General features: G+C 63.5%; 49 protein-coding genes, 2 tRNA genes and 2 pseudogenes (1 of these 53 only partly in view). 28 read left to right on the forward strand and 25 right to left on the reverse strand.

What is annotated here, in order from left to right:
• A pseudogene (locus tag ACK5JE_RS04140) lies at positions 1-213 on the forward strand (ATP cone domain-containing protein); the annotation flags it as partial.
• 36 nt (positions 214-249) lie between these two features.
• Here ACK5JE_RS04140 and dut read toward each other — a convergent pair.
• Together dut and ACK5JE_RS04150 are read right to left on the reverse strand one after the other, a co-directional pair.
• On the reverse strand, positions 250-699 hold the full coding sequence (gene dut / locus ACK5JE_RS04145) for a dUTP diphosphatase (RefSeq protein WP_416800439.1): 450 nt from the start codon (positions 697-699) through the stop codon (positions 250-252).
• Positions 700-790: 91 nt separating this feature from the next.
• Positions 791-866: transfer RNA gene (locus ACK5JE_RS04150), tRNA-Gly, on the reverse strand.
• Positions 867-1,162: 296 nt separating this feature from the next.
• Between ACK5JE_RS04150 and murB the strand changes: the two genes are divergently transcribed.
• The gene (gene murB, locus ACK5JE_RS04155) at positions 1,163-2,218 is read left to right on the forward strand and encodes a UDP-N-acetylmuramate dehydrogenase (protein ID WP_416800440.1); all 1,056 of its coding nucleotides are present in this window, start codon (positions 1,163-1,165) and stop codon (positions 2,216-2,218) included.
• Between the two features lie 138 nt (positions 2,219-2,356).
• Here the strand turns inward: murB and dapB are convergent, their stop codons facing one another.
• Both dapB and ACK5JE_RS04165 read right to left on the reverse strand, forming a co-directional pair.
• Positions 2,357-3,148 carry a 4-hydroxy-tetrahydrodipicolinate reductase gene (gene dapB / locus ACK5JE_RS04160; RefSeq protein WP_416800441.1) on the reverse strand — a complete coding sequence of 264 codons (792 nt, stop codon included), beginning with the start codon at positions 3,146-3,148 and terminating at the stop codon, positions 2,357-2,359.
• Positions 3,148-3,732, reverse strand: coding sequence for an outer membrane protein assembly factor BamE (locus ACK5JE_RS04165; RefSeq protein ID WP_416800532.1), 585 nt, complete (start codon positions 3,730-3,732; stop codon positions 3,148-3,150). The genes dapB and ACK5JE_RS04165 overlap by 1 nt, the downstream gene beginning before the upstream one ends.
• Positions 3,733-3,889: 157 nt before the next feature.
• Between ACK5JE_RS04165 and fur the strand changes: the two genes are divergently transcribed.
• A complete protein-coding gene (gene fur / locus ACK5JE_RS04170) occupies positions 3,890-4,318 on the forward strand; it encodes a ferric iron uptake transcriptional regulator (RefSeq protein ID WP_416800442.1) in 429 nt (142 codons plus the stop codon).
• An 81-nt stretch (positions 4,319-4,399) separates the two neighbouring features.
• Here the strand turns inward: fur and recN are convergent, their stop codons facing one another.
• Together recN and ACK5JE_RS04180 are read right to left on the reverse strand one after the other, a co-directional pair.
• On the reverse strand, positions 4,400-6,049 hold the full coding sequence (gene recN, locus ACK5JE_RS04175) for a DNA repair protein RecN (RefSeq protein WP_416800443.1): 1,650 nt from the start codon (positions 6,047-6,049) through the stop codon (positions 4,400-4,402).
• A gap of 11 nt (positions 6,050-6,060) precedes the next feature.
• Positions 6,061-6,963, reverse strand: coding sequence for an NAD kinase (locus ACK5JE_RS04180; protein ID WP_416800444.1), 903 nt, complete (start codon positions 6,961-6,963; stop codon positions 6,061-6,063).
• A gap of 114 nt (positions 6,964-7,077) precedes the next feature.
• On the opposite strand from ACK5JE_RS04180, the gene hrcA reads away from it, so the two are divergent.
• The 6 genes from hrcA to dnaJ all read left to right on the forward strand — a co-directional run bounded on the left by hrcA (position 7,078) and on the right by dnaJ (position 14,284).
• Positions 7,078-8,091 (forward strand): heat-inducible transcriptional repressor HrcA, encoded by a 1,014-nt coding sequence (hrcA, locus tag ACK5JE_RS04185; RefSeq protein ID WP_416800445.1) that lies wholly within the window; start codon positions 7,078-7,080, stop codon positions 8,089-8,091.
• A 60-nt stretch (positions 8,092-8,151) separates the two neighbouring features.
• On the forward strand, positions 8,152-9,207 hold the full coding sequence (gene hemH, locus ACK5JE_RS04190; protein ID WP_416800446.1) for a ferrochelatase: 1,056 nt from the start codon (positions 8,152-8,154) through the stop codon (positions 9,205-9,207).
• A 54-nt stretch (positions 9,208-9,261) separates the two neighbouring features.
• Positions 9,262-10,209, forward strand: a complete 948-nt coding sequence (locus ACK5JE_RS04195; protein WP_416800447.1) for a hypothetical protein — start codon at positions 9,262-9,264, stop codon at positions 10,207-10,209.
• A gap of 195 nt (positions 10,210-10,404) precedes the next feature.
• Positions 10,405-10,989, forward strand: coding sequence for a nucleotide exchange factor GrpE (gene grpE, locus ACK5JE_RS04200; protein ID WP_416800448.1), 585 nt, complete (start codon positions 10,405-10,407; stop codon positions 10,987-10,989).
• A 103-nt stretch (positions 10,990-11,092) separates the two neighbouring features.
• Complete coding sequence (gene dnaK / locus ACK5JE_RS04205) at positions 11,093-13,015, forward strand: molecular chaperone DnaK (protein ID WP_416800449.1); 1,923 nt, start codon at positions 11,093-11,095, stop codon at positions 13,013-13,015.
• Positions 13,016-13,150: 135 nt separating this feature from the next.
• On the forward strand, positions 13,151-14,284 hold the full coding sequence (gene dnaJ, locus ACK5JE_RS04210; RefSeq protein WP_416800450.1) for a molecular chaperone DnaJ: 1,134 nt from the start codon (positions 13,151-13,153) through the stop codon (positions 14,282-14,284).
• Between the two features lie 19 nt (positions 14,285-14,303).
• Here dnaJ and modD read toward each other — a convergent pair whose 3' ends face one another.
• The 5 genes from modD to ACK5JE_RS04235 form a co-directional block, all read right to left on the reverse strand.
• The gene (gene modD / locus ACK5JE_RS04215; RefSeq protein ID WP_416800451.1) at positions 14,304-15,164 is read right to left on the reverse strand and encodes a ModD protein; all 861 of its coding nucleotides are present in this window, start codon (positions 15,162-15,164) and stop codon (positions 14,304-14,306) included.
• A 49-nt stretch (positions 15,165-15,213) separates the two neighbouring features.
• Complete coding sequence (gene modB, locus ACK5JE_RS04220) at positions 15,214-15,876, reverse strand: molybdate ABC transporter permease subunit (protein ID WP_416800452.1); 663 nt, start codon at positions 15,874-15,876, stop codon at positions 15,214-15,216.
• A 22-nt stretch (positions 15,877-15,898) separates the two neighbouring features.
• Positions 15,899-16,624 (reverse strand): molybdate ABC transporter substrate-binding protein, encoded by a 726-nt coding sequence (modA, locus tag ACK5JE_RS04225; protein ID WP_416800453.1) that lies wholly within the window; start codon positions 16,622-16,624, stop codon positions 15,899-15,901.
• 154 nt (positions 16,625-16,778) lie between these two features.
• Positions 16,779-19,571 carry a M16 family metallopeptidase gene (locus ACK5JE_RS04230; protein ID WP_416800454.1) on the reverse strand — a complete coding sequence of 931 codons (2,793 nt, stop codon included), beginning with the start codon at positions 19,569-19,571 and terminating at the stop codon, positions 16,779-16,781.
• 87 nt (positions 19,572-19,658) lie between these two features.
• Positions 19,659-21,095 (reverse strand): PLP-dependent aminotransferase family protein, encoded by a 1,437-nt coding sequence (locus ACK5JE_RS04235; RefSeq protein ID WP_416800455.1) that lies wholly within the window; start codon positions 21,093-21,095, stop codon positions 19,659-19,661.
• A gap of 217 nt (positions 21,096-21,312) precedes the next feature.
• On the opposite strand from ACK5JE_RS04235, the gene ACK5JE_RS04240 reads away from it, so the two are divergent.
• On the forward strand, positions 21,313-22,599 hold the full coding sequence (locus ACK5JE_RS04240) for an aspartate aminotransferase family protein (protein ID WP_416800533.1): 1,287 nt from the start codon (positions 21,313-21,315) through the stop codon (positions 22,597-22,599).
• A 22-nt stretch (positions 22,600-22,621) separates the two neighbouring features.
• Here the strand turns inward: ACK5JE_RS04240 and ACK5JE_RS04245 are convergent, their stop codons facing one another.
• From ACK5JE_RS04245 to ACK5JE_RS04255, 3 genes are all read right to left on the reverse strand, one after another.
• Positions 22,622-23,791: a vWA domain-containing protein gene (locus ACK5JE_RS04245; RefSeq protein WP_416800456.1), complete on the reverse strand. Its 1,170-nt coding sequence runs from the start codon at positions 23,789-23,791 to the stop codon at positions 22,622-22,624.
• 20 nt (positions 23,792-23,811) lie between these two features.
• Positions 23,812-24,432, reverse strand: a complete 621-nt coding sequence (locus ACK5JE_RS04250; RefSeq protein WP_416800457.1) for a GNAT family N-acetyltransferase — start codon at positions 24,430-24,432, stop codon at positions 23,812-23,814.
• A 104-nt stretch (positions 24,433-24,536) separates the two neighbouring features.
• On the reverse strand, positions 24,537-25,400 hold the full coding sequence (locus ACK5JE_RS04255; RefSeq protein ID WP_416800458.1) for an AAA family ATPase: 864 nt from the start codon (positions 25,398-25,400) through the stop codon (positions 24,537-24,539).
• Between the two features lie 166 nt (positions 25,401-25,566).
• Between ACK5JE_RS04255 and ACK5JE_RS04260 the strand changes: the two genes are divergently transcribed.
• Positions 25,567-25,923 (forward strand): c-type cytochrome, encoded by a 357-nt coding sequence (locus ACK5JE_RS04260; RefSeq protein ID WP_416800459.1) that lies wholly within the window; start codon positions 25,567-25,569, stop codon positions 25,921-25,923.
• Between the two features lie 17 nt (positions 25,924-25,940).
• Positions 25,941-26,297 (forward strand): c-type cytochrome, encoded by a 357-nt coding sequence (locus tag ACK5JE_RS04265; RefSeq protein ID WP_416800460.1) that lies wholly within the window; start codon positions 25,941-25,943, stop codon positions 26,295-26,297.
• 93 nt (positions 26,298-26,390) lie between these two features.
• Here the strand turns inward: ACK5JE_RS04265 and ACK5JE_RS04270 are convergent, their stop codons facing one another.
• Positions 26,391-26,822, reverse strand: a complete 432-nt coding sequence (locus ACK5JE_RS04270) for a DUF1841 family protein (RefSeq protein ID WP_416800461.1) — start codon at positions 26,820-26,822, stop codon at positions 26,391-26,393.
• Positions 26,823-27,014: 192 nt separating this feature from the next.
• Here ACK5JE_RS04270 and icd point away from each other — a divergent pair, with 192 nt between their 5' ends.
• From icd to ACK5JE_RS04295, 5 genes are all read left to right on the forward strand, one after another.
• Positions 27,015-28,271 (forward strand): NADP-dependent isocitrate dehydrogenase, encoded by a 1,257-nt coding sequence (gene icd / locus ACK5JE_RS04275; protein ID WP_416800462.1) that lies wholly within the window; start codon positions 27,015-27,017, stop codon positions 28,269-28,271.
• A 100-nt stretch (positions 28,272-28,371) separates the two neighbouring features.
• Entirely contained in the window at positions 28,372-29,217 is an 846-nt protein-coding gene (locus ACK5JE_RS04280; protein WP_416800463.1) for an HpcH/HpaI aldolase/citrate lyase family protein, read from the forward strand.
• Positions 29,218-29,404: 187 nt separating this feature from the next.
• Positions 29,405-31,450, forward strand: a complete 2,046-nt coding sequence (locus ACK5JE_RS04285) for a putative bifunctional diguanylate cyclase/phosphodiesterase (RefSeq protein ID WP_416800464.1) — start codon at positions 29,405-29,407, stop codon at positions 31,448-31,450.
• A 60-nt stretch (positions 31,451-31,510) separates the two neighbouring features.
• Positions 31,511-32,479 carry a TAXI family TRAP transporter solute-binding subunit gene (locus ACK5JE_RS04290; RefSeq protein ID WP_416800465.1) on the forward strand — a complete coding sequence of 323 codons (969 nt, stop codon included), beginning with the start codon at positions 31,511-31,513 and terminating at the stop codon, positions 32,477-32,479.
• A 1-nt stretch (position 32,480) separates the two neighbouring features.
• Complete coding sequence (locus ACK5JE_RS04295; RefSeq protein ID WP_416800466.1) at positions 32,481-34,259, forward strand: TRAP transporter permease; 1,779 nt, start codon at positions 32,481-32,483, stop codon at positions 34,257-34,259.
• A 221-nt stretch (positions 34,260-34,480) separates the two neighbouring features.
• Here the strand turns inward: ACK5JE_RS04295 and ACK5JE_RS04300 are convergent, their stop codons facing one another.
• Genes ACK5JE_RS04300 through trxB form a run of 3 tightly spaced genes read right to left on the reverse strand, consistent with a single transcriptional unit; the run spans position 34,481 to position 36,599 of the window.
• Positions 34,481-34,819, reverse strand: a complete 339-nt coding sequence (locus ACK5JE_RS04300) for a DMT family transporter (protein ID WP_416800467.1) — start codon at positions 34,817-34,819, stop codon at positions 34,481-34,483.
• Between the two features lie 48 nt (positions 34,820-34,867).
• Entirely contained in the window at positions 34,868-35,653 is a 786-nt protein-coding gene (locus ACK5JE_RS04305; RefSeq protein ID WP_416800468.1) for a Smr/MutS family protein, read from the reverse strand.
• A complete protein-coding gene (gene trxB / locus ACK5JE_RS04310; RefSeq protein WP_416800469.1) occupies positions 35,640-36,599 on the reverse strand; it encodes a thioredoxin-disulfide reductase in 960 nt (319 codons plus the stop codon). Before trxB ends, ACK5JE_RS04305 begins: the two co-directional genes overlap by 14 nt.
• A gap of 45 nt (positions 36,600-36,644) precedes the next feature.
• Here trxB and ACK5JE_RS04315 point away from each other — a divergent pair, with 45 nt between their 5' ends.
• The 5 genes from ACK5JE_RS04315 (at position 36,645) to ACK5JE_RS04335 (ending at position 44,646) form a co-directional block, all read left to right on the forward strand.
• Positions 36,645-38,999, forward strand: coding sequence for a DNA translocase FtsK (locus ACK5JE_RS04315; protein WP_416800470.1), 2,355 nt, complete (start codon positions 36,645-36,647; stop codon positions 38,997-38,999).
• 5 nt (positions 39,000-39,004) lie between these two features.
• Positions 39,005-39,658, forward strand: a complete 654-nt coding sequence (gene lolA / locus ACK5JE_RS04320; RefSeq protein WP_416800471.1) for an outer membrane lipoprotein chaperone LolA — start codon at positions 39,005-39,007, stop codon at positions 39,656-39,658.
• A complete protein-coding gene (locus ACK5JE_RS04325; protein ID WP_416800472.1) occupies positions 39,655-41,058 on the forward strand; it encodes a replication-associated recombination protein A in 1,404 nt (467 codons plus the stop codon). Before lolA ends, ACK5JE_RS04325 begins: the two co-directional genes overlap by 4 nt.
• Positions 41,059-41,642: 584 nt before the next feature.
• Positions 41,643-44,030, forward strand: coding sequence for a YadA-like family protein (locus ACK5JE_RS04330; protein WP_416800473.1), 2,388 nt, complete (start codon positions 41,643-41,645; stop codon positions 44,028-44,030).
• Positions 44,031-44,115: 85 nt separating this feature from the next.
• Entirely contained in the window at positions 44,116-44,646 is a 531-nt protein-coding gene (locus ACK5JE_RS04335; RefSeq protein ID WP_416800474.1) for a hypothetical protein, read from the forward strand.
• 206 nt (positions 44,647-44,852) lie between these two features.
• Here ACK5JE_RS04335 and ACK5JE_RS04340 read toward each other — a convergent pair whose 3' ends face one another.
• Positions 44,853-45,857 carry a helix-turn-helix domain-containing protein gene (locus ACK5JE_RS04340; RefSeq protein WP_416800475.1) on the reverse strand — a complete coding sequence of 335 codons (1,005 nt, stop codon included), beginning with the start codon at positions 45,855-45,857 and terminating at the stop codon, positions 44,853-44,855.
• Positions 45,858-46,480: 623 nt separating this feature from the next.
• Here ACK5JE_RS04340 and ACK5JE_RS04345 point away from each other — a divergent pair.
• Both ACK5JE_RS04345 and ACK5JE_RS04350 read left to right on the forward strand, forming a co-directional pair.
• Complete coding sequence (locus tag ACK5JE_RS04345; RefSeq protein ID WP_416800476.1) at positions 46,481-47,122, forward strand: Crp/Fnr family transcriptional regulator; 642 nt, start codon at positions 46,481-46,483, stop codon at positions 47,120-47,122.
• A 42-nt stretch (positions 47,123-47,164) separates the two neighbouring features.
• Entirely contained in the window at positions 47,165-48,544 is a 1,380-nt protein-coding gene (locus ACK5JE_RS04350; RefSeq protein WP_416800477.1) for a tyrosine phenol-lyase, read from the forward strand.
• A 98-nt stretch (positions 48,545-48,642) separates the two neighbouring features.
• Here ACK5JE_RS04350 and wrbA read toward each other — a convergent pair whose 3' ends face one another.
• Entirely contained in the window at positions 48,643-49,242 is a 600-nt protein-coding gene (gene wrbA, locus ACK5JE_RS04355) for an NAD(P)H:quinone oxidoreductase (RefSeq protein WP_416800478.1), read from the reverse strand.
• Between the two features lie 111 nt (positions 49,243-49,353).
• Here wrbA and serS point away from each other — a divergent pair, with 111 nt between their 5' ends.
• The gene (serS, locus tag ACK5JE_RS04360) at positions 49,354-50,691 is read left to right on the forward strand and encodes a serine--tRNA ligase (RefSeq protein ID WP_416800534.1); all 1,338 of its coding nucleotides are present in this window, start codon (positions 49,354-49,356) and stop codon (positions 50,689-50,691) included.
• A gap of 48 nt (positions 50,692-50,739) precedes the next feature.
• On the opposite strand, the gene ACK5JE_RS04365 is transcribed toward serS, so the two are convergent.
• On the reverse strand, positions 50,740-51,102 hold the full coding sequence (locus ACK5JE_RS04365; RefSeq protein WP_416800479.1) for a hypothetical protein: 363 nt from the start codon (positions 51,100-51,102) through the stop codon (positions 50,740-50,742).
• 136 nt (positions 51,103-51,238) lie between these two features.
• Between ACK5JE_RS04365 and ACK5JE_RS04370 the strand changes: the two are divergent.
• Positions 51,239-51,397 (forward strand): annotated as a pseudogene (locus ACK5JE_RS04370) (transposase); the annotation flags it as partial.
• 110 nt (positions 51,398-51,507) lie between these two features.
• On the opposite strand, the gene ACK5JE_RS04375 reads toward ACK5JE_RS04370, so the two are convergent.
• The 3 genes from ACK5JE_RS04375 to ACK5JE_RS04385 all read right to left on the reverse strand — a co-directional run bounded on the left by ACK5JE_RS04375 (position 51,508) and on the right by ACK5JE_RS04385 (position 53,339).
• Positions 51,508-51,598, reverse strand: a tRNA-Ser gene (locus ACK5JE_RS04375).
• 232 nt (positions 51,599-51,830) lie between these two features.
• A complete protein-coding gene (locus ACK5JE_RS04380) occupies positions 51,831-52,901 on the reverse strand; it encodes an alkene reductase (protein WP_416800480.1) in 1,071 nt (356 codons plus the stop codon).
• Positions 52,902-52,991: 90 nt separating this feature from the next.
• Positions 52,992-53,339 carry a carboxymuconolactone decarboxylase family protein gene (locus tag ACK5JE_RS04385; protein WP_416800481.1) on the reverse strand — a complete coding sequence of 116 codons (348 nt, stop codon included), beginning with the start codon at positions 53,337-53,339 and terminating at the stop codon, positions 52,992-52,994.
• Positions 53,340-53,570: 231 nt separating this feature from the next.
• Here ACK5JE_RS04385 and ACK5JE_RS04390 point away from each other — a divergent pair, with 231 nt between their 5' ends.
• On the forward strand, positions 53,571-54,494 hold the full coding sequence (locus ACK5JE_RS04390) for a DMT family transporter (protein ID WP_416800482.1): 924 nt from the start codon (positions 53,571-53,573) through the stop codon (positions 54,492-54,494).
• Between the two features lie 83 nt (positions 54,495-54,577).
• Here the strand turns inward: ACK5JE_RS04390 and ACK5JE_RS04395 are convergent, their stop codons facing one another.
• Positions 54,578-55,309 carry an ABC transporter substrate-binding protein gene (locus tag ACK5JE_RS04395; protein WP_416800483.1) on the reverse strand — a complete coding sequence of 244 codons (732 nt, stop codon included), beginning with the start codon at positions 55,307-55,309 and terminating at the stop codon, positions 54,578-54,580.
• A gap of 85 nt (positions 55,310-55,394) precedes the next feature.
• Here ACK5JE_RS04395 and ACK5JE_RS04400 point away from each other — a divergent pair, with 85 nt between their 5' ends.
• On the forward strand, positions 55,395-55,620 hold the beginning of the coding sequence (locus ACK5JE_RS04400; RefSeq protein WP_416800484.1) for a DUF924 family protein. The gene runs 341 nt beyond the window's last position; 226 of the gene's 567 nt are visible here — the first part of the coding sequence; the start codon lies at positions 55,395-55,397; the stop codon falls past the right edge of the window.

A 55,620-nucleotide genomic window follows, 5' to 3' on the forward strand; every position in this document is an offset into this window, starting at 1 on the left:
AGCATCGACCAGGTCGACAACGCGATCGCGCAGATCGAGGAAAGACTACTGACCTCGGGAGAGCGGTACATGCCCTACGGCAAAAGGTGAGAGCTTGTCATGCGCGAACTCAAAAAGCTCGACAAGGTGGCCTATATCCGCTTTGCCAGCGTGTACCGCAGCTTTGAAGACGTTGACGAGTTCAAGGCGCTGGTCGATGAGGTCAAGCGCTGAGCCAAGCGCCAGCGCCCTGCCGGCAACCCAACCGGCTTATTGCCGTCCCGTTGAACCGTAGCCGCCTGCCGCGCGTTCGCTCGTCTGGGCAAATGCCTCCACCACACGGAACTGCGCCTGCAGCACCGGCACAATCACCATCTGTGCAAGGCGCTCCATCGGTTGCAGCGTAAACACCGTATTGCTGCGGTTCCACGCGCTAACCATCAGCTCCCCCTGGTAATCGCTGTCGATCAGGCCGACCAGGTTGCCCAGCACGATGCCATGCTTGTGTCCGAGGCCGGAACGCGGCAGCAACAGGGCCGCATAACCCGGATCGCGCAAATGCACCGCCATGCCGGTGGGCACCAGTTGCCACGCATTGGGCTCCAGCACCAGCGGTTCGACAATGCAAGCGCGCAGATCAAGGCCAGCGCTACCGGGCGTGGCGTAGGCTGGCATGTGTTGGCGGATGCGTTCATCCAGAATCTTCAGTTCGAGTTCCATGTCTGCCCCTGCAACAACGTGCAAACACCACAAACAATAAAGCCAGTGCTTGCAGGCAAGGCACTGGCTTGGAGGGCGAATACACCGAAACTGGAGCGGGAAACGAGTCTCGAACTCGCGACCTCAACCTTGGCAAGGTTGCGCTCTACCAACTGAGCTATTCCCGCGTTCCTAGCCATTCAGCTAAGCTTTGCATTATATGATGTACTTTTACGTCCGTCAAATCCGTGGCGTGTTCCACTTTAATTTTCTGGCCGAGGCATCAACCCCTTCGGGGCTTCTGCCGATACACAATCAGGCAAGAGGCAGAACTATAAGATACACGGTCAGAGTCTGTCAAATCGGTGGTCCTGGTGGTCCCGACGGTGGTCCCGACTGCGTTCATCGGTCGGCCGGCTGCGTCCGGATCCGTGGCGCGCGGTATCCTTACGCCTTTGCATCCGCTTGAGTGCCGACCGCTTCCATGCCTGCCCAGCCGCTCGTTTTTACCGATCAGGATCTGCACGCCAGCAATACCCTGGGCCTGCCCGCGCGCGCGGGCCTGGCGGTCCTGGAGGACGAGTCCGTCATCCCCGCGTTTTGCAAAACGCTGGCTGCGGGGCGGCAGCAGGCCGAGGCGCCGGTGTTCGTGCTGGGAGGTGGCAGCAATCTGGTGATGGATGCGCGGCCACGTCATCGTGTGCTGCGCGTGGCCTTGCGCGGGATCCGCCTGTGGCAGGAGACCGCCGACCACTGGATCGTCGAGGCCGCTGCGGGGGAATCCTGGCATGGTTTCGTCGATCACTGCCTGGCGCAGGGCTGGCCGGGGCTGGAAAACCTGGCGCTGATCCCGGGGACCGTGGGCGCGGCGCCCGTGCAGAACATCGGCGCCTATGGGCTGGAACTGGATCAGCGCCTGCATTCCGTGGTGGTCTGGGATCTCCAGGCGGGTCGGGAAAGCACGTTGCCGCCGGATGCGTGCGGCTTTGCCTACCGCGACAGTCTGTTCAAGCGCGATGGGGCAGGGCGCTGGCTGATCGTGCGGGTGCGCTTCCTGCTGCCCAAGGCCTGGACGCCGCGCCTGGATTATCCCGATCTGCGCGATCATCCTGGGTTGCGGAGCGTCGGAGCCGGCGGGCCGGGTGCCCCTTCCCCGCGCCGGATCTTCGAGGCGGTGTGCGATATCCGTCGTCGCAAGCTGCCCGATCCGGCCGTGCTGGGAAATGCCGGCAGCTTTTTCAAGAATCCGGTGGTTGATGCGGATCAGGCGGCGCGATTGCGGCAGCGGTTCCCCGACCTGCGCGTCTATCCCCAGGCTGACGGGCGAGCCAAGCTGGCGGCGGGCTGGCTGATCGAGCAGGCGGGCTGGAAGGGACGGCGTCTCGGGCCCGTGGGCATGCACGCGCGTCAGGCGCTGGTGCTGGTCAACCATGGCGGAGCGCAGGCGGATGACGTGCGGGCGCTGGCGCGGGCCGTGCGCGCCGATGTGCGGAGACTTTTCGAGGTGGACTTGGAGCAGGAGCCCGTGATTCTGGACTGAGCGCGGCCGCCGGTTGTTTCCCGGTCCTTTGCCGCCGGTCCTTTGCCGCCGGTCCTCCGGCGGCTATTTGCCGATCATGCGCCGGTCATTTTCACCCTTCTTGCGCCGACCAGGCGAATCCGGGGCCGTGCGCGGCGGTCAGGTGGCCAGCACATCCTGCATGTCGAACAGGCCGAATTCGCGGCGGGCCAGATAACGCGCGGCGCGCAGGCTGCCCTGGGCATAGGTGGCCCGGCTGCTGGACCGGTGGCTGATCTCGATGCGTTCGCCGGTGCCGCAGAAATACACGGTGTGGTCGCCGACGATGTCGCCGCCACGCAGCACGGAAAAACCGATGCGACCGGTCCCGCGCGGCCCTGTATCGCCGTGACGCACCCAGTCGGCGATGCCTTCCAGTGGCTGGCCCCAGGCGTTCGCCACGGCCTCGCCCATGGCCAGGGCAGTGCCGGATGGCGCATCGACCTTGTTGCGGTGATGGGCCTCGAAGACCTCGACGTCGTAGCCGCTGTTGAGCAGCCGGGCGGCCATGTCCAGCAGCTTGAGCGTGACGTTGACGCCCACGCTCATGTTGGGCGCGAAGACAATGGCGGTTTTTTGGGCGGCGGCGCGGATGGCCTGCTTGCCATCGGCGTCGAACCCGGTGGTGCCGATGACGCATTTGACGCCATGCTCCACGCAGGCGTCCAGATGCGCCAGGGTGCCTTCGGGACGGGTGAAGTCGATCAGGCAGTCAGCCGCAGCCAGGGTGTCCAGGCGATCGGTGATGCACACGCCGGTGTCGATGCCCAGCGGCGCGCCGGCATCCTGGCCGATGGCATCGCAGCCTGGGCGGTCCAGCGCGCCGGCCAGCGTGAGGTCCTGGGATTCCAGGACGGCCTGGATCAGCATGCGCCCCATACGGCCCGAGGCGCCCGCGATGGCGATCCGCATTATGGTTGTCCTTCCTGGGTGCCGGTGCCGCCGGACACGGCCTGGGGGGGCGGCGGTGATGCTTCATCGGTCGTCGACCTGCTTTCGGTGACCGGCGTCGCGTCCTCGATGGCCTGGCTGCTGGTCGAGGCGGCATCGTCCGTTCCCGGCGTCGCGGCCTGTTGCGTGTTGCCCCCGGCCTCCGCCGGCGGGATGGCCTCTTTGCCGCTGTCGGCCTTCTGGAAGGGCTGGCGGTCGGGCTGATCGTCGCCCGTCCAGCGTGTCAGCTGGTCGTTTTCGAACCAGACGGTGAACTTGCGCAGTTCGCCCGAACCATAACCGGGCTGGTTGTAATAGGGATAGTCCCAGCGGTCGGCATGGAAGATGTCCTGCAGCGTGGGGGTGCCCAGGACGAAGCGGACCTGGTCGCGGGTCATGCCGGTTTCGAGCTTGGCGACCTGCGCTGAGGTGATCCAGTTGCCCTGTTGAATCGTGGCCTTGTAGGGAAAGCCCCAGTTGGTCGAGCCGCAGCCCGCCAGCCCTAACGATAAGATGCTGGCGACCAGGAGCACGGTCAGCCTGTGGGAATGAGCGCTGGGTCGGATATGCACGAAGGTCCCCGTAGTAGATTCGGTGGCCGCGTATCTGCGGCCGCTAAAACCGCTATCATAAAGGTAATTCAGTTTTGCGCATGTGCGTGGCTGGGTGTGGCAGGTGTTCATCCCGCTTGCCTTGTACCGCATTCCTCGGGATACTTGAATCATGAATGATCAGATTGAACTCAAGACCATGGGCCTGAAGGCGACGTTTCCTCGCCTCAAGATCCTCGATGTATTTCGCAAGGCGGAAACCCGCCACCACAGTGCTGAAGACGTCTATCGGGCCCTGATTGCCGACGATGTGGATATTGGTCTGGCAACCGTGTATCGCGTGCTGACCCAGTTCGAACAGGCGGGCATCCTGCTGCGCAGCCAGTTCGATGGCGGCAAGGCGGTGTTCGAATTGAACGACGGGGATCACCATGATCATCTGATCTGCACCAATTGCGGCCGGGTGGTGGAATTCTCCGATGCGGAAATCGAAAAACGCCAGCATCGGGTGGCCAAGGACAATGGTTTCACCCTCGAAAGCCACCATATGATGCTCTACGGGGTCTGCCCGAAATGCTCGGGCATCAAACGGACCGCCTGATGCCGACGCATCCGTTCTGACACGGATGCGTCGATCCTGACCTTGATGCGTCAGCCTTGAACTGATGCGTCTGGCCTGACGCTAGCGCTGCCCGGATGCCAGCATTTCACGAGCGTGGGCGCGCGAGGCGTTCGTCATCTTCAGTCCGCCCAGCATGCGGGCGATTTCTTCCGTGCGGGATTCCTCGTCCAGCGGCTCGATGGCCGACAGCGTCCGGCCCTCGCGGGTGGCCTTGCTGACCTGAAAGTGCCGCGCGGCGCAAGCCGCGACCTGAGGCAGATGGGTCACGCACAGCACCTGATGGCGCATGCCCAGCTCGCGAAGCAGGCGGCCGACGACCTCGGCCACGGCGCCGCCGATGCCGGCGTCCACCTCATCGAAGATCAGCGTGGGGACCCGGGCTGCCTGGCTGGCGATCACAGACAGGGCCAGGGAAATGCGTGCCAGTTCGCCGCCCGAGGCCACCCGGGACAGCGGCCGGGACGGGACGCCTGCATGACCCGCCACCAGGAATTCGATGGTTTCCAGGCCATGCGCGCTGGGCTTGCCGTCGGCCAGAACGATCTCGAACACGCCGCCGTCCATGGACAGGGCCTGCATGGCGGCCGTGACCTGTGCGGCAAGTTGCGCCGCCATCGCCCGGCGCGCGTCGCCCAGGGCACGCGCCAGTTCCAGATAATGCGCCTCGGCCTGACGGCAGGCGTGTTCCAGCGCCTCGATGTCCTGTCCGGCCTCAGCCTCGCTCAGGCGGCCTCGCAGTGTGTCGAGGTGTTCGGCCAGGGCGTCGGGCTCGATGTGAAAGCGGCGGGCGGCCTCGAACATCCGGCTCATCCGGGCATCGGCCTGCGCCAGCGCGTCGGGGTCCGGCTCCAGCCGGTCGGCATAGGCGTTCAGGCCGGAGATGGTTTCGGCGCACAGGATGCGGGCCGATTCCAGCGTCTGGATGTGTTCCTCGAGCGTGGGGTCGTGCCGCACCAGGGCGTGCAGAGATTGGAGGGCGGCGTGCAGGGCCTGGGCCGCCGAGCCGGATTCACCGTCGAGCGCCTCGACGGCCTGACCGGCCCCGGCCAGCAGTGCCTGCGCATGCGCCAGACGGGACTGGCGGGCGCACAGTGTCGGCCATTCATCGGGTCCGGGCGCCAGTTCGTCCAGCCAGGCGACGTCGGCGGACAGCCGCTCCAGCAGGGCGGTCTGCCCGGCGGCATCGTCGCGGGCGTTTTCCAGCGCCGCCTGTGCCTGGCGCCAGTCGCTCCAGGCCTGTTGCACGGCGCGCGCCTGGTGGGTGTGCCCTCCCTGGGCGTCCAGCAGGTCGCGCTGGCTGGCGGATTGCAGCAGGCTCTGGTGGGCGTGCTGTCCATGAATGTCCACGAGCAGGGCGCCCAGGTCGCGCAATTGGCTCAGGGTGGCCGGAACCCCGTTGATCCAGGCCTTGCTGCGGCCTTGGGGGTCGATGACGCGGCGCAGGATCAGTTCCGGGCCTTCCAGGGCCTGTTCGGCCAGCCAGTCCGCCGCCGCCCCGGGGGCGTTGAAGACGGCGCTGATGTCGGTGCGCGCGGCATCCTGACGAATCAGGGTGGCGTCGCCCCGGCCGCCCAGGGCCAGCGCCAGCGCGTCGATCAGGATCGATTTGCCGGCCCCGGTCTCGCCGGAGAACACGGTGAAGCCGGCATCGAAGGCGATATCGGCCCGATCGACGATGACGAAGTCACGGATGTGCAGCGCGCGCAGCATGGGGATCGGCCCTATTGGTCGGGGTCGTCCCAGGGGTGCAGCATGCGGTTCCAGTTCAGCTTGCTGCGCAGCGTGGAGAAATAGCTGTAGCCCTGGGGATGCAGGAACCGGACGCGGTGCGGGCTGCGGCGGACGTCGATGCGGTCGCCTTCCTGGCAGTTGGACAGGGCCTGCATGTCGAAATGGACGCTGGCGCCCGACTCCACCCGGCCCAGGGCGCTGATGGTGATGTTCAGCACGCTGTCGTCGGGCAGGGTGATGGGACGGTTAGAGAGGGTCTGCGGGGCGACGGGCACCAGGACCAGGGCGTTGACCTGGGGGTGCAGGATCGGCCCGCCGGCCGACAGGGCGTAGGCGGTCGACCCCGTGGGCGTGGCGATGATCAGGCCATCGGCGCGCTGGCTGTGCATGAACGCGCCATTGCATTCGACGCGCAGTTCGATCATGCCGCCGCGTCCGGCGCGGTTGATGATGACGTCGTTGAGCGCCAGCCCGGAAAAGATGGTCTCGTCGCCGCGCATGACGCGGCCCTCGAGGAGTATGCGCTCGTCCTGGACGAAGGCGCCGTTCAGCACCCGGGTGATGGCCTCGTCGGCGCTGCCCAGGGGGATGTCGGTGATGAAGCCCAGCCGGCCATGGTTGATGCCGATCATGGCCACGCCGGAGGTCGCCAGCTGTCGCGCGGCGGCCAGCATGGTTCCGTCGCCCCCCATGATGATGGCCAGGTCGGCCCGTGCGCCGATGTCCGTGTACGAGGCCAGCGGGAAGTCGGCCACCCCGGTGTTGCGACCCGTGGCCGCTTCGACCAGGATGTCGCATCCCGCCGCAGACAGGGCCTGACCCAGTCTGCGCAGGGGCGCGTCCATGCCGCTGTCCTGGTGGCGGCCAATCAGGGCGACGGTCTTGAAATGCATGGGCGGGGGGCTCCCGGAATTTAGTGGAATAATAAGTGGTATCCGATTATAGGGGGATGGGGGCGTGACTGCCGATTTTGGCGGGCTGTTTTCGTCTCGCGCTGGACACTGGACATGGATGAACGAGCCAAGGCATTGCTGAAGACGCTGGTCGAACGCTATATCGCGGACGGCCAGCCCGTGGGGTCACGCACCCTGTCGAAGGTCTTCGATCTGTCGCCGGCCACGATCCGGAACGTCATGGCCGATCTGGAGGACCTGGGGCTGATTCACAGCCCGCACACCTCCGCCGGGCGCGTGCCCACGCCGCGCGGCTACCGCATGTTCGTCGACAGCCTGCTGACGGCCCGGTCCTACGAACTCAGCCCCGATCTGCAGATCGAAGACTGTCTGCCGGCGGCCGAACCCGGCCGCGCAGTGACCGCCGCCGCCTCGCTGTTGTCGAATCTGTCGCAGTTCGCGGGAGTGGTCCTCACGCCCAAGCGGACGCAGGTGTTCCGTCATCTCGAATTCATCCGCCTGTCGGACCGGCGCGTGCTGCTGATCATCGTCACGCCCAATGGCGACGTGCAGAACCGCATCCTGTTCGTGTCGCGTGAATACTCGGATGTCGAGTTGCTGGAGGCCTCCAATTTCTTCAATCAGCATTTCTCGGGCAAATCCTTCCACTCGGTCCGCCTGGCGCTGGCCGACGAGCTGACTTCGCTGCGCGCCGATATTTCCCGCCTGATGCAGCAGGCCGTGGATGCGGGCCTGGATTCCCAGGACACGGACGACGATTCGGTGGTCATCTCCGGCGAGGGCAAGCTGCTGGGCGTGTCCGAAATGACCGCCGATATGGACCGCCTGCGCCGCCTGTTCCAGTTGTTCGAGCAAAAGACCGACCTGCTGCATCTGCTGGATGTTTCCAGCCATGCCCAGGGCGTGCAGATCTACATCGGCGGTGATTCCCGCCTGGTGCCGCTCGAGGATGTGTCGGTCATCACCGCGCCGTACGGCGTGGACGGGCAGGTGATCGGCACGTTGGGTGTCATCGGACCCAGCCGCATGGCCTATGACCGGGTGATTCCCATCGTCGACATCACCGCCCGCATGCTGTCTAATGCGCTGGGGCAGGCATCCTCGTGAGGGGCGGGCCTCCTCCGGATTCTGCCCTCCTGTGATGTTTTCGTTCCTCGTGTGTTGACCATGAGCCGTTTTCTGCTCGAACCCCCCGATCCCAGTGCGCTTGATCCGGATGCGCCGCGGGCCGGCCGCGGGCCGCTGGGCGTGCTGCTGATCAATCTGGGCACCCCGGATGCGCCGACGCCTGCGGCCGTGCGCCGCTACCTGGGCGAATTCCTGTCGGATCCCAGGGTGGTCGAGCTGCCCGCCATGCTGTGGCAGGTCATCTTGCGTCTGTTCGTGCTGATGCGACGGCCGGCTGCGATCGCGCCGAAATATGCCCAGATCTGGCTCGACCGGGGCTCGCCTCTCCTGGTGCACAGCCAGGATCTGGCCGGGGCCGTGGCCGCCGTGTTGCGTGCCCAGGGGCTGGACGCGCGGGTCGGGCTGGCCATGCGTTATGGGCGGCCAGCGCTGGCCGACGCCCTGGATGCCTTGCGCGCGGCCGGATGTGGTCGTATTTTGGTGGTACCGATGTATCCCCAGTACGCGGCCAGCACCACGGCCACGGCCGTTGACGCCGTGGCGGCGCATCTGGCCCGGTTGCGCCACCAGCCCACCTTGCGCTTTCTGGACCGTTTTCCGACGGCGGACGCTTATGTGGATGCGCTGTGCCGTTCAGTGCGGGCACACTGGGATCGGGCCGGCACGCCAGATCGGTTGTTGCTCAGTTTCCATGGATTGCCCCAGCAGTCGGTGCGCCAGGGCGATCCCTATTTTCGCGATTGCCAGCAAACCGCCCGGGCGCTGCGTGAACGGCTGGGCGCCGATGGTGCGCGGCTGCATGTGGCCTTTCAAAGCCGTTTTGGGGCGGCGTCTTGGTTGCAGCCCTACACGCAGCCCACGCTGGAGGCCTGGGGGCGGGAGGGTGTTGGCACGGTGGATCTGATGTGCCCCGGCTTTTTGGCGGATTGTCTGGAGACGCTCGAGGAGATCAATATAGGCTGTCGCGAGGCATTTCTGGCAGCCGGCGGGCGGACGTTCCGTTACATCCCGTGCCTGAACGCCGACCCTGATTGGGCGCAGGCATTTGCCGGCCTGATCGCGGATAACCTGGCTGGCTGGACTTCCTCAGGCTGAGGCGCCGGGCGGCGGCTTCAAGACGATTGTGATTGATTTTGATTTCAGACAGTTATGCGTTTCCCATTACAGCAGTCATCTCACATCCAACACCCGGATACCACGAATATCCAGCGAGTTGGCGTCAATGGCGATCGGGCCTTTGCCGCCGTTGCCGCGTCCGGCATGCAGGCGCGGCTGTATCTGGCCCTGCTGGTCGAGCGCTTCCGCCGCTTCAATCAGAACACGTTCGGTCTGCCGTTTGGCGAATCCTGTCTGCAGGCCTGGTTGCGGCAGTGGCCAGGCGCCGCTCAGGTCGAGCGTTTCGGCTTGCCGCGCCACAACCTCGAGCGGCGCCTGGGCGGTGATGCGCTGACGCTCTGGGTGCGGCCCCGCGATCTGGTCCAGGATGCGAATCATGCGCCGCGCGGGCAGGGTCATCGACCCTCCTCGATGGCGCTGATCTGGGATGGCGACTGGGATCTGCGGCGTTCCGACTTGCGCTATGGCGTTGGCACGGAGCTCTCCGAGGTTCAGGATATAGTCACGCACCGGGACCGTCTGCAGGATTCACAGGTCTATCGCCGGTTCCTGCGGGCGTTGCAGGAGGGGCGGCCGCACCGGTCGCATCGTCAGGGCATCAGCCTGGATTCCGTGCCGCGCATCCGGACCTACCTGGAAATCTACCTGGGTTTCGTGGACGACATGGCTGCCGATGGCTATCAGCCCGAGCGGGCCACCGATCCCATTGGGGTGGTGATCTCGCGGCAAGGGCATGTCCTGAAATATCGGAATGGCCGGCATCGTCTGGCCATGACGCAATGGCTGGATCTGCCCTCGATTCCGGTCCGGGTGATGCATGTGCATCGTCTCTGGTGGAACCGGGTGGCCGATGGCGCCACGGGCCAGGCGGCCCTGGACCGCGTGTGCGCCGCGCTGTCCCAGTGCCAGCCTCAGTGGGTGCCTGCCGCGTCGGGAGCGCCCGGCCAGTCGGCGCAGCCTTACGTCCAATGGCCTGAATAGGCCGGCACGGCTCAGGGTCTGTTCGCACGCCTCGAGGAGATCGCGTTGCGCCCGAGCGCTGTCGAGCGCCTGGCGTGACCGGAGATCGCCCGTCTTGCGCGTGATCCCGGCAGGAGGGCGGCCGGCCTCTTGAAATCCCCACATTCCCCCCTATCTATTGATTCACCCGTATTTTCTGTTTTTGGAGAGTTCACCATGTCGGCACCCCAGGAAGACTTGGACCCGCAAGCCGCGCCGAGCGCCGAAACCCCGCCCCCGGCTCAGAAACCGGACGATGCGGCAGAATCCGCTGCCGAACCGTCCGTCGAGCAGCCGGGCGAAGACCTTGCCGCGTTGCTGGACGCCGCCCAGAAGCAGGTCGCCGATTACCACGATCAGCTGTTGCGCGCGCATGCCGAGGTCGAGAATGTCCGCCGGCGCGCCCAGGAGGATGTGGCCAAGGCCCGCAAATTCGGCACGGAGTCCTTTGCCGAGAGCCTGATTCCCGTGCGCGACAGCCTGGAGGCCGCGCTGGCCCAGGAAGATCAGACCGTCGAGGACTGGCGTGGCGGCGTCGAGGCCACCTTGCGGCAGCTGAATGCCGCTTTTGACCGCAACCAGATGCGCGAGATCGCGCCCGCGCCCGGCGAGGCCTTCGATCCGCATCGTCATCAGGCGATTTCCAATGTGCCTTCGGCGCACCCGCAGGGCACGGTCGCCCAGACCTTGCAAAAGGGCTACCTGATCGCCGATCGCGTTCTGCGCCCGGCGCTGGTCATGGTGTCGGCGGGTCCGGCCTGAAATACGCAGGCGCGGGGCTTGAAACCCGTTCAGGCAACCCCATATTTGTATCATCGGCGGTCATGAAATCCGCCCCGTCATTCAAACATCGACAGGATCCAACATGAGCAAGATCATCGGCATCGACCTGGGGACGACCAACAGCTGCGTCGCAGTGCTGGACGGCGCGAAGGTCAAGATCATCGAAAACGCCGAAGGCGCGCGCACGACGCCTTCCATTGTCGCCTACATGCAGGACGGCGAAATCCTGGTGGGCGCCCCCGCCAAGCGTCAGGCTGTCACCAACCCGAAAAACACCATTTTCGCGGTCAAGCGCCTGATCGGTCGCAAATTCGAGGAAAAGGCCGTCCAGAAGGACATCGACCTGATGCCCTACCGGATTCTCAAGGCCGACAATGGCGACGCCTGGGTCGAGGCCCAGGACAAGAAGCTGGCGCCTCCGCAGGTGTCGGCCGATATCCTGCGCAAGATGAAGAAGACCGCCGAGGACTACCTGGGCGAGGAAGTCACCGAGGCCGTGATCACGGTGCCGGCCTACTTCAACGACAGCCAGCGTCAGGCCACCAAGGATGCCGGCCGCATCGCCGGTCTGGACGTCAAGCGCATCATCAATGAGCCGACCGCAGCGGCCCTGGCCTTCGGCCTGGACAAATCCGAACGCGGCGACCGCAAGATCGTTGTCTATGACCTGGGCGGCGGGACTTTCGACGTGTCCATCATCGAAATCGCGGACGTGGACGGTGAAAAGCAGTTCGAGGTGCTGTCGACCAATGGCGATACCTTCCTGGGCGGCGAGGACTTCGACCAGCGCATCATCGAGTACATCATCGCTGAGTTCAAGAAGGAATCCGGCGTCGATCTGTCCAAGGATGTGCTGGCCCTGCAGCGCCTGAAAGAAGCCGCCGAAAAGGCCAAGATCGAGCTGTCCTCCACGCAGCAGACCGAAATCAACCTGCCGTACATCACGGCCGATGCTTCCGGCCCCAAGCACCTGAACCTGAAGATCACCCGCTCCAAGCTGGAGGCGCTGGTCGAGGAACTGATCGAACGCACGATCGAACCCTGCCGCGTGGCGATCAAGGACGCTGGCGTCAAGGTCTCCGACATCGACGACGTGATTCTGGTCGGCGGCATGACCCGCATGCCCAAGGTCCAGGAAAAGGTCAAGGAATTCTTCGGCCGTGACCCGCGCAAGGACGTGAACCCCGACGAGGCCGTGGCCGCGGGCGCCGCGATCCAGGGTTCCGTGCTGTCGGGCGACCGCAAGGACGTGCTGCTGCTGGATGTGACGCCGCTGTCGCTGGGGATCGAGACCCTGGGTGGCGTCATGACCAAGATGATCAAAAAGAACACCACGATCCCGACGCGGTTTTCGCAGGTGTTCTCCACGGCGGACGATAACCAGCCGGCCGTGACCATCAAGGTCTACCAGGGTGAGCGCGAGGTTGCCGCCGGCAACAAGGCGCTGGGCGAGTTCAATCTGGAAGGCATTCCGCCGGCTCCGCGCGGGCTGCCGCAGATCGAGGTCACGTTCGACATCGACGCCAATGGCATCCTGCACGTGTCGGCCAAGGACAAGGGCACCGGCAAGGAAAACAAGATCACGATCAAGGCCAGCTCCGGTCTGACCGAGGACGAGATCGAGCGCATGGTAAAGGACGCCGAGGCCAATGCCGAGGAAGACCATCGGGTCGCCGAGCTGGCGCAGGCGCGCAATCAGGCCGACGGTCTGGTGCATGCCACGCGCAAGTCCCTGACGGAATACGGCGACAAGCTCGAAGCCGCCGAGAAGGAAGCCATCGAGTCGGCCCTCAAGGACCTCGAAGAGGCCATCAAGGGCGATGACAAGGCGACCATCGATGCCAAGGTCGAAGCCCTGTCCACGGCATCGCAGAAGCTCGGCGAGAAGATGTACGCCGACATGCAGGCCAAACAGGCGGCCGAGGGTGCGGCTGCCGCCAATGGCGCTGCGCCGGCGGAAGACGACGTCGTCGATGCCGACTTCAAGGAAGTGAAGCGCGACTGAGCCTTCGCAGCCACGCGCCTTCGGGCCGCCCGGGCGCGTGGCTTGCGGCCGATACACCTGCCCGGAACCGGCGTGATCGCCGGACCGGGCATCTGTCCTTCAATCAGCAGCGCATAGCACAGGCAACCCGAATCCATGGCAAAACGAGATTTTTACGAAGTCCTGAGTGTGGCCAAGAACGCCTCGGACGACGACATCCGCAAGGCCTACCGCAAGCTGGCCATGAAATATCATCCGGACCGCAATCCGGACAGCAAAGAGGCCGAGGACAAATTCAAAGAGGCCAAGGAGGCTTACGAGATACTGTCTGACGCCGAGAAGCGCGCGGCCTATGATCGCTTCGGCCATGCGGGCGTGGATCCGAATGCCGCAGCCGGCGCCGGCATGGGCGGCGGCGCCGGCGGTTTTGCCGATGCCTTTGGCGATATTTTCGGGGAAATCTTCGGCGGCGCCGCTGGCCGTCGGGGCGGTGGCGGCCCGCAGGTCTATCGTGGTGCCGACCTCAAATATTCCCTGGAGATCAGCCTGGAGCAGGCCGCCGACGGCTTTGACACCGAGATCCGCATCCCCAGTTGGGAATCCTGCGAGACGTGTCACGGCTCGGGGGCCAGGCCGGGGACTTCGCCCCAGACCTGCCGTACGTGCGGCGGCAATGGCGCCGTGCGCATGCAGCAGGGTTTTTTCAGTGTCCAGCAGACATGTCCGACCTGCCATGGCACCGGCCAGGAGATCACCGATCCCTGCGGCGATTGTGATGGCGTGGGCCGTATCCGCAAGAACAAGACGTTGCAGGTCAAGATCCCCGCCGGGATCGACGATGGCATGCGCATCCGCTCGACCGGCAATGGCGAGCCGGGGGTCAATGGCGGTCCGCCGGGCGACCTGTATGTGGAAATCCACATCAAGCCGCACGGCATCTTCGAGCGCGAGGGCGAGGATCTGCACTGCGAACTGACCATCCCCTTCACCAAGGCGGCGCTGGGCGGTGTGCAGGAGGTCCCGACGCTGGCCGGGCGTGGCGAGATCACCATTCCTGAAGGCACGCAGACCGGCAAGACCTTCCGCCTGCGCGGCAAGGGCATCAAGGGGGTGCGCTCCAGCTATCCCGGCGACCTGTACTGCCATATCGTGGTGGAAACACCGGTGCGCCTGAACGACGAGCAGAAGTCGCTGCTGCGTCAGTTCGAGTCGTCCCTGAACAGTGGTGGCGACCGTCATTCGCCCAAGAGCGAATCCTGGACGGACAAGGTCAAGAACTTCTTCTCCTGACCCCGCCGCAGTTCGTGGCTCAGGCAGGGGTGATCCGCACGCCGATGTCTGCGGGAGGACCAGAGAACGGGCTGCTGGTCACCAGGGCATCCACCCCGGTGGCCGCGTAAGCGGCCACGTTGCCGGCGTGGATGCCGCCGGCAGCCAGCAGCCTCAGGCCCGGCCATCGGGTTCGCAGCCGGGGGCACCAGCCAGCGAGCAGGTCGGGCGCGGCCTTGTCAAACTGGATGACGTCAGCGCCACAGCCTGCCGCCTCGCAGGCTTCGTCGAAATCGGCGGCTTCGATCACGATTTTCTTTTCGACCAGATGGCGGCGATGCCGCGCCAACCCCTCCCGTATGTCAGCCCAGCCTCGGGGCAGCAGGGCTCGATGCTGGGGGAACACCAGGATGGTTTCCGACAGGCCAAGCCGGTGCGGGAAGGCCCCGCCCGCCAGGGCGGCCTTCTGGGCGGTACGGCGAAGGCCGGGCGGATGTTTGCGGGTCGTCAGGATGCCGACGCCCGGGCCGATCTGATCCGCGATCTGCACCAGTGTGCGGGTGCGGGCCGCCACGCCGCAGGCGTATTCCAGCAGGTTTTGCCCGACTTTCCAGCAATCCAGCAGCGCCCGGGCCGGCCCGCGGGCCGTCACAAGAGGCATCTCCGGGCCGGCCGTCTGGCCGCTCGAAAGGCAGGATTCCGGCTCGCCGCCCCGACTGAGCACCATGCGGGCCACTTCTTCGGTGCAGGCGGCGATCGTGGAGTGCCGGGCGACCCAGGCGATGTGCGCGGGCCGTGATCCGATCTCCAGCAATGTGCTGGTCAGGTCGAAGAAGCCGATGTCTTCCTGCAGCCAGTCATCCAGCGTCGAGGTGTTGAAAAAGAGTGCGGATTCATTCATGGCGTCTTGCTGTCCCCGGTGTGAGGCGGCAGGCAGGGGGGAAGGGGTGTCAGAGGGAGCCATAGCGCTTGAGCAGAAAGAAGATGAGCGCGGAAAGTCCGCACAGGAGCAAAGAGAGCTGATTGGCGCAGTCGAACTGGCCGTCCATGACGTGGTTGTAGATCGCCAGGGAGAGCGTTTCAGTGCGTCCGACGATATTGCCGCCGAGCATGAGCGAGATGCCGACTTCGCCCAGCGCCCGGCCGCACGAGAGAATGAGCCCGGTGATCACGCCATGGCGAGCCAGCGGCCATTCGATTTGGGTGAATACGGCCCATGGCCGCGCGCCCAGTGTGGCCCCGGCCTCCTGCATGTCGCGATGGATAGCCTGGAATGCGGTTTGCACGGGTTTGACCATCAACGGCAGACCTGCGATGAAGGCCGCGATCACCAGGCCGGGCATCTGAAAAATGATGTCCGGACGCAGGCCCGGCGACAGCCAGGCCAGCAACCAGCCCCGCTGTCCGAGCGCCATGAGCAGACCATACCCCAGCACCATGGGCGGGAAGATCAGCGGCAGCATGATCAGGACATCCAGCATGCCTTTTCCCGGAAAACACTTGTGCGCCAGCAGCCAGCCCAGCAGGGTGCCCAGAATCAGCTGCAGAACGGTGGCCCACAGAATGATCTGGAGGGTCAGTCCGATTGAGGCGCTCGCACACAGGCTGCTCATGGGGGGGCCATGGGGGCAGGCTTTAATCCAGACCGTAGCGACGCAGGATATCGCGTGCGGCGGGCGTCGCGATATAAGTGGCCCATGCCTGCACGGCGGGATCGCTTTCATGCCCTTTCGTGACGGCCATGGTGATCTCGATCGGGTCGTAGCAGGAATCCGGCGCGAGGAAATAGCCTCCGATCGAATCGCCCCGGCCCAGGGCTTCCGTCAGATTGACGAGTCCCGCATCCATGTCGCCCAGGGCGACATAGGCGCCGACCTGGGGCACCCCGTCGCTTTCGGTGCGCTTGGCCCGGGTCGTGATGTCCAGGCCGGTGCGCTGCAGGCATTGCGCTGCCGCCCGGCCATAGATGGTGCGTCGAGGGTGCGGCATGGCATAGCGCCGGACCTGGCCGCTGCGCAGGTCCTGGATCGATGTCAGCGCCAGGCCCTGGCGATAGATGATGGCCAGACGGCCAGCGCCCAGGCGCTCATAGCGGGTTGACAGGTCTTCGGGTTCGAGCAGGGCCCGGTCTCCGATCAACAACGCGATGCCGGCGTTCTGTCTGGCCTGGGTGACGATGCCGCGGACATGTCCAAAGCTGGCCTCTACCTTGAGGCCGTAAGCGATGGGCAGTTGGCGGATCAGCTCCATCAAGGGCTTGCGGTAGCCGCCCGCCGATGCGATGAGCAGCGTATCGGCGAAGGCGGAGGTGGCTTGCGCGGCGGTCAGGAAAAGGCAGAGGCTCAGCAGTCTGGCAGTCATGACGGTATCGGTCTGAGGAGACGTGGATAGGATGGAAGGTGGCGCGCGGCGAGAACCTCGCGCCATCGTAATATACCAAACTATATACCGATAAAAAACGATACGGATGCGTCATCGGACACGACATCGGGGGCATGCCGGATGGCAGTACCCCTCAGGGTTTCGGATCGGGATCGGCAGCCACGGCGATGCTGAGGGCGTCGGGCTTGAACAGGTCCCGCATCGCGGCATTGACCTGTTCCGCCTTCAAGGTGCGCAGTTGGTCGATGACGTGCTGGTGCCAGGAAAAGTCGCGGCCCGTTTCCATGTAGTCGGACCAGCGGCTGACCAGATAGCCGTCGTCGGAGCGTCCCAGCTCGAGATAGTTCAGCAGGGACTTGACACCCTGATCGACCTCGGCCTGGGTGAAGCCGGTTTTCAGGGTTTCGTCCAGTACCGCGCGGATCGCGGTCCGCAGCGCCTCGGCGTTGCGGGCCGCAGTACTGGCAAAGATCGTCCAGGTACCCGAGTCTTCGAAGGATGAGGCGCTGACGGCGCTGCCCACGCTGTAGGACAGGCCGTCGCGTACCCGGATGCGCTGCCACAGGCGGGAATTCTCGGAGCCGCCGAGCAGGTAGTTAGCCAGCATCAGCGGGGTCGAGCGCGGGTCGGTATCGCGCAGCTTCAGCGGCAGGACGGCCCGGTACTCGGCGTTGGCCTTGCCGGGGGCCGGAATCTGGAATGTCTGCGGCTTCATCGCATACCAGGGATCATCCAGCCGCGTGTAGGCCGGCGCGGCGCGCCAGTCCTGCAGGCCGGTGCGCAGGTGTTGTTCCACGACCGCGGGATCGAAATCTCCGACGACCGCCAGGGTCAGATGGCCTGTGCCGTAAAACTGCTGGTGGAACTTTTGCAGCTGGTCGCGGTCCAGGCGGTCGACCTGGGCCAGGGCCTCGGCGGTCGTGGGGATGTAGCGGATGTCATCGGGTTGCCAGGGCTGGTCGTGGCGCAGCAATGCGTTGCGTGCCAGATAGGCGGGGCTGGAAGCGCCATTTTCCAGGCTGGTGCGCAGACTGCGCTTGATCTGTTCCAGCTCGTCCTCCGGGAAGGTGGGCGCGCGCATCAGGTGAAAAGCCAGATCCAGCACATCGGGAAGATGCTCACGGGAACTGCGGATGGCGACGGTCAGGACGTTGCCTTCGGTATCGAATGAAAGATCGGAATCCAGCGCGTTCAGACGATCCTCGATCTGCTGGCGGGTCGTGTCTGTCGCGCCGCGCATCAGCATGAGCCCGGTGACGTCAGGCGCGAGGCCCAGACCACGCAGTTCGTCCGCGCGGCCAAAGCCCATGGTCAGGAGGGCATGCACCTGTTCTCCGGTGGTTTCTTTGGGCAGCAGGGCCAGTTCGACCGGGCCGCTGGGCAGGGACAGCACCCGGCGCTGCGTCGCGGCGTCGATGGCGGCGGGACGGGTGTCGAAGGCTGCCACGGCAGGGCGGCTGGTGCCGGTCTCGATCTGCTGGATCCAGGGATCGAGATTGACCGGCGCGGAAGCAGGGACGTCCTTTGGCGCTGGCGTGGGCAGGTAGAGCCCGCTGGTCCGGTTGCTGGGGAGCAGCCAGGTGCGCAATTGCGCGCGAATGTCCTCCAGTGCCAGCGCTTTGACACGCTGGCGCTCGATGAAGAACAGGCGCCAGTCGCCCCAGGCCACGGCATCGGACAGGGCCTGGGCGAGCGCTCCGGACTGGTTGAAGATCTGTTTCCACTCGTTCAGCCAGGCGGTCCGGATGCGGTCCAGCGCGGCCTGATCCAGCTGATCGATGCCGCCGGATTCCAGGCTGTTTTCCAGGGCGGACAGCGCCGCCCGAGGATCTGCGCCGGGCTGGAGCTGCGCGCCGAACACCGTGTAGCCGGGCTGATTCATGGCGCGGGCAAAACCGAACACGCTGCTGGCAAGCCCCTTGGCGACCAGGGCCTGGTAGAGCGGCCCCGCTGGCGTGTCGGACAGCATGGCGGTGCCGACGAACAAGGCCGTGTAGGCGTCGCTGGCGGCTTCCGGCACATGGTATTGCGCCAGCGCGATGGGGCTGCCACCGATCCGCCGCAGGGTGACGCTGCGCGCCCCCTGCTGGACGGGTTCGACCGTGTACTCGGACGGCAGCGTGCGGGCAGGCCTGGCGATCACGCCGAAATCCTGTGCGATCCATTCCAGCGTCTGTTTTGCGTCGAAGCGGCCGGTGACGATCAGCGTGGCGTTGTCAGGCTGGTAGTAACGGTGGTAGAACGCGCGCAGCGGCTCGATGCCGACATGCTCGACATCGGATCGCGCACCGATGACGCCGCGGCCGTAGGGATGCCAGACATACGCGGCCGAGGTGACCTGCTGCATCAGCATGCTGAACGGGCTGTTCTCGCCGCGTTCCATTTCGTTGCGCACCACGGGCATTTCCGCATCCAGATCCGACCGGGCGATGCGCGCATTGAGCATGGCGTCGGCCTGCCAGGACAGATACCAGCGCAGGGTGACCGGGTCGCTGGCAAAAGTCGCGTAGTAGTTGGTCAGGTCGGCCGTGGTCGAACCGTTGGCGGCCAGCCCCCGGCGCGAGAACTCCGCCAGGGCATCCGGATAGGCCGGACTGCCGCGGAACAGCAAGTGCTCCAGCAGATGCGCCATGCCGGTTTCACCTGGCCCCTCGTTGCGCGAACCGACCCGGTAGCTCATGTTGACCGTGGTCTGGGCGCGCGAGTCATCCGGCGCCAGCAGGACCTGCAGCCCATTGTCCAGGCGGTACTCGGTCACGCCTTCGATCATGACGATCTGCCGTACGCCGGCGGGCGGGGGGGAGGAGGTCGTCGTTGTCGTCGGGGCGGTCGCCGTGGATTCGGCAAGCGCTGGGCGAGGCAGGCTCGACGCCGCCAGCAGGCAAAGCGAGAGCAGCGGGAAGATCAGGAGGGGCAGCCGGCGCATGGTCTGGAGATGTTCTTGGGTAAGTGTGCGTGAGGCATAACCATACCGCAAGGGCGTCCCGAAAGGGGTTTTGATGGGATGGGGCGGTCAGGACGGCTGCGGGTCGGGCAGGCTCAGCGCCTGCCGGAAAAAATGCCACAGGCGCGGATCGCCGGAATACGCCACATTGAAGCGCAGCCAGCCCTCATCCCGTCCTTCCGGGTCGAAGTAGCTGCCTGGCGCCAGCCAGATGCCCGCCTTCAGCGCCTCTGTGGCCAGTTCGATCATGGCTTCTCCCGTCGGGCGGGGGGCGGGCGGTCTGGCCCACAGGAACATGCCGGCGCCTGGTTCCGTCCAGGCCTCGAATCCGTGCGCGTGCATGGCGGCGGCCACCTCATCGTGCGCCTGGCGCAGGCGTTCGCGGATGCCGCGCAGATATGTGCCGTGGCGGCCATCCCGCAGGAGATGGTGGACGGCCCGTTCCATCACTTCCGATGAGGTCAGGCCCAGCAACATCTTGGTGCGGGCGCAGGGGTCCACCAGGGGTTTCGCGCACGCCAGATACCCCACGCGGATGGAGGGCATCACGTTCTTTGAGAACCCGGACAGGTAGATCACCCGGCTGGCGCCCGCCAGTGAGGCCAGCATGGGGGCGGGCCCGGGCAGAAGGTCGCGGGACATGTCGTCCTCCACGACCAGAAAGTCATGGCGTTCGGCCAGTTGCAGCAGCCGGAACGCCCCGGCCATCGTAAAACTGGCGCCGGTCGGATTCTGGAGCACCGTGGTGACGAACAAGGCGCGGATGGGATGCGCGCGGGCCAGGCTGTCGAGCGTCTCTTCGTCGATCCCCTCGGTCGTCCTGGGGACTGCGTGCGCGACGATGCGGTTCAGGGCGAGAATCTGCAGCAGGTTGGCGTAACAGGGCGACTCGACGGCGACATGGTCGCCCGGACGCAGCAAGGTGCGCACGACGATATCCATGGCCTGGGTGGCGCCGTGGGTCAGCAGGACCTGGTCGGGCTCGACGTCGAACCCGTGCTCCAGCAGATGGTGGGCGATGTGCTCGCGCAAGGGGCGGTAGCCGAGCGGGTGGCCGTAGGCCGACATCTGGCTGATCGGGACATGACTGAGCTGGCGCAGGGCGTGCGGCAGGCTGGCCTGCTCGTGCCAGTCCGGCGGCAGCCAGCCGCATCCCGCCTTGATCGAGATCGAGTGATCGGCGAACACATCGGCCAGAAGCCAGGAGGACCCGATGCGGGGCGCGACCCATTCGGGCACGGCCGCCGGCGCGGCCTGTTTCAGGCGGCCGACCCGGAAGCCGGCGCCCGGCCTGGATTGCAGCAGCCCCCGGGCGACCAGGCGGTTGTAGGCCGCCATGACGGTGAACGTGCTCAATCCATGATTCCGGGCGAATTGCCGGATCGACGGCAAGGCCATGCCCTGTCTCAGCCTGCGGTCGCGGATCGCATTTTCCAGCGCAGTGACGGTCTGGTCCACCAGCGTCGGAGCCACCTTCCGCCGGCGGTCCGGTTCGAACAGGACCATGCAGGTTCCTTCGGCGCGCAACACCATATGGAGATCGTTTTCAATACAGTTGTCCCGATCTGAACAATACAGTTATCCGATGATTCTGTCACCGTCTATGGCGGTCGGTTCCGGGTCGGCACAGAATGAGAACACGCATTCTGATCATCAAACTCCGGATCCCGAGGCTGCCATGCAAACCCAAGCCACCCATTCTCCCGACCTGTCCAATTTATGGATGCCGTTCACCGCGAACCGCCAGTTCAAGGCGCATCCCCGCATGCTCGCGGCCGCCAAGGACATGCATTACGCCGCCGCGGACGGCCATCAGGTGCTGGATGGCACATCGGGGCTCTGGTGCGTCAATGCCGGACATGGCCGTCAGCCCATCACGGAGGCGATCAGCCGGCAGACCGCGCATCTCGATTACGCGCCCAGCTTCCAGATCGGCCACGAGAACTCTTTCCTGGCCGCCTCCGAGGTGGCGGCCCTGATGCCCGCCGGCCTGGACCGGGTGTTCTTCACCAATTCGGGTTCTGAATCGGTGGATACGGCGCTCAAGATCGCACTGGCCTATCACCGGGCCCGGGGCGAGGGCCAGCGCACCCGCCTGATCGGTCGCGAGCGCGGCTATCATGGCGTCGGTTTCGGCGGCATCTCGGTGGGCGGCATCTCGCCCAACCGCAAGGCGTTCTCAGGGGTATTGCTGCCGGGGGTCGATCATCTGCCACACACGCACGATCTGGCGCACAATGCGTTTTCCCGGGGTCAGCCGGCCTGGGGGGGAGAACAGTTCGCCGATGCGCTCGAGAGCATCATCGCGCTACATGATGCTTCGACGATCGCGGCCGTCATCGTCGAGCCTCTGGCCGGCTCCACCGGTGTGCTGCTGCCGCCCAAGGGCTATCTGGAACGGTTGCGGGCCATCACCGAAAAACATGGCATTTTGCTGATCTTCGACGAAGTGATCACGGGGTTCGGCCGTCTGGGCGCGGCCACCGGCAGCGCCTTTTTCGGCGTCACGCCCGACCTGATCACCATGGCCAAGGGGATCAGCAACGCTGCCGTGCCGGCCGGTGCGGTCGCGGTGCGCCGGGGCGTGCATGACACCATCGTGGATGCCAGCGCCGCGGGGATCGAGTTTTTCCACGGCTACACCTATTCCGCGCACCCGCTGGCGACGGCGGCCATCCGCGCCACCCTGGGTATTTACCGGGACGAGGACCTGTTCGCGCGGGCGCACGCCATGTCGGCGCCGTTCGAGGCGGCCGCGCATGCGCTGAAGGGGCGCCGGCATGTGATCGATGTGCGCAACCTGGGACTGGTCGCCGGTATCGAAATGACGCCGCGCGAGGGCGCGCCGGGCGCCCGGGCCGCGGAGGTGTTCGGGAAATGCTTCGACAAAGGGGTGCTGGTTCGCTATACCGGCGACACGATCGCTGTTTCGCCGCCGCTCATCATCAGTGAGGACCAGATCGGGCAGATCTTCGGGACGCTGGCCGAGGTGCTGGATACGGTGGACTGAGTCATCCGCCCACTCATCGGCCCTACTTCGACAGCAGCCGCATCGCCTGTTCCAGCCCGTCCATCGTCATGCCGAACATGCGTTCGTGCATCAGTTCTTTGATCAGGGCGATGGATTGGCGGTATCGCCAGGATCCGGAGGGCTCCGGATTCAGCCAGACCGCCCGCGGCCATTGGCCCAAAAGGCGTTGCAGCCAGGCCGCGCCGGTTTCCTCGTTGTGGTGTTCGATCGAGCCGCCCGGGTACAGCAGCTCGTAGGGGCTCATGGACGCGTCGCCCACCAGGATCAGGCGCCAGTCCTCGCCATAGCTGCGCAGCAGATCCCAGGTCTCGATGCGCTCGCTGTGGCGGCGACTGTTGTGCCGCCAGACGGAGTCATAGGGGCAGTTGTGGAAGTAATGGACTTCCAGATGCCGGAACTCGCTGCGGGCGGCGGAAAACAGGGACTCGATCCGGGCAATGTGGTCGTCCATGCTGCCGCCCACATCCAGCAGCATCAGCACCTTGACCGCGTTGTGGCGTTCTGGCACCCAGTGCAGATCCAGCAGGCCGGCCTGCTCAGCCGTCCCGCGAATGGTGCCGGGCATGTCCAGTTCGAGGTTGGCGCTCTGGCGGGCGAAGCGCCGCAGGCGCCGCAGCGCCATCTTGAAGTTGCGTGTGCCAAGGGTCTGCTGATCGTCGTAGTCGCGGTAATCGCGTCGTTCCCAGACCTTGACGGCCGTGCGGTTGCCCGCCGAGGGGCCGCCGATGCGGATGCCTTCGGGATGGTAGCCGCCGTGGCCGAAGGGCGATGAGCCGCCGGTGCCGATCCACTTGTTGCCGCCCGCGTGGCGTTCCTTCTGCTCGGCCAGGCGTTCGCGGAACATCTCCATCAGCTTGTCCCAGCCGTGTTTTTCCAGGGCGGCCTTTTCCTCGTCGCTGAGCTGCTTGCGGAAGGTCTGGACGAGCCAGTCCGGCGGGATGTCCGGGCCGCCCGCGCGGGCCTGGAGCTGGCCGATGAAGGCGGCGAAGACCCGATCGTAGCGGTCGTAGCGGGTTTCGTCCTTGACCAGCGTCAGGCGTGCCACGTGGTAGAACGCCTCGGTGCTGACCGGTGCGGCGGGGCTGTGCAGCAATTCCAGCAGACTCAGATATTCGCGGATGGAGACCGGAATGCCTGCCGCGCGCAACTGGGTGAAGAAATCGGTCAGCATGGTCGCAAAAGCAGGGGGGATCAGTTGCGGGGACGCTGCAACTGGTGCAGCAGATGGGCCCGGACCTCGGCCCATTCTCCCGCCAGCAGGCTGTACATGACCGTGTCGCGCACGGTGCCGTCGCGGCGCAGCGCGTGGTGGCGGATGGCGCCATCGCGGTGCGCGCCCAGGCGTTCGATGGCGCGCTGGGAGGCATAGTTGTAGTTGTCGGTGCGCCAGCCCACCACGGCGGCGCCCAGGGTATTGAAGGCATGTTCGAGCAGCAGCAGCTTGCAGGCGGTGTTGACGCGCGTGCGCTGATGGGATCTGGCATACCAGGTGTAGCCGATCTCGAGCCGGGCAACAGCCGGGATGATGTCGTGGTAGCGCGTGGTGCCCAGCACCTGGCCGCTGGCAGCGTCAGTGACGGCAAAGGGCAGCATGTGGCCGTCGGCCAGCCCTTGCAGCGCCTGATCGATGTAGGCCCCGGTCTGCTCGGGCTCGGGAACCGAGGTGATGCGCAGGTTCCAGAGTTCGCCGTCGGCGGCGGCGGCGCGCAGGCTGTCGGCATGGTCCGGAGACAGCGGGACCAGGCGCACGCCATGGCCCTCCAGGGTGATGGGGCGGGGGGACTGCCTGAATCCGGAGGTCAGCGCGTTCATGAGAAGGTCCGATGAAGAGGGGAGCGGGGAGGGTGTCGTGATGTGATCGGTGCTGTGCTGTGCTGTGCTGTACTGTGTGATGCGGGTCACCGGGGGCTGGGGCGTCAGCGCCCGCCGCGTTGCGTCAGGGCGGCCAGCCGTCGCAACAGATTCAGGTCCTGTTCGTTTTTCAGCAGGGCGCCGGCCAGGGGCGGTGTGTCGCCTCGCGACAGGCTGTCGGGCGTCACGGATTCGGCCAGCAGCAGATGCAGCCAGTCCAGGAACTCGGAGGTCGAGGGGCGTTTTTTCAGTCCTGGCACCTCGCGCAGGCGGAAGAACGCGTCCAGTGCGGCGCCCAGCACCTCGGCCCGCAGATCAGGAAAATGGACGGCCACGATATCGGTCAGGGTCTCACGGTCGGGGAATTCGATGTAGTGAAAGAAGCAGCGCCGCAGGAACGCGTCGGGCAGGTCCTTTTCGTTGTTCGACGTGATGATGATCAGCGGCTTGTGGCGCGCATGGACTGTCTGGCGCGTCTCGTAGACATGGAATTCCATGCGATCCAGTTCGCGCAGCAGGTCGTTGGGGAACTCGATGTCGGCCTTGTCGATCTCGTCGATCAGCACGACGCTGGGCTGCTCCGATTCGAACGCCTGCCACAGGACGCCCTGCACGATGTAGTTGCGGATGTCGCGCACGGCGGCCTCACCCAACTGGGAATCGCGCAGGCGCGAGACAGCGTCGTATTCGTACAGACCCTGTTGCGCCTTGGTTGTGGATTTGATGTGCCATTGCAACAGAGGGCGGCCCAGCGCGCGGGCGACCTCCTCGGCCAGCAGGGTCTTGCCGGTTCCGGGTTCGCCCTTGACCAGCAGGGGGCGCTGCAACGTCAGGGCGGCATTGACGGCGGTTTTCAGGGATTCGGTGGCGACGTAGCGGTCGGTGCCGTCGAAACGGTCTTGCGAGGCGGAGGTTGCGATGCGGGTCATGGAAACAGGAGGGGCGGACGAAGAACCTAGTGGACAGATATTATGGGTTTTAAATTTCGAGGTCTGACTGTATCGAGGCAATTATCGTACAATCGACATGCCTCATCGGTCCGGTAAAACAGGGGCCGATGCCGACACAATATGAATCAGAGAGACAAGAGGCCATATGAAGTCGCGAGCTATGTTTGATCGTGGTTTGGGAGCTGTCGTCGTGGCGGCATCCTGTCTGCTGGCGGGGTCTGCCCTGGCGGCCGATCCTCCCGCCGTGCAGGGCAATGCTCAGGCGGGCGCCCAAAAGGTCTCCATGTGCATCGGATGCCATGGAATCCTGGGCTACAAGGCCGCCTACCCGGAGTTGTACCACGTCCCCATGATCGCGGGTCAGAACGCGGCCTACATTGTGGCGGCCCTGAAGGAATACGCCAGTGGCGCGCGGACCTTCCCGACCATGGACGCCATCGCGCGGTCCCTGTCCGAGCAGGACATGGCCGATGTCGCAGCCTACTATTCCAGTCTCAAGTGATCCGGGGGAACACCATCATGCGTACATTGGGGATTGCCCTGCTGGGTCTTGGCCTGGTGGCAACCGGCGCTCAGGCAGCCGACCTGCAGGCCGGCAAGGCCGCTTTCGAAAAATACACCTGTGCTTCCTGTCACGGCGCCGATGCCAAGACGCCGCTGCAGCCAGACTATCCAATCCTGGCCGGGCAGCATGAGGACTATCTGGTGCATGCGTTGACCTCGTATCAGCGCGGGCAGGCGGGGGCGCCAGCCTCGGCCAATGTGCGCAAGAATGCCATCATGGGGGCCATGGCGGCTCAACTGTCAGCCACCGATATCGAGAATATTTCCGCCTGGCTGTCGGCTCAGCCTTCCGCCCTGGCCGTGCGCAAATAGCCGGTCATCCTGTTTCGGCGAACGCCCGTCCGGCCTGCACGCCCGGCGGGCGTTTTCGTTTTTGCCGTCGGGACGCCGCCGGGGCGCCGCCCGTCAGCGGTCACGCGTGGCGTGACGCCGGATCAGGTCCAGATAGTGCGCATTGTCCAGCGGCTTGCCCAGGCGCTGGGCCTCCCAGACGACCTCGCCGAGCGCCTCCATGATGACGTGGGCGGCCTCATGCTCGTCCCGTCCCTTGGACAGCGTATGCCAGGCGGCCCGGATGCCGGGGGGGTGGTCGATCGCCAGTTGTTCCTGGATCGCCAGATGCATCGACAGGTGCAGGAACGGGTTGGTGCGGCCGGCCTCGACCGGATAGTCGCGCTCCGCCGCATCGGGATCCTGCAGGTCGGCGTGGTATTCGGGGTGGCGACCGATCAGGTCGACAGCCATGGTCTCCAGGGGTGTCAGCACCCCGCCTTCACGGTGTTTTCGCCAGGCATCGGTGAAGAACGCGCGGACCTGTTCCTTGGACGGGTTGAACATGGGCGGGGAGAAAATAGGCGGTGACGACGGGTCGGGATACGCATTTTAACCCGCAGGATCGAACGCCCCGGGCGCCCTGGCCGGTAGAATAAGAGGAGAATCACTGTTTGCTGACAGCCAGTTTACGTTAAACTCTTATATAAGACTGATTTCCCTCCCTTAAACAACGAACCCAGCAACACTGGAGCGCCCATGTCCTATCAGCACATCAAGGTCCCGGCCGGCGGACAGAAGATCACGGTCAACGCCGATTTCTCCCTGAACATTCCCGATGAGCCCATCATTCCCTACATCGAGGGTGACGGCACCGGCCAGGACATCACCCCGGTGATGCTGAAGGTCGTCGATGCCGCAGTGGCCAAAGCGTACGGTGGCAAACGCAAGATTCACTGGATGGAAGTCTACGCCGGTGAGAAATCCACCAAGATCTACGGTCCGGACGTCTGGCTTCCCGAGGAAACCCTGGACGTCGTTCGCGATTACGTCGTCTCCATCAAGGGCCCGCTGACCACCCCGGTCGGCGGTGGCATCCGTTCCTTGAACGTGGCCCTGCGCCAGGAACTGGACCTGTATGTCTGCCTGCGTCCGGTGCGCTATTTCAAGGGCGTGCCTTCGCCCGTGCGTGAACCGGAAAAGACCGACATGGTCATCTTCCGCGAAAACTCCGAAGACATCTACGCCGGCATCGAGTTCGAGGCGGAATCCGACAAGGCCCGCCAGATCATCGAATTCCTGCAGGACAAGCTGGGTGTCAAGAAAATCCGTTTCCCGGGCACGTCCGGCATCGGCGTCAAGCCCGTGTCGCGCGAAGGCACGGAGCGCCTGGTGCGCAAGGCGATCCAGTACGCCATCGACAATGACCGCCCGAGTGTCACGCTGGTGCACAAGGGCAACATCATGAAATTCACCGAAGGCGGCTTCCGCGACTGGGGTTACGCCCTGGCCCAGAAGGAATTCGGCGCCCAGCTGGTCGATGGCGGCCCGTGGTGCAAATTCAAGAATCCCAAGACCGGTCGCGACATCGTGGTCAAGGACGTCATCGCCGACGCCTTCCTGCAGCAGATCCTGCTGCGGCCGGCCGAGTACGACGTCATCGCGACGCTGAACCTGAACGGCGACTACATTTCCGACGCCCTGGCTGCCCAGGTCGGCGGGATCGGCATCGCCCCGGGCGCCAACCTGTCGGATTCCGTGGCCATGTTCGAGGCCACGCACGGCACCGCGCCCAAGTATGCGGGCAAGGACTACGTCAACCCGGGTTCGGAGATTCTGTCCGCCGAGATGATGCTGCGTCACATGGGCTGGACCGAAGCCGCCGACCTGATCATCAGCAGCATGGAGAAATCCATCCTGTCGAAGCGGGTCACCTATGACTTCGCCCGTCTGCTGGAAGGCGCGACCCAGGTGTCGTGCTCGGGCTTCGGCCAGGTGATGATCGAGAACATGTAGTCCTCGGTTTGACCGTTTCTGGTTTTGAAAAGCCCCGTTTTCATTGCGAAAGCGGGGCTTTTCTGCGTTTTTGCCGGGTATGTCCGCAAAAGGATGCCTCATGACCGCCGTATCGTCCCCCGCCTGCCATGCGCGCAGTCTGTTGTTCGTGCCGGCCACCAAGCCGGAGCGTTTCGCCAAGGCGCTGGATTCGGGCGCTGATTGCATCATCATCGACCTCGAGGATGCTGTTGCCGAGGGCAGCAAGGATGTCGCGCGTGATCAGCTCGCCCAGTTCCTGACCTCATTGGCACCGGGCGTGCTGGCGCGAATCGTCGTGCGCGTCAATGCCGTGGACACGTGCTGGCATGCGGCCGACCTCGCCATGTTGCGCCACTCGGCGGCGCAGGGTGTGACCGTGATGCAGCCCAAATCGGAAGCACCCGCCGCGCTGCGTGATATCGCCCAGGCGCTGGGCGCGAACGCATGCCTCGTGGCCTTGATCGAGTCACTGGCGGGGCTGGATGCCGTCGATGTGCTGGCGCGGGAACCGCAGGTCGCGCGTCTGGCCTTCGGTCATCTGGATTTTCAGCTCGACCTCGGCATGCGCGCCTCGGTCGATGAGCCCGAACTGGCCTTTGCCCGTCACGCGCTGGTGGCCGCCTCGCGTCGCGCGGGGTTGCCCGCGCCCATCGATGGCGTGACCACGGATACCCAGGATGCCGAACGGCTTGTGGCGGATGCCCGGAGGGCACGAGCTTTCGGTTTTGGTGGCAAATTGTGCATCCACCCGACCCAGGTGGCGCGGGTGAACGAGACCCTGGGGTATTCCGAGGCTGAACGCATCTGGGCGCGTCGCGTGCTGGACGAGGCGGCCAGGCATGGCGGCGAGGCGTTCAGCCTCGATGGCCGGATGGTGGATCTGCCCGTGATCCGCGCGGCTCAGGCGGTATTGGGCGTCGGCTAGAACAGCCAGGTTACAATCTGTATATACTATACTTAAAAAAAGGAAATCGGCATCAGTGTGTCGCATGGCGACACAGGGGAACACATGAGTCATGAGCCGGATGAAATCATCGGACTCGACGATTACGACTGAAACAGGCGCAACCGGGCATTCGCAGGTCTCAGCCCAGGCGCAGGCGCATGGCGCCATGTCTGAACTGGACCGGGAGACCCTGGAGCGCCGGGTCGCCGAACGCACCAGCGAATTCGTTCGCGCCAATGTCAGGCTGCGAAAACAGGTGCGTGAAAGCGAACGCGCAGTTCATTTGCAGTCGGCGTTGTACCGGATTGCCGCGCTCAGCCATTGCCTGGACAGCAGCGATGTCTTTTATTGCAGCATTCATCAGGCGGTGGGGGAGCTGCTCAATGCAGAGAGTTTCTGCATCGCGCTGGTGTCCGACGATGGAGAATGGCTGGATTTTCCCTATTACGTAGACAGTTCCGGGGCCGAGCTCGTGCGCCGGCCCATGAGCCGTGGCATGAGTGAATATACGATCCGGCGAGCGGAAACCATCCGGCTGGAGATGCAGGATATCGATGCGCTGGTCAAGCAAGGCGAGGTAGACCCGGCCATTTATGGCACCCCGGCTGTTTCCTGGCTCGGCGCGCCCTTGATGGGGCCGCAGGGCGTGATGGGCGTCGTCGTCGTGCAGAGCTACCGTTCCAATCTGCATTACACGCAGCAGGACGCCGAACTGCTGACGTTCGTGTCCTATCAGATTGCCAATACGTTGCAGCGACGCCAGCAGGCCGAGGCATTGCAGGTGCTCAACGCGCAGCTTGAGCAGCGTGTCCACGAGCGCACGCAGGCGTTGTACCGACAGATCGTGGTCCGGGAACAGGCGCAAAAGCAACTCACGCATCAGGTCATGCATGATTCGCTCACCAGTCTGCCCAACCGCCTGTATTTACGCGAACGCCTGGAACGCGCGCTGGCCGCGCAAAAACTGGACCGGACCCGCAGTTTTGCCCTGTTGTATCTGGATGTCGATCGCTTCAAGCTCTTTAACGATGGTCTGGGACATCGCGTGGGCGATGAGGTGTTGCGGATCGTCTCGGCCCGGATGGCCGATTGCGTGCGGGCGCCCGACATGGTCGGCCGGCTGTCGGGCGACGAGTTTGCCATTCTGCTCGAAAATTGCTCGCAGTCATATTCCGCCTGCCTGGTTGCCGAGCGCATTCAGGCCCGGGTGGCCGAAACCATCAAGGTTGATGGCCGCCAGTTGCATATCTCGGTCAGTATCGGCATCGCGATGAGCCATCAGGCCTACGGGTCGGTCGATCAATTGCTGCATGACGCCGATACGGCGCTTTATCGGGCCAAGGCGGCAGGCCGCAAGCGCTATGTGTTGTTCGACCAGGCGCTGCATGCATCAGCCATCAATGTCCTCGATCTGGAGCAGCAGATGCGCATCGCGCTGGATCAGGCGCAGTTCGCGGCTTATTTCCAGCCCATCGTGCGCCTGACGGACAGCGAGGTCGTGGGCTACGAGGCCCTGATCCGTTGGCAGCATCCTGAACACGGTGTACTGGTGCCCAGCCAGTTCCTGCCCGCGGCCGAAGAAGTCGGCCTGATCGAGGCGCTCGACTGGCACATGTATGAACTGGCCTGTGAGGCGGCTTCCATGATGCTCGGCAGCGACAAGTGCCTGAGCCTCAATATTTCACCGAGCCATTTCCACAGCCGGAATTTCCCCCAGCGCCTGCTGGATCTGGCATCGCGGACCGGGGTGGCGGCGAATCAACTGTGCGTCGAGGTCACCGAGACCTCTTTGATGTCCGATCCGGACGCGGCCTCCGAGATCCTGGGCTGTTTGAGCGAGGCGGGCGTGCGCATTGCGCTGGACGATTTCGGTACCGGCTATTCCTCGCTCAGTCATGTGCACCGCTTTCCTCTGAGGACCCTGAAAATCGACCGCTCCTTCATCGCGCCGCTGGGACGGGAAGGGCAGCAGCGCAGCGCGGCCATCGTGGCCGCCGTGCTCAACCTGGCCTGCTCACTGGATTTGAACGTAGTGGCCGAGGGGGTCGAAAACGCCGCGCAGCGGGGTGTGTTGCTGTCGATGGAAAAGGACTGTCTGCTGGCGCAAGGCTATCTGTTCGGCCGGCCTTTTCCCGTGAATCCCGATTGCTCGGCGGTCGAGTTGTCTGCCGCGGCGCCTGGACGGCCTGTCACCGGGCACTTTAAAAATTGACGCTGGCCACGCGTTATGTATACCCTCGATATCCTTGAGGCTTAATACAAGGAGCATTCCATGCGAGCATGGTTGAAAACAACGATTGCGCTGGGCGTCACGGCGCTGTGTTCATTCGGGCTTGCGGCGCCCGGGCATGCGGAGCAGCGCATCGCCTACAAGTCGGCCAAGGCCGGCACCTCCTACTACCAGATGGGTGTGGAGCTGGCCAACGCCATCAAGACCGGTTCGCAAGGAGGCACCATCCTCACGGTGGAAGAGAGCCAGGGCTCGGTGCAGAACGTCATGGAAGCCGCCGTGCGGCAAGGTGACTATGTGTTCACCTCGCCGCCGGGTCTCGTCGAGAGCGCCATGGAGGGCAAGGGACCGTTCAAGAACCGACCCAAGGAATCCTTCGCCAATATCCGGGCGCTGTTTCCGATTCCGTCGCTGACCATGCATTTCGTCATGCGGGGCGATCAGCAGGTCGATCGGTTCTCCGACATGGCCGGCAAGACCATCCTGTTGGGCAAGGGCAGTTTCGGGGCCACCGAGGGCGAAAAATACATCAAGCTGTTCGGTCTCGAGGACAAGATCAAGATCGCCTCGGCGGAACTTGGCAATGCCGCCGATGCTCTCAAGAACGGTCAGATCGACGGTTTCGTGACGGCCGGGTCATTCCCCGCGCCCAATCTGGTCGAGGCTTCCGCGAGCATGCCGGTGTCCCTGGTGTCGCTGACCGATGCGCAGATCGAGCAGACCGGCCGTCAGAAGCAGATTATTCCGGCGGGCACCTATGCGGGGGTGGACAAGGATGTCGCCACCACGTTCCTGCCCGTCGAGGCCTTCACGACGACGGCCATGGACGAGCAGACCGCCTATCTGCTGACCAAGACCTTCTGGCAGCAAAAGGCGGGGTTGGGCGAGCGGGCGCCGTGGTGGAAAGCCGTCACCCCCGAGATGTTGCTCAAGACGACGGTCAAGCTGCATCCTGGCGCCGTGCGCTATTACCAGGAAGCCGGTCTTCGGATCCCGGCGGAAATGCGCTGACATGACCGCGCAGCCGATGCGCGGGCCCACCGTCTGGGTGGGCCTGGGGGTGCTTTCGATCGTCTTTCACTTGGGGCTGGTGTTCAGCGGCCTGGTGCCGGCCCTGGTGGCGCGGCCTTTGCACATGGCGCTGGCGCTGCCCTGGCTGTTCGTCTATGCGGCCCGGACCCGGTGGCAGAAGCTGTCGGGATGGGTGCTGATGTCGCTGGGCGTGGCCGCATGCCTGTATATCGCGCTGAATGCCGATGCGCTGGGGGATCAATACGGTTTTCTCGAAAGTAATCTGCAGATCGCTGTAGGGCTGGTGTTGCTCGGGGTCGCGCTGGAGATGGCCCGCCGTGCCATCGGCTGGCCTTTGCCGATGGTGGCGCTGATCTGTCTGCTGTATGGATTTTTCGGTCAGTACGTGCCGGGGCAGTTCGGCCACCCGGCGGTGCCGCCGGGCAGTGTCCTGGGGACATTGACGATCACGGAAGGTGGTGTCTGGGGTTCGTTGACCGGTGTATCCGTCAGCGTCGTGGCCATTTTCGTGATCATGGGCGCCGTGCTGAACGTGGGCGAGGCGGGCCGGGGGTTTCTCAACATCGCCACTGCGGCAGCGGGCCGCCTGCGGGGTGGCGCGGGCAAGGTTGCGGTGCTGGCATCCGCGCTGTTCGGGTCGATTTCGGGTTCCGCGTCGGCCAATGCCGCTTCCATCGGGGCCGTCACGATGCCGACGATGGTGCGCATGGGCTATCCCAGATCCCTGGCGGGCGCCGTCGAGGCGGTCGCTTCCTCGGGCGGGCAGATCATGCCGCCGCTGATGGGCGCGGGCGCATTCGTGATGGTCGAGCTCACCGGGACGCCCTACACCCGGATCATGGCGGCGGCCCTGTTGCCGGCCTTGCTGTATTTCCTGGCTGTATGGATCGGCATCGATCTGTTTGCCCGTCGCTATGGCCTCAAAGCGCTGGACCAGGATGACCAGCCCAGCCGGCGCGATGTCATTGTCACCTTGTTGTTTTTCCTGGTGCCTTTCGGGGTGCTGTTGCAGCAGATGTTCATCGCGCAGGTGACGCCGCAGTATGCCGCCTGCATGGCGATTCTGGTGGGCGTGCTGTTGCTTCTGGTCGACATCCGCTTCAAGGTGTCGCTGCGGACGTTCGCCCGGCGCATCTCCGAAGCGGCCCTGATCGCGGGCCGGCAGATTTCCATGATCGCGGCCATCATCATCTGCGCCTCGATCGTGATCGGTGTCCTGGGCATGACGGGACTGGGCATCAAGGTCACATCGGTCATTCTCGCCCTGGCGCAGGAGAGTCTGTGGCCGGCGCTGCTGCTGACGGCGGTGGCGTGCCTGCTGCTGGGCATGGAGGTGCCGACCACGGCGGCGTACGTCATCTGCGTGGCGATCGCCGGACCGGCGTTGAACCGGCTGGGGATCGACCTGCTGCTGGCGCACCTTTTCGTGTTCTGGTATGCCTTGCTGTCGACGATCACCCCGCCGGTCTGTGGCACTGTGTTCATTGCGGCCGGCATCGTGGGCGAGAACTGGCTCAAGGTGGCTGCCTCGGCGATGCGGCTGGGGGTGGGGCTGTACATCATTCCGCTGGCCATGATCGCCAATCCGCAGCTGGTGCAGCTGATCGATCATCCCTGGCGGGCACTGGCGGCTTTCGTGCAGATCGGTATCGGGCTGTGGTGCCTGTCCTTCGCCTTCATTTCCGGTTACCGGTCGTGGCTGCGCATACCGGTCGGCGTGGCAGGCGCGGCTGTCTGTTTTGGTCCGGCCCTGATGTGACGGCGGCGGACCAGCACGGGATACGGGACTTCCCTAAGTGTCATTTGTAGATACAGACAGCATAATGCTGTCCATGCAGGTGAGGAGACAGCCTTGCGAGGGCACTGGCGCCACGGAGATGGCGCTTTAATTTGTAGCAGTACCCATATAAGAAACATAAATCTGGCGGGGCCGACGACAAAATCGTCGGCCCCGATCCATTCAGGGCCTGCTCACACGGGTCATGCCTGCCCGCCCGATCCCGAAAGCACATTCAACACCAGCACCCCGGCCAGGATCAGCCCGATGCCGACCAGCGCGGCGGCGTCCAGCGCCTGACCAAAGACAAAGTAACCGATCAGGGCAATGGCGAGGATGCCCACGCCCGACCAGACGGCATAGGCGACTCCGACCGGGATCGTTTTCAACGCCAGCGCCAGCAGATAGAACGCGAGTCCGTAGCCCAGGGTGGTGATGGCCGAGGGCAGGGGGCGGGTAAAGCCGTTCGACACCTTCAGCGCGGAAGTGGCGATGACTTCGGCCAGAATGGCAATGCTCAGATAGATCCAGCTGGGGCTCATGAGAGACTCCGGTAAGGCGCGGGCGGCGATGCCGGGTGGCAGCCGTGGTTAATCCCGGGGTGGGGCGGTCAGACGCAGCAGGGCGTGCAGGGCGCCTTCTCCGCCTTCGTGTTCATGGCACTGGACCCAGGCCTGGATGGCTTCCAGGCGGCACAGGTGCTGGCGGATCGCGGCTTTCAGAACGGGCTCGCCCCGGCGCGAGCCGATCCCTTTGCCGTGAATGATGCGCACACAGCGGATGTCGTGCGTCAGGCATGAGGCCAGGAACCGGTCCAGCCGCTCGCGGGCCTGATCCAGTGTGCTGCCATGCAGATCCAGTGATGCTTGAGGAATCCATTTGCCGCGTCGCAGCCCGCGCAGCAGATCCGGGCCGCAGCCTGTTTGCAGGAAGGCGTCGGCTTCGGGATCGAACGCCGGCGCTTTGCGCCGTTGCCGGGGCGCGGTGGGAGGCGTCCGGGCCGCAGCGGTGGCGCCTTGGGCGTGTTGCCGCCTGGCCTGCAGCAGGCTGTCGGGGCCGCGCGGCCCGCCCCCCGCCCGGGCGCGGGGACCGTGATCCGGCAACGGTTGCACGAACCGCATGGCCTGGCGGAACAGCGCGCGGTCGGCGGGGTCCAGCGAGGGCGTTCCGGCCTGTGGGGGCAGGTCGTCCGAGGCGCTTGAGTCCGGACCGACGTGTTTTGCCTCCGGCCCGGCGTGTCGAGCGTTTGCCGGACTGTTCCGGCCTCCGCGCTTCGAGCCCTGAGGCTTGGGGCGAGAAAGGGCGGGTGGTTCCGGGGGAGCCGCTTCGGTGCGCAGCCGGCGCAGGTCGGCCAGGGAGGGCTTAGATGCCTTCATTCTCCAGCCAGCGTTGTGCGTCCAGCGCGGCCATGCAGCCGGTGCCGGCGCTGGTGATGGCCTGGCGGTAGACATGATCCTGCACGTCGCCAGCGGCGAAGACGCCCTCCACGGAGGTCATGGTCGCCAGCCCCTTGAGACCGCTACGGGTGACGATATAGCCGTTTTCCATGGTGATCTGTCCCTCGAAGATCGCCGTGTTGGGTTTGTGTCCGATCGCGATGAAGGCGCCGGTGACCGCCAGGTTCTCGGTCTCGCCGCTGCGATTGTCGCGCAGCCGCACGCCGGTGACGCCGGAATCGTCGCCCAGGACCTGATCCAGTTCGCGAAACAGCGCCAGGCGCATGTTGCCGTGTTCGACCTTGTCCATCAGCTTGTCGATCAGGATGGGCTCGGCGCGGAACTTGTCGCGCCGGTGTACCAGGGTGACGGTGCGGCAGATATTGGACAGGTACAGGGCTTCTTCGACAGCGGTGTTGCCGCCGCCGACCACGACGACGTCCTGGTTCTTGTAAAAAAAGCCGTCGCAGGTGGCGCAGGCCGATACGCCGCGGCCCATGAACGTCTGTTCGGACGGCAGCCCCAGGTACTGGGCTGAGGCCCCCGTGGCGAGGATCAGGGCGTCGCATGTGTAGGTCTCCCCCGTATCGCCGGTCAGCGTGAAGGGACGTTGCGACAGGTCCACGCTGGCGATATGGTCGAACACTATTTCCGTGTTGAAACGCTGGGCGTGCTCCATGAACCGCTGCATCAGATCGGGGCCCTGGACGCCGGCGACATCGGCCGGCCAGTTGTCGACTTCGGTCGTGGTCATCAATTGACCGCCTTGCTCCAGGCCGGTGATCAGGACCGGGTTCAGATTGGCGCGGGCGGCGTAGACGGCGGCGGTGTAACCTGCCGGACCGGACCCGAGAATGATGAGTTTGGCGTGTTTTGCGCTGGGCATCGCTGAAAATCCGTTGAACTTTGACCCCGCAATTATAATGACGGGATGGCAAGAATTCCGGCGACCCCTACACGCTCCTCCCGCAACGTGCGCAACGGCCCCTCTCCTTTGCAGACACGCCTGTCTGGCTTGTTCCGCGAGGCCCGATGGGTGCTGCTGGCGGCTCTGGCCTGTTGGCTGATCCTGGTGCTGGCCACCTGGAATCGCACCGACCCGGGCTGGTCCCATTCCGTCTTCGGCGACACGATCTACAACTGGGGCGGCACTTTTGGCGCGTATGTCGCCGATCTGCTGCTGTACCTGTTCGGCGCATCCGCCTGGCTGTGGGTGCTGCTGTTGCTGCGTCGGGTGGCGGCGGGATTCTATCGCCTGTCCCGGGTCGTGCTGCCCAGCCGTGTCCCGGAATTGCTGCCGCGCGTGCGCTGGGAGGTCGGGATCGGTTTTGCCCTGCTGTTCCTGGGCTGCATGGGGGTCGAGGCTCTGCGGTTGCAGGGGTGGGCGGGGCATCTGCCGGCGGGCGCGGGCGGGCAACTGGGTCAGCTCCTGGCGGGCGCATTGGCCCGACTGCTGGGCGAGGCGGGCAGCACCTTGCTGCTGCTGGCCTTCATCGTCGCGGGCACCAGTCTGTTTTTCGGTTTTTCATGGCTGAACGTCTCCGAGCGCGTCGGCCATGCCCTCGAACTTGCCTGGCGTCGCCTGTGGGATCTGAAAAACGCCTGGCAGGACCGGCGCGTGGGGGTCACGGCGCAGGCCGAACGCCAGGAAATCGTCGAAACGCGCCAGACCCAGCTGGTGCACGAGCAGCCGGTCCGTATCGAGCCCACCGTCACCACGGTACCCAAATCGCCGCGCGTCCAGCAGGAAAAACAACAGCCCTTGTTCACGCCGCGCGAGGACCCGGCGATGGCCGGCAGCCTGCCGGCCCTGTCGCTGCTGGACCCGGTCGAGCAGACCCAGGAAACCGTCTCCCCGGAGACCATCGAATACACCTCGCGCCTGATCGAGAAAAAACTGTCCGATTTCGGCGTCAGCGTCACCGTCGTGGCCGCCCAAGCCGGGCCGGTCATCACGCGCTACGAGATCGAGCCGGCCACCGGCGTCAAGGGCAGCCAGATCGTCAATCTGGCCAAGGACCTGGCCCGCGCGCTCAGCCTGGTGCGCATCCGGGTGGTGGAGACCATCCCGGGCAAGAACCTGATGGGGCTCGAGCTGCCCAATCCCCGGCGCCAGACGGTGCGGCTGTCCGAAATCCTGGGGTCCCAGGTCTACCACGAGAGCGCGTCCCTGCTGACGATGGCGCTGGGCAAGGACATCGCCGGCAACCCGGTGGTGGCCGACCTGGGCAAGATGCCGCACCTGCTGGTGGCCGGGACCACGGGTTCGGGCAAGTCGGTCGGGATCAATGCCATGATCCTGTCGCTCCTGTACAAGGCCGACGCCACCCAGGTGCGTCTGATCCTGATCGATCCCAAGATGCTGGAAATGTCCGTCTACGAGGGCATTCCGCATTTGCTGGCCCCCGTGGTCACCGACATGCGCCATGCCTCCAATGCCCTGAACTGGTGCGTGGCCGAAATGGAAAAGCGCTACAAGCTCATGAGCAAGCTCGGGGTGCGCAATCTGGCGGGGTACAACACCAAGATCCGCGAGGCCCAGAAGCGCGAGGAGCTCATTCCCAATCCCTTCTCGCTGACGCCCGATGCGCCCGAGCCCCTGGGCCCGCTGCCCATGATCGTGGTGGTGATCGACGAGCTGGCCGACCTGATGATGGTGGTGGGCAAAAAGGTCGAGGAACTCATCGCCCGGCTGGCCCAGAAGGCCCGCGCCGCCGGCATTCACCTGATTCTGGCGACGCAGCGCCCCAGCGTGGATGTCATCACCGGTCTGATCAAGGCCAATATCCCCACGCGGATCGCCTTCCAGGTCTCCTCCAAGGTCGATTCCCGGACCATCCTGGACCAGATGGGCGCCGAGACCCTGCTGGGACAGGGCGACATGCTCTACCAGCCGCCGGGGACCAGCGTGCCCACGCGGGTTCATGGCGCCTTTGTCCATGATGATGAGGTGCATCGCGTGGTCGAGGCCCTGAAGGCCGAGGGCGAGCCGGATTATGTCGAAGGGCTCCTCGAAGGCGCCAGCGAGGGCGAGACCGGCGACGGCGTCAGTTCCGTCACGGGCTTTGCCGATACGGAAAGCGATCCGCTGTACGATCAGGCCGTCGAAGTCGTCATGCGCAGCCGCCGGGCGTCGATCTCCTTCGTGCAGCGCAATCTGCGCATTGGCTACAACCGTTCCGCCCGCATCCTCGAACAGATGGAGCGGGCCGGCTTGGTGTCTCCGCAGCAGCCCAACGGCAACCGTGACATTCTGGTGCCGGCCTCGCCCGGCGAGGACGAGTGACTCCCATGATCGCCTGCTTTTCGAATCGCCGTCGAGCTCTGGCCGCTGCCACGCTGTCGTGTTGCCTGGCGGTATGGCCCGGTCTTTCTCGGGCGGTCGATACGGCCCAGGTCCAGCTGCAGTCCTTCGTGAGCCGTGTCCATGCCGCCATCGGTCAGTTCAGCCAGGAACGGACCGATGCCAGGGGGCTCGCCCAAAAACCCCAAAGTGGGTCCTTCGCCTTCCAGCGGCCCGGCAAGTTTCGCTGGGATGTCCGCGCTCCCTATCAGCAGCTGATCGTCTCCGACGGCAGCCGTGTGTACCAGTATGATCCCGACCTGGCGCAGGTCACCGAGCGCCGCGCCAGCCAGGCTGTCGGGGCTTCGCCGGCCGCGCTCTTGTTCGGCTCGGGTTCGCTGGACGACGCCTTCGACCTGCAGCCCCGGCCCGATCGCGACGGCCTGCAATGGCTGCGCGCCGTGCCCAAGACTCCGGATGCCGGCTTCGTCCACGTGGATATCGCGTTTTCCGACGGGCTGCCGCGCCAGCTCGAATTGCTGGATGCCTTTGGCCAGATCTCGCGCATCGTCTTTACTGGCCTGAAGTCCAACCCCGAGATTCCCGCCGGGCAGTTCCGGTTCACGGTCCCCAAGGGTGCCGATCTCGTGAAGATGGAATGATGAACGGGCAGGGCGATCTGCTGGGCGACGATCCGGACCTCGCGCAGGCCGCGATGCCGGCCCGGTCAGGCGCCCGGCACAGGCAGGGCGCGCCGGCGACCGATCCGCTCCAGGCCCTCTCCGGCGCGCCGCTGGCCGATGCCTTGCGGCCCCGTTCGCTGGACGAGGTGATCGGCCAGACCCATCTGCTGGGGCCGGGCCGTCCTCTGCGGCTGGCCTTCGAGTCCGGCACACCGCATTCCATGATTCTGTGGGGGCCGCCCGGTGTCGGCAAGACGACCCTGGCACGCCTGATGGCGACCGCCTTCAAGTGTGAATTCATCGCCTTGTCCGCCGTGTTTTCGGGTGTCAAGGACATCAGGGCCGCGATCGAACAGGCTCAGCGCCACCAGTCCATGGGCAAGCACACGCTCCTGTTCGTGGATGAAATCCACCGGTTCAACAAGGCCCAGCAGGATGCGCTGTTGCCCTACGCAGAAAGCGGCCTGGTCACCTTCGTTGGCGCCACCACCGAGAATCCCTCTTTCGAGGTGAACTCCGCGCTCTTGTCGCGGGCGCAGGTCTACGTGCTCAAATCGCTGACCGAGGCGGAACTCACCCAACTGTTCGAGCGGGTGCGCAAAGTCGCGCTGGGTGCGCTTCAGTTCGATGATCCGGCACGGGATACGCTCATTGGTTACGCCGACGGAGATGCCAGACGGTTCCTGAACCTGCTGGAGCAGTCGCGCACCGCCGCCGAGGCGTCCGGCCTGACCACGATCAGCGTCGATTTCCTGCAAAACGCCCTGACCCTCAACAGCCGTCGTTTCGACAAGAGCGGGGACAATTTCTACGACCAGATCTCGGCCTTGCACAAGTCGGTGCGCGGCTCGCATCCGGATGCGGCGCTGTACTGGTTCACGCGGATGCTGGATGGCGGCGCAGACCCCCGCTATCTGGCCCGGCGCATTGTCCGTATGGCCTGGGAAGACATCGGCCTGGCCGACCCGAGGGCCATGCAGATCGCCAACGATGCGGCCTCGACCTATGAGCGGCTGGGCAGCCCCGAAGGAGAACTGGCTCTGGGGCAGGCGGTGATCTATCTGGCCATGGCGGCCAAGAGCAACGCCGGCTACAACGCGTACAACCGGGCACGCGCCTTTGTCAAGCAGGACAAAAGCCGGGAGGTTCCGGTACATTTGCGCAATGCGCCGACCAAGCTCATGAAGGAACTGGGCTACGGGCATGCCTACCGGTATGCCCACGATGAGCCCAATGCCTATGCGGCGGGTGAGACCTATCTGCCCGACGGCATGCTGGAGCCGGGTTGGTATCAGCCCGTGCCCAGGGGGCTGGAAATCAGGATCGCCGAGAAGCTGGCCCTGCTGAGAAAGTGGGACGAAGAGGCCGGGGATGCGTGAAATCAGAAAACAAGAGACGTCCACTCCTTTCCTCCTCCTGTCCTGAAAACTGGCGAGCGTACTGAAGTGGTGCTCATCGACCATCAAGGTCAGGATTCACATCGTTGACTCGTAAAAGCATCAGTCCGTTGGGGCTGATGCAGGGCTATGCCAGCGCGTTGCGCATGTTGGCGGATCCACGGCCATTCGCATGGTGAGCCGTGACTCAAGCGACACTGCGCAGGATATCCGCACCCGGTTCAAGTGGTGCAAACAGGCTGTCGTCTTTTCTCGAGCTGTCAGCGATGCGGCAGCCGTTCCCCCAATCAGTGGTTCGACGATGCGGACAGGTCGTGAGCATGTTCTGCAGGTACGAGGCTGGGCCGTGGACATCATCTGGAGGGCTGCGCCAGATGCCTGACCGATTTCTGAATCTCGTCAAACAGATCAATTATTTGTGCAATGTGCACTTTATGCGGTATCGGCATGCCTGAATTGACTAACTAAAAAAATGCAACTGCTGAGAAAATAATCTCCAAATCTCGTAGCGTCTCGAGACATTCAAGTATGAATTTGTATCTCAAAGGAATTTGGCGGAGGCTCACATGAACAAGATCCATAAAATCATCTGGAATGATCGGACGAGAACCTATGTGGTCGTTCCGGAAACCGCTCAAGGTCGTGGGAAACGATCCGGATCGGCGGATGCCCGCAATCGTACGACGGTGCAAGTCGGAACCGCGGAGCGGGTTGCAGCGGCGATTGCCAGGATGGCCTTCGCGTGCATCGGTGTATTGGGTTTCGCAAGTTTTTCGTATGCGGGAGGTTGCTCTGCAACCAGTAACGATTGCCACTTCTATAGTGTCGGAAATACGACCAGCAGCACGGGAAATTACAATAATAACGGTGCTACCGGGACAGACGCGCTGGCGGCCGGAGTAAAGGCCAACGCTGCGGGAAAAAACGCCACGGCTGTAGGCCATATGGCCAAGGCATCAAAGGAAGGTACGACAGCAGTCGGCTCTGAGGCGGGCGCCACGAATACAAATGCCACAGCTGTAGGAAATAAAGCCAAGGCTTCGCAGCCCAACACCACGGCTGTAGGGAATAACGCCAAGGCTTCGCAGGCATCCGCCACGGCCGTTGGCGATGGGGCGAATGCGACCTCGAAGGGTAGCGTTGCTTTAGGTGCCGCGAAAGCAAATGGGACGAATTCCATTGCTCTTGGGTCAGCCTCGTCCTCGCGGGGGACCAGCTCTATCAGTATAGGAAATAAGTCGGACAGCACCGGAGGTGGCCCATCTGCGGTAGCGAATTATGCGATCAGTATTGGCGATTCAGCAAATGCCTCTAAGAACGAGACCATCGGAATTGGCCATAGTGCCAAAGCAACTGGGGGCTCTGCCGTGAGTATCGGTTCGGGCTCGAACTCCACAGGGACAAACAGTCTTGCGCTGGGTGCCAGTGCGAGTGCGAGCGCGAACAATGCGATCGGCATGGGCAATGCGGCGCAGGCAACTCAGGACGGTGCCATCGGCATCGGCCAGAGGTCGAATGCTTCCGGAGTCAATGCGGTGAGCCTGGGCCAGGAATCGAAGGCGACGGAAAGCAACACTGTCGCGCTGGGAGCCATGGCTGAAGCGACGGCAGAAAATGCTGTTGGCCTGGGCAATACGGCGAAAGCAAGTGGTGTAAATGCCATTGGCATTGGTACGTTGTCGACAGCCTCTGGCGCCGATGCTGTTGGCATGGGCAATGCGGCGAGCGCAATGGGAGACTATGCCATTGGCATCGGCTCGAACTCGAATGCTTCCGGGCTCAATGCGGTTGGTATGGGACGGTCGTCAACGGCTGCAGGACAAAACAGTCTTGCGCTGGGTGCCAGTGCGAGTGCGACCGCGAACAATGCGATCGGCATGGGACGGTCGTCAACGGCTGCAGGACAAAACAGTCTTGCGCTGGGTGTCAGTGCGAACGCGAGCGGGAAAAATGCGATTGCAATGGGCACGAATTCCGAGGCGAGTGGAGAGCAATCGGTTGCCGTTGGGGTGGGAAATCAGGTAACGGGCGATCACTCCGGGGCTTTCGGGGATCCGAATGTAGTCAGTGGTAAGAGGAGTTATGCCGTTGGCAATCGCAACACCATTGCCAACGACAATACGTTCGTATTGGGCAATAACGTGAGCACCACGCAAGATAACGGTGTAGTGCTGGGTGCCGACTCAACTGATCGGGAGGCGACAACCGAGACGGGTTCGACGATCAATGATCAGGCGTATACGTATGCTGGCCAGGGGAATTCTTCATTTGGCGTGGTCAGCGTGGGGAAGGAGGGCGCCGAGCGCCAGGTGATCAATGTCGCAGCCGGGGAGGTAAGCGCCACCAGCACGGATGCCGTGAATGGCAGTCAGCTCTACACGGTAGAGCAGGCTGTCCAGGTTCCGCTGAGTTTTGCGGCGGACAGCGGTACGCCAACGGCGCGTCGGCTCGGTCAGACTGTCGCCATCACTGGGGATGGGAACAACATCTCCACAGAGACCACCTCGAATGGCGTCAGTGTGCGGCTTTCGAATGATCTGCATATTCAGTCGCTGACGGCCACTCAGCAGATTGCGATAGAAAATGGTCCCGTCATGACTCAGAACGGCATAGATATGCGGGGGCAGAAAATCACGAATGTCGCACCGGGGACAGCGGGCACCGATGCAGTGAATGTAAATCAGCTGAATCGGGTGTCCAAGCGGATCGATTCTGTCGACAATCGAGCCAGTGCGGGTGTCGCGGCAGCCATGGCTGTAGCCGGTTTGCCTCAGGCGTATTTGCCGGGCAAGAGCATGGTCAGTGTTGCTGGTTCAACTTGGCGTGGCGAAGGCGGTTATGCGGTGGGTATGTCCCATGTGACTGAAAATGGGAACTGGGTTCTCAAGGCGGCTGCAAATGGTTCTTCGCGAAGCGATTTTGGTGGCACGATCGGTGTCGGATATCAATGGTAAACATGAGGAGCACTTCTGAGTAGAACGAAGTCTACTGATTTGCTTATCGGGTGAAAATTCTATGCTGCTAAAGCGAAGTGTTGTAATGCTGGCCCCTGTTCTTGCATCGGTTGTGCTGGCCGGCTGCCAGAGCAGGGCGCCGCGGCCAGACAACAGGAACGGTCCGCAATCGACTGCGCAATCGTCAGAAGTTGCCGTTCAATCGGTTTCCCGGCAGGCCAGTACGGCTGCCAGGTATCAATCGGTCACTTTTTATCTGGCGCAGGATCAGCAGGCGCAGGGATTGTCCCGGCTTCAGATCGGAAAGGGCGTTCTCTGGTTTTCTCCTCAGGCAGTCATGAATGATGCTGATTTGGAGAATGTTCAGCCGCGTCGTTCTAACAATGGCCACCCTTTTGTTCGGTTTCAATTCACTCAGGCCGGTGCAAAAAAACTGGATGCGATCACGACAAAATACAGAGGAAATATATTGATTACAACGGTCGGTAAAAACATCATCAGTCTGCTGCGTTTGGATATGTCGGCCAAACAAGGGATTCTGGATATTCCGATGCGAACTGATCAGGACGCAATCAATACAGCAAATGCCATATCTAGACAATGGAACAAGGGCTGATTGCCGGCGTACTGTTTTAAAACATGCGTTTTTACCCGGCTCAAGTGGCTGTAAGGAGATGAGGGTGCCTACCTCGTATTTCGATTGGCAACGCCAGCTACCCCTGTGGCTGGCGAAATCCATTCAGTTTGATGAATTTCCATGAGGGTTTGTTCATGGCGTCGGGGAGCCTGATCCGTCAGATGGCGCTTTGCCGCCATGATGGATTATCGATACAAGTGTTTTCTATAGGCTCCTGGAGGAGAGCCATATCGTTTTTTAAATAGCCTGGCTAAAGATCCCTCATCGGAGAAACCGCAATCCCACGCGATCTCGGCAACTGTGAATCTCATATCCTGTTCATTCCGGAATCGCTCGAGGACATGTCTCAGACGTACGTTCTGAAGTTGTTTTAAAAAGCTCTGCCCTTCTGGCGAGTATGTGGAAAATAATTTGTGCACATAGCGGACGGATATCTCAAAATCCTCTGCGAGGCTTTGGGCAGTTGCGGTGGGATCGTTATAGTTATCGTGGATCCAGATCATCATTTGGTGATAAAGATGCTGGCGGGCGCCGTCGGATCGCGAGTTTGGAAAACCAGATTGCTCGGTATATACGGGTTTTTCCAATACCATCCTCATCATCAGGGAAAAAAGGTACGAAGTAAAAGCAGCTCTCAATGCAGGTGTCTGACGAATTGATTTCATCAAGGCTGCTTCTATTCCTGCCATGTAGTATGACAATATACGGGCCCATCCGTGTTCCTGCGAGAATCGAAGGCCTGCATATTTTTTAAGAGGGAAGCCCCATTCCCTCACCATTGCATCCGACATGGCAAAAATAGTACAGTCGATCCGCGAACTGTCCCAGTCATAGGTTTGCTTGGAATCGATCAGAATCAGGTCGCCTGCCAGCAACTGCGCATCGTGACCGCCATGATTGCTATGTGTGGGCGCGTTGGTTCGCACCAGCAGCAATCGAGGGTTTTCTTTGCCCAGGTTTGCTATTTCATCGGTTCCTCTGTGAGAATTGCATTGCTCGCCTTGAGCAAATATGATGGAGGCGCCGCCCAAGCCATATAGTTCGATATTGCCATCATAAGACCGGGTTAAAGGGTTTCCCATTTTAACACCAAGCACCCGTCGATCGATGAATTCATTCCAGGACTTGAAATTATTTTTTTCCTGGGCTTCTTTTGTTTTAGGAGACAATGTATGGGTTAAGGATTCCATATTAATTTTGTTTGTCTTCAAAACAGTATAAAAATGGATGGCTATCTCGGGAACGCCTCTTTTACAAATTTCATACTTTTATTTTCAAGGTTTAATGTACATCGATACCCGCAATTGGTAAAGTATAGTCATAAAAAATTAACATTATTTAACTTAGTTATTAAAAATTTAACTTTTGAATTGGAAAAATTAAATATTTTTAAAGATCTGGAACAGCAAAGACCTTGGGGAATGCTTCTTTTTTATGTCTTTGTGTGAGTTCAAGGTCGAGCGACCTTTGCTGGGTGAAGTTCCCTTCAATAAAAGATCAAGGAAAGAAGGCAGGAAGAAATACAGGCAGGACTGGTGTCTGGTCGGGCTGCTGTGGCCTGGAGACGGCAACAGGATGCATTGCCAGTGAAAAATCTCACAACCAGACAGCTGACCTGAACAGCCTGTTCGACATTTTTGCAGCGTGTCAGCCCTGGATGCGTGCGCCGTGTAGTCCATGCTACTGATTTCAGAAGATAGTAAATGCTAGTATTCATCCAATGACGGAAAGATAATTCGTCAGCATGCGGATGGAGTGAGGGGTGATTTCAAAAACAAAAGAATTCGAAGCATCTATCGATGTGCCTTGGGTCGTGTTCGATAACCTCTCCATCTGGGACGAGGTGTTGCCTCTGGGGCGCCGTATCGTGTGGACGCGCGGCGAGCGGATTCGAGACCCGGGTGATCCCGCGCACAGCGTTTTCCTGATCCGTTCCGGGCTGATCAAGGTGTCCGCCGTCAGCCAGGAGGGCGTACAGCGCACCTTGTGGCTCCAGGGCGCTGGCAGCGTGCTGGGCGAAGCCGCCCTGTTGAGCGGCAAGCCCTATCGGCATGAAATCAGCGCCCTGGAACGGGTCGAGGCTCATGAATTTCCCGCGTCGGTGATCATGCGGGATCTGTTCGAGAAACACCCGGCCCTGAGCCGGCAGCTGCTGGTCAATATCGCGGCCAAATCCTATATCGGTTCGTCTCAGGTGGAGGATGCCGTCTTTCTGAACGGTCCCCAGCGGGTGGCCCGGCTGCTGTACGGTCTGGACCGGCTGCACCGGTCTGCCAGCCTGCCTGTTTCCCATAGGGAGATCGCGGAGATGCTGGGACTGCATCGGGTCACCGTCAGCAATGCCATCGGCCTGCTGCGGCGGGCGGGCCTGCTGGACGAAACGACACATGGAATCCGGGTCGCTGACTCGGCCGGACTGGTGGCCTATGCGCAGGGTCCATCCCCCGGCCCTTGAGCTCTTTTCATGAGACCCGACCCTTTAAAGGAGGCAATACCGATGGATACGATTTACACGGCCGAACCTTACAAGATCAAGATGGTCGAACCGATCGCCGTCACGACCCGCGAGCAGCGGGCGCGGTTCATCGCCGAGGCGGGATACAACACGTTCCTGCTGCGCTCGGATCAATGCTATATCGATTTGCTGACCGATAGCGGCACGACCGCCATGAGCGACAACCAGTGGGCGGGCATGATGCTGGGGGACGAGGCCTATGCCGGCAGCCGCAATTTCATCCATCTGCAGGAGGTGGTCCGCCGCTACTATGGCTTCAAGCATATCGTGCCGACCCATCAGGGGCGGGGCGCCGAGAACCTGTTGTCGCGCCTGTGTATCAAGCCTGGAGATTACGTGCCAGGGAACATGTATTTCACCACCACGCGCGCGCACCAGGAACTGAATGGCGCGAAATTCGTGGACATCATCATCGACGGGGCGCACGATCCGCAGATCGAATTGCCATTCAAGGGCAATATCGACCTGGCAAAGCTGCAGCGTCTGATCGACGAGGTCGGCGCGGACCGGATCCCCTACGTCTGTGTGGCCGTGACGGTGAACCTGGCGGGGGGGCAGCCGGTCAGCATGGACAATCTGCGCGCCGTCAAGCGCCTGTGCGAGGCGTATGGCATCCAGGTGATGTTCGACGCCACCCGTTGCGTGGAGAACGCCTACTTCATCAAGGAGCGTGAGCCGGAATACGCCACGCGCACGATCGCTGAAATTCTCAAGGAAATGATGAGCTACGCCGATGGCTGCACCATGAGCGGCAAGAAGGATTGCCTCGTCAACATCGGAGGTTTCCTGTGCATGAACGATGACCAGCTCTATCAGCGGGCGACCGAACTCGTCGTGCTGTTCGAGGGCATGCCCAGCTATGGCGGGCTGGCCGGACGCGATATGGAGGCGATGGCCCGGGGAATCGAGGAGTCGGTGGACTATCACTACATCCAGCATCGGATCGGTCAGTGCCGCTATCTCGCCGACCAGCTGGTCGCGGCCGGCATCCCCATCGTCAGGCCGGTGGGAGGACACGCGGTGTTCCTGGACGCCCGTGCGTTCCTCGATCATCTGCCCCAGGAAGTATTCCCGGCGCAGACGCTGGCGGCCCAGCTTTACCTGGAAAGCGGCGTGCGCAGCATGGAGCGAGGCATCGTGTCCGCCGGCCGCAACCAGGAGACGGGCGATCATCATCGGCCCAAGCTGGAACTGGTGCGTCTGACGATTCCCCGCCGCGTGTACACCTACGCGCACCTGGACATCGTGGCCCGGGCCTGCGAGGCGCTGTATCGTCACCGTCGCGACCTCAAGGGCATGAAGATGGTCTACGAACCCAAATTGCTGCGATTCTTCACCAGCCGTTTCGAACCGCTGGGCTGAGCGCATCCGGCAGCCACTCTCCGGGGCGTGTCCGACGGCGGCTTTCCATCTGTGGTCGCCCGACGTCCTGGACGTCTTGTCCGTCTACCGCTGACGGATCATCCGAACAGCTTGCACGCGATTTCCGCCACGTGCCGGCCCTGAAAACGCGCGCCGTCCTGTTCGTTGGCCGATGGTTTGCGTGAGCCGTCGCCTCCGGCGATGGTGGATGCGCCATAGGGCGCTCCGCCAGTGACTTCGTCCAGGCGCATCTGACCCTGGAAGCTATAGGGCAGGCCCACGACGACGAAGCCGAAATGCAGCATGTTCGAGATGATCGAAAACAGCGTGGTTTCCTGGCCGCCATGCTGTGTCGCTGTGCTGGTGAATGCGGCCCCTACCTTGCCATTCAACTGGCCGCTGGCCCACAGACCGCCCGCCTGGTCCAGAAAATTCGCCATTTGTGAGCACATGCGGCCGAAACGGGTGCCGCAGCCGATCAGAATGGCATCGTAGTCGGCCAGTTCCTTGACCTGCGCCACGGGCGCGGACTGGTCGAGTTTGTAGCCCGATTTGCGGGCGATTTCCTCAGGAACCAGTTCCGGCACACGTTTGATGTCGACCGTGGCCCCCGCGGATCGGGCGCCTTCGGCAATGGCCTGGGCCAGGGTTTCGATGTGACCGTAGGTCGAGTGGTAGAGCACCAGTACTTTCGCCATGAGAAGGCTCCTTTCCTGAGAGATGCCTCATCCCGTCCGTTGCATGACGCAGCCGCGACAGGATGGGGATTGAATACAATAGCTCTTTTCACGAATCTTCGTTATTTCGACATGCTCGACACCAATCTGCTGCGCAAGGACCTGGATCGCGTCGTGCGGGCGCTTGCCCGGCGCGGCCTGGCCTTTGATACGGACCGTTATCACGCTCTGGAGGCCCGCCGCAAAGCCGTCCAGGTTCAGACCGAAGAACTGCAGGCGCGGCGCAATGCGCTCGCCAAGCAGATCGGCCAGTTGAAGTCGCGCGGCGAGGACGCCTCGGCCGTGCTGGCCGAATCCCAGGCCATCCCCGACCGGCTCAAGGCCCTGGAACAGGATCTGGGCGCGGTGCAGCAGGAATTGTCCGCCTGGCTGATGACCCTCCCCAACTTGCCCGACGACAGCGTGCCGGATGGCGCCTCCGAGGCCGACAATATCGAGGTCCGCCGCTGGCTGCCGGGCGCGGCCGGAGCGGACGGCAATCCAGCCAGCCTGGGTTTCGAACCGCGCGATCACGTTGCCCTGGCCGAGCCTTTCGGGCTGGATTTCGAGTCGGCCCGGTCGTTGGTGGGCGCGCGCTTCATGATGTTGCGAGGCCCCATCGCCCGCCTGCACCGCGCGTTGGCGCAGTTCATGCTGGATGTGCAGACCGGCGAGCACGGTTACCAGGAATGCTATACGCCTTACATCGTCAATGGCGCTACCTTGTACGGTACCGGCCAGTTGCCCAAGTTCAAGGACGACATGTTCTGGGTGACCAAGGGCGGTCAGGGCAGCACACCGGACGACGAGGATCCGGTCGAGGATCTGTACCTGATTTCCACTGCGGAAATCCCCCTGACCGGGACGGTGCGGGACCGCATTCTGGATGCGCAGGAGCTGCCGTTGCGGCTGACCGCGCATACACCGTGCTTCCGCTCCGAGGCGGGCAGTGGCGGACGCGACCTGCGCGGCCTGATCCGCCAGCACCAATTCGACAAGGTCGAGATGGTGCAGATTGTGCATCCGGACCAATCCTGGCAGGTGCTCGATGAGATGGTCGGTCACGCCGAGCATGTCCTGCAGGCGCTGGGCCTGCCGTACCGCACCGTGCTGCTGTGCGCGGGCGATATGGGCTTCGGATCAGCCAAGACCTACGATCTGGAGGTCTGGCTGCCGGCGCAGAATACCTGGCGCGAAATCTCATCTGTGTCGAACTGCCTGGATTTCCAGGCGCGACGTCTGCAGGGGCGCTTTCGCCCCGAGGGCTCCAAGGCCAAGCCGGAATACCTGCATACCCTGAATGGGTCGGGGCTGGCCGTGGGACGCGCCCTGGTGGCGGTGCTGGAAAACTACCAGCAGGCCGATGGCAGCATTGCGATTCCGTCTGTGCTGCGCCCCTACATGGGGGGGCTGGAGGCGATCCGGGCCTGAGCGGTCAGACGCGGGATCTGGCTGAGATGCATGCCGGCCTCGCCAGGCTCATGTTTTGTGGGTCTTCGGGCCTCGATAACGCCGCATGCCGGTCTGATTCGATGCCTCCGCGTCTGTGGCGGCAGATCGGCCCGACCGATGGGTGCCGCTGCGTGTGATCAGAAGCAGGCATCCTATCCAGAACAACAGCGTCAGGATTGTTGCCAACAGGCTGTGAAGGCTGTCGTAGCCGGTTGCGGCCGAGGCCTGGATGTCGAAGGTGTCGGCGATGGGCGGGATATTGCCCAGGCCCTCGACCAGCAAGCGACCGGGCAAGGTGAAGGCCCATTTCAGGGCGCCAATGATCTCCCATCCGGCAACCGAGCCGTTGCCGTCGACGTCGAGCACGAATTGCAGGGCTTGGATGTTCATGGCGGACCTCCTGCTGCGTCTGATGCTTAGTTCACTATAGGCGGTTCCATGGTTTTGATCAATGCAGCCGTGCTTCCTGGGGCATTTCCTCAAGCTCTGGCAGCAGCACGATCCCGAAGGTCACAAGAGCCCTGATCGCTCAGTTCGAACCTCCAAACCCAATGGAATCACCGAAGGATTCCACACCAAGATGGAGATGCTCTTGCGTAGGGCCTACGGCTTCAGGAATTTTGAGAATTACCGCATGAGGGTCTTGGCTCAATGCGGTTGGAACGGTGTCATCAACCGTGTCTGATGAATGCCTATCCCCAGTTAATGGGGTAGAGCCACACCCTGCTGCGGACACTGATGGCGACAAAGGGAGGGAAACCGGTGGTAACCGACATCCCCCGTTTTGTTCCGAAGTGGCGGAGAGGGTGGGATTCGAACCCACGGTACGGGGTTACCGTACGCCTGATTTCGAGTCAGGTACATTCGACCACTCTGCCACCTCTCCTAGTATGACTGCGGTCAAGCGTGGAATTCTAGCATAGAACGGGCCCACATCTTGGCTAGCCGGCCTCTGTTCAACATTACCGCAAAAATCCGCCATCGCCGCCCTCATGTTCTGGAACAGCATGATCTCAGGGTAGTGTTCCACCCCCCGACCCAAGAGGTGGAGCCGCGCAAATCCTCCGGGAAGAGGCCGTCGATTTTCATCTACAGCGAGCGCGGCGATCTTCGTATCGTCAGGCTGGCGCCTGGCACTGATCGAGGGCGGAATAGTCGGTATAGCCTTCGGGCCCGGAGGCGTAGAACAGTTCACGCCGGGGCGTGTTCAGCGCGGCGCGCTGCATGAATCGGGCCGGCAGGTCGGGATTGGCGATGAACAGCCGGCCAAATGCTGCCGCGTCTGCGTGGCCTTGCGCCAGTTTGCGTGATGCCTGGTCCTGGTCGAGCCCTTCGTTGATGATGAACTGTCCCGGAAATGCCTCCCGCATCATCGGTGCCAGACTGTCCGGACCGTCATGTTCGCGCAGGCAGAGGAAAGCGATGCCGCGTCGCCCCAGGGCCTCGGTCACCGTACCAAAGGTCTCGCGGGGTTGCGCATCGCCCATGTCATGGCTGTCGCCTCGCGGCGACAGATGGACGCCGACGCGCCCGGGCATCCAGGTCTCGAGGATTGCATCCGTGATCTCCAGCAGCAGCCGGACCCGGTTCTCGATGGAGCCGCCGTAGGCGTCCGTGCGCTGATTGGCGCCGCTCTGCAGGAATTGGTCGAGCAGGTAACCGTTGGCGGCGTGGATTTCCACGCCATCGAAACCCGCTGTCCGGGCGTTTTCCGCGCCTTGCCGGTAGGCCTGGATGAGACCGGGGATTTCCTCGATGTCCAGCGCGCGAGGCGTGACGTAGGCTTTCCTGGGCCTCACTAGACTGACGGTTCCGGCGGGCTGGAGGGCGCTGGGCGCGACCGGCGTTACGCCGCTCAAGTACAGCGGATCGGAAATGCGGCCCACGTGCCAGAGTTGCAGGATGATCCGTCCGCCTGTCTCATGCACGGCGGAGGTGACTTTCTGCCAGCCCCGGACCTGATCGTCGGACCAGATGCCGGGTGTGTCCGGGTAGCCGACGCCCATCGGGGTGACGGCGGTCGCCTCGCTGATGATCAGGCCGGCGCTGGCGCGTTGTCGGTAGTATTCGACCATCAGTTCACCGGGAATGCGCCCGGGCTCGGCGCGGCAGCGGGTCAGGGGGGCCATGATGATGCGGTTGGGCAGCAACAGATCGCCGAGCTGAAGCGGGTCGAACAGGTCAGGCATGTGCGTTTCCTGGAGAGACGAGACGAGGGGGGCGCCGCTGGCGCGCTGGAATCGCGGCGGCGCGTGGCGCCCATGAGGCGCGATCCATGATCAGGTCTGTTTGTGCCCTGGCAGGTCTGTCAGGGTTTGCAGCGCCAGGGCGGAATGGGCGTAGGCGCCGCCCGCCCGCATCTCGGCCGCGACCCAGATGGCTTCCATGACCTCCGCATCGGATGCGCCCGCGCGCGCCGCGCCTTCGGTGTGACCTTTGATGCAATAGGGGCACTGGGTGACGTGGGCCACGGCCACGGCGATCAGTTGCTTGGTTTTCGCATCCAGCGCGCCGGGGGCAAAGACGGCCTTGCTGAAGGCCTTGAACGCAGACAGGGCCTCGGGGGCAAGTTCGGCGCGCCGCTTGGCCAGTTCAGGGGTGAGTTGGGGGTACATTGGGGAATCCATGGTGCGGGTCTCCTGAAATCGGGTTCGGAATCATCATAAACCCGCGCGCCGAGCGTAACCAGGAAAGTCCGGGACGGGCGGCCGGGAATCGGGCGCGTGTCGCTGGGTGGCGTGTTGCGCGGGGGGCATGTCGCCGGGCGCGAGTTGCCGGGTGCGAGTTGCCTGGAGTCAGGCAGGCCGGCAGCGCGGGACAGGCCTACAATGACAGCTTTTCATTTCCAGGTGATTCGCATGGAATCCCGTCTGCCCATGGATGGTCTGGCCTCCGGTCTGATGCTGGTGCTGTGTCTGATCTGGGCCATGCAGCAGATCGTGCTCAAGGCGACGGCCCTGGATTTTGCGCCCATGTTCCAGATCGCTGTGCGCAGCGCGGTGGGCGGGGTGCTGGTGATTCTGTTCATGGTCTGGTCCGGCGAGCGCCTGAGCGGCGTCCTGGATCTGTGGCGTCCGGGGCTGCTGGCCGGCACGCTGTACGCACTGGAATTTGTGCTGGTCGGCGAAAGCCTGCGGCATACTTCGGCCGGTCATGTTGTGGTGCTGTTGTATACGGCGCCGATTTTCGCGGCCTTGGGACTGCACTGGAAACTCCCCGATGAACGGCTGGCGTCCGTCCAGTGGCTGGGCGTGGCCCTCGCATTTGGTGGCGTGGCGCTGGCGTTTTTGTGGCGTGATGCCGGCGCCCGGGCGGCCGATACCTCCATGCTGTGGGGCGATCTGCTGGCCTTGTTGGGCGGGGCGGCCTGGGGCGCCACCACCGTGGTGGTCCGGGTGACGCGGATGGCCGCGCTGCCTGCCAGCCAGACGCTGCTCTATCAACTGGTGGTGGGCGCGGCATGGCTGTTGGCAGTGTCGTTCCTGATGGGGCAGACGACAGTCCGCATGACGCCGATGGTCTGGGCCAGCCTGGCCTTTCAGTCCGTGTTCGTCGCGTTCCTCAGTTATCTGACCTGGTTCTGGCTGCTGCGCAAATACCTCGCCTCCCGCCTGGGGGTGTTTTCCTTTCTGACGCCGCTGTTCGGCGTCATGCTGGGCGCCTGGCTGCTGGATGAGCCATTGGGGGCGGGTTTTCTGGGCGGCACGTTGTTGGTGGTGCTGGGCGTCGTGCTGCTGAGCGGCTATGGCTGGTACCGCCATTGGCGGGACCGGCGGAGGTAAGCCGCGAGGCGACATCTCGGCGATCGGCGACGGCAAGCCTCGGGGCGATGCCCCGGGTCCGTGGCGGTGGGCCGCCGGGCGCCTCAGGACGCGGTGAGGGCGGGGGCGACCGAGGCGCCCTGGATGCCGTGGCGCGTCAGTGCCTGGGCCACGAGGCCGGACGCCTTGCAGCGTTCGACAAAGTCGGTCAGCGCGGTGGCCGCATGCGCCGGGCGTGATCGGGCCAGGCCCATGGCTTGTTCGATCACCATGAACCGGCCCGGCAGCAGCCGCACGCCGCCGACCCGGTCCGCGTCGGCCTGGAGTTGCTGGCGCACCCCTGCGGCGACCTCCTGGCCGCCCGCCAGGAAGTCATCCACCACGCGTTGAGAGTTTTCCGCCCGCACGATCTCGGCCTGCTGCAGATGGCGACTGAGATACAGATCATAGGCGCTGCCCTGGCCAACCACGACGCGATGGCCGGGCTGGTCGACCTCGGTATTGTCGTGCAGCGGAGCATCCATCCGGACCAGATAGGCCCCTTCGATGAGTACATAAGGCGGGGTGAAGGCGATGCCTTCGCCGCGTTTGGGGTCGATGGCAAAGAAGCCGATGTCGGCCGCCCCGGTGGTGACGGCTTCGACGGACTGCATGGCCTTGTCGAACACCACGAGTTCCAGCGGCACGTCGAGCTCCCGCGCGAGCGCGCCGGCGAGATCCACGGACACGCCGCAGACCTCGCCGCTGTCTGTGTCGCGTCGGGCCAGCAGGGGATTGCCCAGGTTGATCGAGGCACGCAGGGTGCCGGTAGGGGCGAAGTCGTTGGACAGGGACATGGCGGACCTGGCAGCAAGGGAGGGTCATGTGATTGTAGAGGGAACGATGTACCGTAGGGTATCTCATCGATTTCCGAGGCTTTCCATGTCATCTGATGCCACTTCAATGTCCGGCGCGTTGCCCGAGGCGGCGCGTGCCGTGCTGTCGTTCTGGCGCGAGGCGGGGCCCCGCCGCTGGTTTTCCAAGGACGACGCCTTCGATGCCGCGTTCCGCGATCGATTCCGGGATGCGCATTTTGCTGCGGCCCGCGGCGAGCTGGACGATTGGCTGGATCAGCCTGAATCGGCCCTGGCCTTGATCCTGCTGCTGG

Source organism: Castellaniella sp. (assembly GCF_047971665.1).
Lineage (GTDB): Bacteria > Pseudomonadota > Gammaproteobacteria > Burkholderiales > Burkholderiaceae_B > Castellaniella.

What these genes read in the sequence shown, in the direction of transcription:
- dut (WP_416800439.1), bottom strand. Translation starts at nt 699, where the DNA reads ATGGAACTCGAACTGAAGATTCTGGATGAACGCATCCGCCAACACATG.
- murB (WP_416800440.1), top strand. Translation starts at nt 1,163, where the DNA reads ATGCCTGCCCAGCCGCTCGTTTTTACCGATCAGGATCTGCACGCCAGC.
- dapB (WP_416800441.1), bottom strand. Translation starts at nt 3,148, where the DNA reads ATGCGGATCGCCATCGCGGGCGCCTCGGGCCGTATGGGGCGCATGCTG.
- fur (WP_416800442.1), top strand. Translation starts at nt 3,890, where the DNA reads ATGAATGATCAGATTGAACTCAAGACCATGGGCCTGAAGGCGACGTTT.
- recN (WP_416800443.1), bottom strand. Translation starts at nt 6,049, where the DNA reads ATGCTGCGCGCGCTGCACATCCGTGACTTCGTCATCGTCGATCGGGCC.
- ACK5JE_RS04180 (WP_416800444.1), bottom strand. Translation starts at nt 6,963, where the DNA reads ATGCATTTCAAGACCGTCGCCCTGATTGGCCGCCACCAGGACAGCGGC.
- hrcA (WP_416800445.1), top strand. Translation starts at nt 7,078, where the DNA reads ATGGATGAACGAGCCAAGGCATTGCTGAAGACGCTGGTCGAACGCTAT.
- hemH (WP_416800446.1), top strand. Translation starts at nt 8,152, where the DNA reads ATGAGCCGTTTTCTGCTCGAACCCCCCGATCCCAGTGCGCTTGATCCG.
- ACK5JE_RS04195 (WP_416800447.1), top strand. Translation starts at nt 9,262, where the DNA reads ATGCGTTTCCCATTACAGCAGTCATCTCACATCCAACACCCGGATACC.
- grpE (WP_416800448.1), top strand. Translation starts at nt 10,405, where the DNA reads ATGTCGGCACCCCAGGAAGACTTGGACCCGCAAGCCGCGCCGAGCGCC.
- dnaK (WP_416800449.1), top strand. Translation starts at nt 11,093, where the DNA reads ATGAGCAAGATCATCGGCATCGACCTGGGGACGACCAACAGCTGCGTC.
- dnaJ (WP_416800450.1), top strand. Translation starts at nt 13,151, where the DNA reads ATGGCAAAACGAGATTTTTACGAAGTCCTGAGTGTGGCCAAGAACGCC.
- modD (WP_416800451.1), bottom strand. Translation starts at nt 15,164, where the DNA reads ATGAATGAATCCGCACTCTTTTTCAACACCTCGACGCTGGATGACTGG.
- modB (WP_416800452.1), bottom strand. Translation starts at nt 15,876, where the DNA reads ATGAGCAGCCTGTGTGCGAGCGCCTCAATCGGACTGACCCTCCAGATC.
- modA (WP_416800453.1), bottom strand. Translation starts at nt 16,624, where the DNA reads ATGACTGCCAGACTGCTGAGCCTCTGCCTTTTCCTGACCGCCGCGCAA.
- ACK5JE_RS04230 (WP_416800454.1), bottom strand. Translation starts at nt 19,571, where the DNA reads ATGCGCCGGCTGCCCCTCCTGATCTTCCCGCTGCTCTCGCTTTGCCTG.
- ACK5JE_RS04235 (WP_416800455.1), bottom strand. Translation starts at nt 21,095, where the DNA reads ATGGTCCTGTTCGAACCGGACCGCCGGCGGAAGGTGGCTCCGACGCTG.
- ACK5JE_RS04240 (WP_416800533.1), top strand. Translation starts at nt 21,313, where the DNA reads ATGCCGTTCACCGCGAACCGCCAGTTCAAGGCGCATCCCCGCATGCTC.
- ACK5JE_RS04245 (WP_416800456.1), bottom strand. Translation starts at nt 23,791, where the DNA reads ATGCTGACCGATTTCTTCACCCAGTTGCGCGCGGCAGGCATTCCGGTC.
- ACK5JE_RS04250 (WP_416800457.1), bottom strand. Translation starts at nt 24,432, where the DNA reads ATGAACGCGCTGACCTCCGGATTCAGGCAGTCCCCCCGCCCCATCACC.
- ACK5JE_RS04255 (WP_416800458.1), bottom strand. Translation starts at nt 25,400, where the DNA reads ATGACCCGCATCGCAACCTCCGCCTCGCAAGACCGTTTCGACGGCACC.
- ACK5JE_RS04260 (WP_416800459.1), top strand. Translation starts at nt 25,567, where the DNA reads ATGAAGTCGCGAGCTATGTTTGATCGTGGTTTGGGAGCTGTCGTCGTG.
- ACK5JE_RS04265 (WP_416800460.1), top strand. Translation starts at nt 25,941, where the DNA reads ATGCGTACATTGGGGATTGCCCTGCTGGGTCTTGGCCTGGTGGCAACC.
- ACK5JE_RS04270 (WP_416800461.1), bottom strand. Translation starts at nt 26,822, where the DNA reads ATGTTCAACCCGTCCAAGGAACAGGTCCGCGCGTTCTTCACCGATGCC.
- icd (WP_416800462.1), top strand. Translation starts at nt 27,015, where the DNA reads ATGTCCTATCAGCACATCAAGGTCCCGGCCGGCGGACAGAAGATCACG.
- ACK5JE_RS04280 (WP_416800463.1), top strand. Translation starts at nt 28,372, where the DNA reads ATGACCGCCGTATCGTCCCCCGCCTGCCATGCGCGCAGTCTGTTGTTC.
- ACK5JE_RS04285 (WP_416800464.1), top strand. Translation starts at nt 29,405, where the DNA reads ATGTCTGAACTGGACCGGGAGACCCTGGAGCGCCGGGTCGCCGAACGC.
- ACK5JE_RS04290 (WP_416800465.1), top strand. Translation starts at nt 31,511, where the DNA reads ATGCGAGCATGGTTGAAAACAACGATTGCGCTGGGCGTCACGGCGCTG.
- ACK5JE_RS04295 (WP_416800466.1), top strand. Translation starts at nt 32,481, where the DNA reads ATGACCGCGCAGCCGATGCGCGGGCCCACCGTCTGGGTGGGCCTGGGG.
- ACK5JE_RS04300 (WP_416800467.1), bottom strand. Translation starts at nt 34,819, where the DNA reads ATGAGCCCCAGCTGGATCTATCTGAGCATTGCCATTCTGGCCGAAGTC.
- ACK5JE_RS04305 (WP_416800468.1), bottom strand. Translation starts at nt 35,653, where the DNA reads ATGAAGGCATCTAAGCCCTCCCTGGCCGACCTGCGCCGGCTGCGCACC.
- trxB (WP_416800469.1), bottom strand. Translation starts at nt 36,599, where the DNA reads ATGCCCAGCGCAAAACACGCCAAACTCATCATTCTCGGGTCCGGTCCG.
- ACK5JE_RS04315 (WP_416800470.1), top strand. Translation starts at nt 36,645, where the DNA reads ATGGCAAGAATTCCGGCGACCCCTACACGCTCCTCCCGCAACGTGCGC.
- lolA (WP_416800471.1), top strand. Translation starts at nt 39,005, where the DNA reads ATGATCGCCTGCTTTTCGAATCGCCGTCGAGCTCTGGCCGCTGCCACG.
- ACK5JE_RS04325 (WP_416800472.1), top strand. Translation starts at nt 39,655, where the DNA reads ATGATGAACGGGCAGGGCGATCTGCTGGGCGACGATCCGGACCTCGCG.
- ACK5JE_RS04330 (WP_416800473.1), top strand. Translation starts at nt 41,643, where the DNA reads ATGAACAAGATCCATAAAATCATCTGGAATGATCGGACGAGAACCTAT.
- ACK5JE_RS04335 (WP_416800474.1), top strand. Translation starts at nt 44,116, where the DNA reads ATGCTGGCCCCTGTTCTTGCATCGGTTGTGCTGGCCGGCTGCCAGAGC.
- ACK5JE_RS04340 (WP_416800475.1), bottom strand. Translation starts at nt 45,857, where the DNA reads ATGGAATCCTTAACCCATACATTGTCTCCTAAAACAAAAGAAGCCCAG.
- ACK5JE_RS04350 (WP_416800477.1), top strand. Translation starts at nt 47,165, where the DNA reads ATGGATACGATTTACACGGCCGAACCTTACAAGATCAAGATGGTCGAA.
- wrbA (WP_416800478.1), bottom strand. Translation starts at nt 49,242, where the DNA reads ATGGCGAAAGTACTGGTGCTCTACCACTCGACCTACGGTCACATCGAA.
- serS (WP_416800534.1), top strand. Translation starts at nt 49,354, where the DNA reads ATGCTCGACACCAATCTGCTGCGCAAGGACCTGGATCGCGTCGTGCGG.
- ACK5JE_RS04365 (WP_416800479.1), bottom strand. Translation starts at nt 51,102, where the DNA reads ATGAACATCCAAGCCCTGCAATTCGTGCTCGACGTCGACGGCAACGGC.
- ACK5JE_RS04380 (WP_416800480.1), bottom strand. Translation starts at nt 52,901, where the DNA reads ATGCCTGACCTGTTCGACCCGCTTCAGCTCGGCGATCTGTTGCTGCCC.
- ACK5JE_RS04385 (WP_416800481.1), bottom strand. Translation starts at nt 53,339, where the DNA reads ATGGATTCCCCAATGTACCCCCAACTCACCCCTGAACTGGCCAAGCGG.
- ACK5JE_RS04390 (WP_416800482.1), top strand. Translation starts at nt 53,571, where the DNA reads ATGGAATCCCGTCTGCCCATGGATGGTCTGGCCTCCGGTCTGATGCTG.
- ACK5JE_RS04395 (WP_416800483.1), bottom strand. Translation starts at nt 55,309, where the DNA reads ATGTCCCTGTCCAACGACTTCGCCCCTACCGGCACCCTGCGTGCCTCG.